Origin of the sequence: Stenotrophomonas sp. 1337 (genome assembly GCF_031455455.1) — a bacterium.
Classification (GTDB): domain Bacteria; phylum Pseudomonadota; class Gammaproteobacteria; order Xanthomonadales; family Xanthomonadaceae; genus Stenotrophomonas; species Stenotrophomonas indicatrix.
Window position 1 is genome coordinate 1 of sequence record NZ_JAVDSR010000017.1, and the last position, 57,671, is coordinate 57,671.

General features: G+C 66.3%; 45 protein-coding genes (1 of these 45 running past the window's edge). 12 read left to right on the forward strand and 33 right to left on the reverse strand.

Going from position 1 to position 57,671, the window contains the following annotated elements; translation table 11 throughout:
• Positions 1-179 precede the first annotated feature (179 nt).
• Positions 180-1,163 carry a LysR family transcriptional regulator gene (locus J2X70_RS18415; protein ID WP_025874261.1) on the reverse strand — a complete coding sequence of 328 codons (984 nt, stop codon included), beginning with the start codon at positions 1,161-1,163 and terminating at the stop codon, positions 180-182.
• A 208-nt stretch (positions 1,164-1,371) separates the two neighbouring features.
• Here J2X70_RS18415 and cysK point away from each other — a divergent pair, with 208 nt between their 5' ends.
• Positions 1,372-2,331, forward strand: a complete 960-nt coding sequence (gene cysK / locus J2X70_RS18420; protein ID WP_032975199.1) for a cysteine synthase A — start codon at positions 1,372-1,374, stop codon at positions 2,329-2,331.
• Positions 2,332-2,653: 322 nt separating this feature from the next.
• A complete protein-coding gene (locus tag J2X70_RS18425; RefSeq protein WP_309911584.1) occupies positions 2,654-3,250 on the forward strand; it encodes an O-acetyl-ADP-ribose deacetylase in 597 nt (198 codons plus the stop codon).
• A gap of 71 nt (positions 3,251-3,321) precedes the next feature.
• Here the strand turns inward: J2X70_RS18425 and J2X70_RS18430 are convergent, their stop codons facing one another.
• The 8 genes from J2X70_RS18430 to gap all read right to left on the reverse strand — a co-directional run bounded on the left by J2X70_RS18430 (position 3,322) and on the right by gap (position 15,147).
• Positions 3,322-4,434: an ABC transporter substrate-binding protein gene (locus tag J2X70_RS18430; protein WP_309911586.1), complete on the reverse strand. Its 1,113-nt coding sequence runs from the start codon at positions 4,432-4,434 to the stop codon at positions 3,322-3,324.
• Positions 4,435-4,570: 136 nt separating this feature from the next.
• The gene (locus J2X70_RS18435; protein ID WP_025874258.1) at positions 4,571-5,575 is read right to left on the reverse strand and encodes a class I fructose-bisphosphate aldolase; all 1,005 of its coding nucleotides are present in this window, start codon (positions 5,573-5,575) and stop codon (positions 4,571-4,573) included.
• 197 nt (positions 5,576-5,772) lie between these two features.
• A complete protein-coding gene (pyk, locus tag J2X70_RS18440) occupies positions 5,773-7,239 on the reverse strand; it encodes a pyruvate kinase (RefSeq protein ID WP_032975201.1) in 1,467 nt (488 codons plus the stop codon).
• 181 nt (positions 7,240-7,420) lie between these two features.
• The gene (locus tag J2X70_RS18445) at positions 7,421-8,089 is read right to left on the reverse strand and encodes an HAD hydrolase-like protein (protein WP_051501629.1); all 669 of its coding nucleotides are present in this window, start codon (positions 8,087-8,089) and stop codon (positions 7,421-7,423) included.
• Positions 8,086-9,261, reverse strand: coding sequence for a phosphoglycerate kinase (locus tag J2X70_RS18450; RefSeq protein WP_309911588.1), 1,176 nt, complete (start codon positions 9,259-9,261; stop codon positions 8,086-8,088). The genes J2X70_RS18445 and J2X70_RS18450 overlap by 4 nt, the downstream gene beginning before the upstream one ends.
• Before the next feature lie 696 nt (positions 9,262-9,957).
• A complete protein-coding gene (locus tag J2X70_RS18455) occupies positions 9,958-11,334 on the reverse strand; it encodes a DUF3999 domain-containing protein (protein ID WP_279208869.1) in 1,377 nt (458 codons plus the stop codon).
• Positions 11,331-14,015: a DUF2339 domain-containing protein gene (locus tag J2X70_RS18460; protein WP_309911591.1), complete on the reverse strand. Its 2,685-nt coding sequence runs from the start codon at positions 14,013-14,015 to the stop codon at positions 11,331-11,333. The genes J2X70_RS18455 and J2X70_RS18460 overlap by 4 nt, the downstream gene beginning before the upstream one ends.
• Before the next feature lie 127 nt (positions 14,016-14,142).
• The gene (gap, locus tag J2X70_RS18465) at positions 14,143-15,147 is read right to left on the reverse strand and encodes a type I glyceraldehyde-3-phosphate dehydrogenase (RefSeq protein ID WP_025874252.1); all 1,005 of its coding nucleotides are present in this window, start codon (positions 15,145-15,147) and stop codon (positions 14,143-14,145) included.
• A 193-nt stretch (positions 15,148-15,340) separates the two neighbouring features.
• On the opposite strand from gap, the gene J2X70_RS18470 reads away from it, so the two are divergent.
• From J2X70_RS18470 to J2X70_RS18480, 3 genes are all read left to right on the forward strand, one after another.
• The gene (locus J2X70_RS18470) at positions 15,341-15,970 is read left to right on the forward strand and encodes an OmpW family outer membrane protein (RefSeq protein WP_025874251.1); all 630 of its coding nucleotides are present in this window, start codon (positions 15,341-15,343) and stop codon (positions 15,968-15,970) included.
• Positions 15,971-16,513: 543 nt separating this feature from the next.
• Complete coding sequence (locus J2X70_RS18475) at positions 16,514-17,332, forward strand: S1/P1 nuclease (protein ID WP_309911593.1); 819 nt, start codon at positions 16,514-16,516, stop codon at positions 17,330-17,332.
• A gap of 10 nt (positions 17,333-17,342) precedes the next feature.
• Entirely contained in the window at positions 17,343-18,143 is an 801-nt protein-coding gene (locus J2X70_RS18480) for an MBL fold metallo-hydrolase (RefSeq protein ID WP_033831871.1), read from the forward strand.
• A gap of 41 nt (positions 18,144-18,184) precedes the next feature.
• Here J2X70_RS18480 and J2X70_RS18485 read toward each other — a convergent pair whose 3' ends face one another.
• The 3 genes from J2X70_RS18485 to J2X70_RS18495 are packed head-to-tail and all read right to left on the reverse strand — an operon-like array spanning position 18,185 to position 20,356.
• The gene (locus tag J2X70_RS18485) at positions 18,185-18,745 is read right to left on the reverse strand and encodes a hypothetical protein (RefSeq protein WP_033831872.1); all 561 of its coding nucleotides are present in this window, start codon (positions 18,743-18,745) and stop codon (positions 18,185-18,187) included.
• The gene (locus tag J2X70_RS18490; RefSeq protein WP_309911596.1) at positions 18,745-19,998 is read right to left on the reverse strand and encodes a TonB family protein; all 1,254 of its coding nucleotides are present in this window, start codon (positions 19,996-19,998) and stop codon (positions 18,745-18,747) included. Before J2X70_RS18490 ends, J2X70_RS18485 begins: the two co-directional genes overlap by 1 nt.
• On the reverse strand, positions 19,991-20,356 hold the full coding sequence (locus tag J2X70_RS18495; protein ID WP_032977188.1) for a BlaI/MecI/CopY family transcriptional regulator: 366 nt from the start codon (positions 20,354-20,356) through the stop codon (positions 19,991-19,993). The genes J2X70_RS18490 and J2X70_RS18495 overlap by 8 nt, the downstream gene beginning before the upstream one ends.
• Positions 20,357-20,473: 117 nt before the next feature.
• Between J2X70_RS18495 and J2X70_RS18500 the strand changes: the two genes are divergently transcribed.
• The 4 genes from J2X70_RS18500 (at position 20,474) to J2X70_RS18515 (ending at position 24,237) form a co-directional block, all read left to right on the forward strand.
• Complete coding sequence (locus J2X70_RS18500; protein ID WP_223483259.1) at positions 20,474-21,031, forward strand: flavin reductase family protein; 558 nt, start codon at positions 20,474-20,476, stop codon at positions 21,029-21,031.
• A 32-nt stretch (positions 21,032-21,063) separates the two neighbouring features.
• Positions 21,064-23,016 (forward strand): acetyl-CoA hydrolase/transferase C-terminal domain-containing protein, encoded by a 1,953-nt coding sequence (locus tag J2X70_RS18505; protein ID WP_309911599.1) that lies wholly within the window; start codon positions 21,064-21,066, stop codon positions 23,014-23,016.
• A 161-nt stretch (positions 23,017-23,177) separates the two neighbouring features.
• Positions 23,178-23,588 (forward strand): hypothetical protein, encoded by a 411-nt coding sequence (locus J2X70_RS18510; RefSeq protein ID WP_202968391.1) that lies wholly within the window; start codon positions 23,178-23,180, stop codon positions 23,586-23,588.
• A gap of 82 nt (positions 23,589-23,670) precedes the next feature.
• Entirely contained in the window at positions 23,671-24,237 is a 567-nt protein-coding gene (locus J2X70_RS18515; protein WP_223483267.1) for an NADAR family protein, read from the forward strand.
• A gap of 110 nt (positions 24,238-24,347) precedes the next feature.
• Here the strand turns inward: J2X70_RS18515 and tkt are convergent, their stop codons facing one another.
• From tkt to J2X70_RS18580, 13 genes are all read right to left on the reverse strand, one after another.
• Complete coding sequence (gene tkt, locus J2X70_RS18520) at positions 24,348-26,345, reverse strand: transketolase (RefSeq protein WP_032977193.1); 1,998 nt, start codon at positions 26,343-26,345, stop codon at positions 24,348-24,350.
• Between the two features lie 202 nt (positions 26,346-26,547).
• On the reverse strand, positions 26,548-27,882 hold the full coding sequence (locus J2X70_RS18525; protein ID WP_025874240.1) for a dicarboxylate/amino acid:cation symporter: 1,335 nt from the start codon (positions 27,880-27,882) through the stop codon (positions 26,548-26,550).
• A 57-nt stretch (positions 27,883-27,939) separates the two neighbouring features.
• Positions 27,940-29,640 (reverse strand): BatD family protein, encoded by a 1,701-nt coding sequence (locus tag J2X70_RS18530; RefSeq protein WP_025874239.1) that lies wholly within the window; start codon positions 29,638-29,640, stop codon positions 27,940-27,942.
• Positions 29,637-31,505, reverse strand: a complete 1,869-nt coding sequence (locus tag J2X70_RS18535) for a tetratricopeptide repeat protein (protein WP_309911602.1) — start codon at positions 31,503-31,505, stop codon at positions 29,637-29,639. Before J2X70_RS18535 ends, J2X70_RS18530 begins: the two co-directional genes overlap by 4 nt.
• Entirely contained in the window at positions 31,502-32,506 is a 1,005-nt protein-coding gene (locus J2X70_RS18540) for a VWA domain-containing protein (protein WP_025874237.1), read from the reverse strand. Before J2X70_RS18540 ends, J2X70_RS18535 begins: the two co-directional genes overlap by 4 nt.
• Complete coding sequence (locus tag J2X70_RS18545; protein ID WP_140226638.1) at positions 32,503-32,952, reverse strand: DUF4381 family protein; 450 nt, start codon at positions 32,950-32,952, stop codon at positions 32,503-32,505. The genes J2X70_RS18540 and J2X70_RS18545 overlap by 4 nt, the downstream gene beginning before the upstream one ends.
• On the reverse strand, positions 32,949-33,878 hold the full coding sequence (locus tag J2X70_RS18550; protein WP_309911606.1) for a DUF58 domain-containing protein: 930 nt from the start codon (positions 33,876-33,878) through the stop codon (positions 32,949-32,951). Before J2X70_RS18550 ends, J2X70_RS18545 begins: the two co-directional genes overlap by 4 nt.
• 8 nt (positions 33,879-33,886) lie before the next feature.
• The gene (locus tag J2X70_RS18555; RefSeq protein ID WP_100436853.1) at positions 33,887-34,912 is read right to left on the reverse strand and encodes a MoxR family ATPase; all 1,026 of its coding nucleotides are present in this window, start codon (positions 34,910-34,912) and stop codon (positions 33,887-33,889) included.
• A 279-nt stretch (positions 34,913-35,191) separates the two neighbouring features.
• Positions 35,192-37,168 (reverse strand): type IV pilus secretin PilQ family protein, encoded by a 1,977-nt coding sequence (locus J2X70_RS18560; RefSeq protein WP_080150607.1) that lies wholly within the window; start codon positions 37,166-37,168, stop codon positions 35,192-35,194.
• A 21-nt stretch (positions 37,169-37,189) separates the two neighbouring features.
• Positions 37,190-37,726 carry a pilus assembly protein PilP gene (locus tag J2X70_RS18565; RefSeq protein WP_170919634.1) on the reverse strand — a complete coding sequence of 179 codons (537 nt, stop codon included), beginning with the start codon at positions 37,724-37,726 and terminating at the stop codon, positions 37,190-37,192.
• On the reverse strand, positions 37,723-38,379 hold the full coding sequence (gene pilO / locus J2X70_RS18570; RefSeq protein ID WP_032977008.1) for a type 4a pilus biogenesis protein PilO: 657 nt from the start codon (positions 38,377-38,379) through the stop codon (positions 37,723-37,725). The genes J2X70_RS18565 and pilO overlap by 4 nt, the downstream gene beginning before the upstream one ends.
• Positions 38,376-39,272: a PilN domain-containing protein gene (locus J2X70_RS18575; protein WP_279208881.1), complete on the reverse strand. Its 897-nt coding sequence runs from the start codon at positions 39,270-39,272 to the stop codon at positions 38,376-38,378. The genes pilO and J2X70_RS18575 overlap by 4 nt, the downstream gene beginning before the upstream one ends.
• Positions 39,272-40,330: a pilus assembly protein PilM gene (locus tag J2X70_RS18580; protein ID WP_032951624.1), complete on the reverse strand. Its 1,059-nt coding sequence runs from the start codon at positions 40,328-40,330 to the stop codon at positions 39,272-39,274. The genes J2X70_RS18575 and J2X70_RS18580 overlap by 1 nt, the downstream gene beginning before the upstream one ends.
• Positions 40,331-40,547: 217 nt before the next feature.
• On the opposite strand from J2X70_RS18580, the gene J2X70_RS18585 reads away from it, so the two are divergent.
• Complete coding sequence (locus tag J2X70_RS18585) at positions 40,548-42,974, forward strand: penicillin-binding protein 1A (protein ID WP_309911610.1); 2,427 nt, start codon at positions 40,548-40,550, stop codon at positions 42,972-42,974.
• Between the two features lie 311 nt (positions 42,975-43,285).
• The gene (locus J2X70_RS18590; RefSeq protein ID WP_059064965.1) at positions 43,286-43,930 is read left to right on the forward strand and encodes a hypothetical protein; all 645 of its coding nucleotides are present in this window, start codon (positions 43,286-43,288) and stop codon (positions 43,928-43,930) included.
• A 61-nt stretch (positions 43,931-43,991) separates the two neighbouring features.
• Here the strand turns inward: J2X70_RS18590 and J2X70_RS18595 are convergent, their stop codons facing one another.
• From J2X70_RS18595 to J2X70_RS18625, 7 genes are all read right to left on the reverse strand, one after another.
• Positions 43,992-44,729 (reverse strand): hypothetical protein, encoded by a 738-nt coding sequence (locus tag J2X70_RS18595; RefSeq protein ID WP_025874226.1) that lies wholly within the window; start codon positions 44,727-44,729, stop codon positions 43,992-43,994.
• A gap of 69 nt (positions 44,730-44,798) precedes the next feature.
• Complete coding sequence (locus tag J2X70_RS18600; protein ID WP_309911613.1) at positions 44,799-49,646, reverse strand: ESPR-type extended signal peptide-containing protein; 4,848 nt, start codon at positions 49,644-49,646, stop codon at positions 44,799-44,801.
• A 67-nt stretch (positions 49,647-49,713) separates the two neighbouring features.
• On the reverse strand, positions 49,714-50,412 hold the full coding sequence (locus J2X70_RS18605; RefSeq protein WP_025874224.1) for a pilus assembly protein: 699 nt from the start codon (positions 50,410-50,412) through the stop codon (positions 49,714-49,716).
• 19 nt (positions 50,413-50,431) lie between these two features.
• Positions 50,432-51,541, reverse strand: a complete 1,110-nt coding sequence (locus J2X70_RS18610) for a CfaE/CblD family pilus tip adhesin (protein ID WP_309911637.1) — start codon at positions 51,539-51,541, stop codon at positions 50,432-50,434.
• A 20-nt stretch (positions 51,542-51,561) separates the two neighbouring features.
• Positions 51,562-54,285, reverse strand: coding sequence for a TcfC E-set like domain-containing protein (locus tag J2X70_RS18615; protein WP_309911616.1), 2,724 nt, complete (start codon positions 54,283-54,285; stop codon positions 51,562-51,564).
• Positions 54,286-54,334: 49 nt separating this feature from the next.
• Complete coding sequence (locus tag J2X70_RS18620; protein ID WP_218787920.1) at positions 54,335-54,841, reverse strand: CS1 type fimbrial major subunit; 507 nt, start codon at positions 54,839-54,841, stop codon at positions 54,335-54,337.
• A gap of 393 nt (positions 54,842-55,234) precedes the next feature.
• Positions 55,235-56,002 (reverse strand): alpha/beta hydrolase, encoded by a 768-nt coding sequence (locus J2X70_RS18625; RefSeq protein WP_309911619.1) that lies wholly within the window; start codon positions 56,000-56,002, stop codon positions 55,235-55,237.
• Positions 56,003-56,095: 93 nt separating this feature from the next.
• On the opposite strand from J2X70_RS18625, the gene J2X70_RS18630 reads away from it, so the two are divergent.
• On the forward strand, positions 56,096-56,869 hold the full coding sequence (locus tag J2X70_RS18630; RefSeq protein WP_059064979.1) for a helix-turn-helix transcriptional regulator: 774 nt from the start codon (positions 56,096-56,098) through the stop codon (positions 56,867-56,869).
• Positions 56,870-57,106: 237 nt separating this feature from the next.
• Here the strand turns inward: J2X70_RS18630 and J2X70_RS18635 are convergent, their stop codons facing one another.
• Positions 57,107-57,671: the 3' portion of a hypothetical protein gene (locus J2X70_RS18635; RefSeq protein WP_309911621.1), read on the reverse strand. It continues 536 nt past the right edge of the window; 565 of the gene's 1,101 nt are visible here — the last part of the coding sequence; the start codon falls outside the window, past its right edge; it ends in the stop codon at positions 57,107-57,109.

The following is a 57,671-nucleotide window of genomic DNA, read 5'->3' on the forward strand; positions in this document are numbered from 1 at the left end:
GCGGTGTGGGTAGGCAGGACCGTTGGCGCCATGGATGGCGCCATCGAGCCCCCAAGGACGGGTTTACGGCGTGTCCTGCCTACCCACACCGCCCCGCCATCCCACGGAATGCCCGCTGTTGCCATTGCTGTTGCTTGAATGTCGTAGCAGGTGCAGGGCGCAGCCCTGCTCGACCAACCTCACACCGTGATGGTCTGGGTCAGCGATTCCCAGGTCGGCGGCACCGGCCAGGACGCGGCCTGGTTGCCATCCAGCACCCGCCGCAGGTCGCGCGGATCGATCTGCGGGGCCAGCACATGCACCAGCTCCAGCGCGTAGTCGCGCAGCACCCGGTCGCGCGGCAGCACCGCCCAGGCCACGCACTCGGTGATCGGTGCCGGCGCCGGCCATACCCGCAGGTCTTCATCGTTGGCGCTGATCGCCATCTCGGCCAGCAGACCTACCCCCAGACCCGTACGCACATAAGTCTTGATCAGGTCCGCATCCAGCGCCGTCAGCGCCAGATCGGGTACCAGGCTCTGCGCGGCAAAAGCGCGCTGCAACGAGGAGTTGGGCCGGGTCGAGGATTCGTAGCTGATCAACGGCTGGCGTGACAATGCCGCCAGGTCCGGTGCGCGCCCGGCGCGATCCAGCGGATGGCCCTTGGGCACCACCACCAGCCGCCGCCAGCGGAACAGCGGCACGGCGATGCCATCGCTGGGTTCACTGCCGGCGGTACTGATGATCGCGATATCGGCATCGCCCTGGTTCAGCCGGTCCAGCGCATCGGCCTCACCGGCCTGCTGCAGGTGCACGCTGACCTGGGGATAGGCCTGCTTGATGCGCGCCACCGCCGGCGGCAGCACGAAACGCGCCTGGGTGTGGGTGGTGGTCAGGATCAGCTGGCCCTGGCTCTCGCGACGCTGGTTGGCCGCGTAGGTGCGGATGTTGTTGGCCTCGGACAGCACCGCGCGGGCGCGGCTGATCACTTCGGTGCCAGCCGGGGTGACCGACTCCAGGCTGCGCCCCTTGCGTACGAACAGCAGGAAGCCCAGTTCGTCCTCCAGCTGCTTGAGCTGCTTGGACAGCCCAGGCTGGGTGGCATGCACGCGCGAGGCGGCGAGCGTGATGTTCAGCTCGGCGTCGGCGATGGCAACCAGGTAGCGCAGCTGGGTCAGCGTCATGGCAGGCGGGCGATGTGGGGGCGGAGGTCCACTCTAGGGTCAATTGCCGTCACCAGCTTATAACCAAAGGTTGTTTAAGAAAGGTATCTGGTCATTTCCGGGCGTCATATGCCGGCGCTACGGTCAGCCGGCAGCCGCTGGCCTGAACAGCCAGCCCACTTCCTTTTCGCCCGCCGAGCCCGGCGCGGCCTGTTCCTGGAGCGCTCCCATGGCCCTGTACGACTCCATCCTCGACACCATCGGCAACACCCCCATCGTCAAGCTGCAGCGACTGGCGCCGCAGGGCGTGACCCTGTACGCCAAGGTCGAGTCCTTCAATCCGGGCGGCTCGGTGAAGGATCGCCTGGCGCTGGCGATCATCCTCGATGCCGAACAGCGTGGCCTGCTCAAGCCGGGCGACACCATCGTCGAAGCCACCTCGGGCAACACCGGCGTCGCCCTGGCGATGGTGGCGGCCGCACGCGGCTACAAGTTCGTGGCGACCATGGTCGAGACCTTCTCGGTGGAACGCCGCAAGCTGATGCGGGCCTACGGCGCGAAGGTCATCCTGACCCCGGCCGCCGAGCGCGGCAGCGGCATGGTGCGCAGGGCGCGCGAGCTGGCCGAGGAACACGGTTGGTTCCTGGCCAGCCAGTTCGCCAACCCGGCCAACCCGGCCTACCACCGCAACACCACCGCCGCGGAGATCCTGCGTGATTTCGCCGGCAAGCGGCTGGACTACTTCGTGAGTGGCTGGGGAACCGGCGGCACCTTGACCGGCGTCGGCGAAGTACTGAAGGTCGCCCGCCCGGACACCCGCATCATCGCCACCGAGCCGGCCGGCGCCGCCTTGCTGAAGGGCGATGACTGGAAGCCGCACAAGATCCAGGGCTGGACCCCGGACTTCGTGCCCGATGTGCTCAACCGCAATGTGGTGGACGAACTGGTGACGGTGGAAGATGACCGCGCGATCGCCACCGCCCGCCGGCTGGCGGCGGAGGAAGGCATCTTCGTAGGCATCTCCGCCGGTGCCACGGTTGCCAGCGCACTGGACGTGGCAGATCGCGCCGAACCGGGCGCGGTGATCCTGGCGATGTTGCCGGACACCGGTGAACGCTACTTCTCCACGCCGCTGTTCGCCGACGTCAATGAAGGTTCGGACGACGACTGGTTGGCCGGTCTGCCCTGATCGCCGCGTTGTCGATGACAGCAGGATGACGCCCACCCTCGCGGTGGGCGTTTGCTATTTGGGTGATCCTGTCTGGGTATTGCCGACGGAAGCGGACAGCTTTCCCCAGAAATCATAAGAGATTCACCCCGAAAACTTTCGTTTTGCCCGCCTGCGGCGCTCGCTTCAGCCTGCGTGAAGGCGCCGCCGGCCATCGTGCATGAACAGCGCGGATCGCAGTGCATGAGACGGTCATGACGCAGCATCGATGCCCTGTCCCGCAAGATGCGGGTGCAGCCAGCGTGGGCACGGCGCGCAACAACTACAGGCAGGAGACGGACGCATGAAGATCGAAGTGTGGCAGGGCGACATTACGGCCCTGGCGGTGGATGCGATCGTCAACGCGGCCAATGAATCACTGCTCGGTGGCGGCGGTGTCGACGGCGCCATCCATCGTGCGGCCGGCCCTGGCCTGCTGGCCGAGTGCGAGCGTCTGCCGGAGCTGCGCCCCGGTGTGCGCTGCCCGACCGGTGAGGTGCGCGCAACCGATGCCTATGCGCTTCCGGCACGGCACGTACTGCATACGGTCGGTCCGGCCTGGCACGACGGCCAGCGCGACGAACCGGCATTGCTGGCGAACTGCTACTGGAAGTCGCTGCAGCTGGCCGAATCACTGAACCTGCAGTCGATCGCGTTCCCGGCCATCAGCTGCGGTGTGTATGGCTATCCGCTGTACCAGGCCGCACAGATCGCGGTCACCGAAACACTCGCCTGGCAGCGCAGCCACGCCCAGCCGATGCGGATCGTGCTGGTGGCGTTCAACACGGCGACCGCCAAGGCCTACCAGCAGGCACTGTCGGCCGCAGGCCAGGTCGCCGACAGCGGGCGCGGTTCGCTGCTGTCGCCCTTGGGCGATACCGGCTTCGTGCCGGCGCATTGAAACAACGCCGTGTGTGGAAGAAAAAAGGCCGGGCAATGCCCGGCCTTTTCGTTTGCATCCTCGTGGCGGCGTCAGTCCGTCGCTTCAGCGGCGGCGTCGGCCGCCGCCGTAGCAGCAGCTGATGCAGCGGCCGAAGCGGCGCCGTCGATCTGCACGCGTACTTCCACCATGCCCGCTTCATCGCTCAGGCTGGACACGTCCACGGTGTAGTGGCCGGCAGGCAGCGATTCTTCCACGCGTGCGTTGGTGCCGTTGCCACCATCGTCATTGACCAGCTCCACGTCGCCGCCGACCACACGCAGTACCGTATCCACCTGGCTGGAAATGGCGTCCAGGCGCACATCGGCCGCACGCGGCAGGCTCAGCAGGAAGCGGCGGCGGCCTTCGCCATCGAGCATGGCGAACACACTTCCGGTGTTCGGCAGGGAGGTGCCATCACGCATGACCATGTTGGCCGGCAGCTCGGTGCGCTTGGCCGTCAGTTTGAAAGCGCCGGTACTGTCTTCATCCAGGCTGCGCACGCGCAGGGTGTACTTGCCCGGTTCCAGCGGCATGCCGATGCGCGAATTGGTGTCATCACCGCCATCGTCGTTCTCCGACTGGACGCCGTTGCCATCCAGCTTCAGCACCGTATCGAACGCCTTCGATTCCAGGCGGATTTCGTACATGCCCGCCTTGTCCACCTGCAGGGTGTAATCCTGCGACTTGGAGGCCAGCAGGTCGGCGATCTCACCTTCGGCCACTATCGGCTTGCCGTCATACGGCACCAGTTTCTCGGCGCGCAGGCGGTACGGACCGAAGGCGGAGGGGCCGTCGGCATTGATGGCCACCTGGTAGCTGCCAGTGCCGTTGGCGCGGAACGCCAGCGAGACGTCGTTGCCGCGCTCGTAGCCCGAGTTGCTGCTGGCCACCAGCACGCCATTGTTGAACACGGCGATCGAGCCGCGCAGCGCACCGGTCAACGTGATGCCGGCCAGTTGCTTGTCTTCCAGCTTCAGCTGGTACAGCTGATGGTGGCTGCCATCGTTGAAATTGACGCCGCTGCGCGAGGTGATTTCGCCGGAGACCGGCTTGTCGAACTCCAGCGAGGGGGCCTTGCCCATGTCCGTGCTGCCACCCATCCGGTTGCAGCCGCCGACAGCCAGCACCGTGGCAACGGCCAGCGTAATTGCGGTGATACGCATGTTCCTTCTCCTTGGCCTTCCATGTATGCCCCCCGCACTGGCCTGGCGTGCGGGAGGCGGCAACGATACCGGCAAAAGCAAACGCCGGCATGATGCCGGCGCTGCCCTGTTCAGTTCATGCTGCAGAACCTGCGGATCAGCCGTTCCACTTGCCCAGCGCGGCCTGGCCGTTTTCCTTGGCACGCTCGTAGACGGTCTTCTGTGCTGCGGCGTAGTTGCCCTTCATGTCCTTGGCCCACAGCTTCAGCGCCGCCTGCTGCATGGCACGGCCATAAGAGAAGCTCAGCGGCCACGGCAGGTTGCCCATCTGGTTCATGGCGTTGAGGTGGGCGGTGGACTGCTCATCGCTCTGGCCACCGGACAGGAACACCACGCCCGGCAGGATCGCCGGCACGGTGCTCTTCAGGCACATCACGGTCGACTCGGCCACTTCCTCGACATCGGCCTGCTCGTCGCAGCCCTTGCCGGAGATGACCATCGAAGCCTTCAGGATGGTGCCTTCCAGCAGCACGTTCTGCTGGTACAGCGCGTCGAACAGCGAACGCAGGGTGGCTTCGGTGACTTCGTAGCAGGTCTCGATGTCGTGCTCGCCGTCCATGATCACTTCCGGCTCGACCATCGGCACCAGGCCGCATTCCTGGCACAGCGCGGCGTAGCGGGCCAGCGCATGCGCGTTGGACTCGATGCAGGTGCCCGACGGAATGCTCTCGCCGATGTTGATGACCGCACGCCACTTGGCAAAGCGCGCGCCCAGCTTGTAGTACTCCTGCAGGCGCTCGCGCAGGCCGTCCAGGCCCTCGGTGACCAGCTCGCCCGGGCAGCCGGCCAGCGGGTGCGCACCCTTGTCCACCTTGATGCCCGGGATCATGCCGTGGTCGGACATGTACTTGGCGAACGGCACGCCGTCCTTGGTCGACTGGCGGATGGTCTCGTCGTACAGGATGGCGCCGGAAATGTGCTCGTTGAGCTTCGGCGTGGTCAGCAGCAGTTCGCGGTAGGCGCGACGGTTCTCTTCGGTGTTCTCGATGCCTACGCTGGCAAAGCGCTTGGCGATGGTACCGGTGGATTCGTCGATCGCGATGATGCCCTTGCCCGGGGCAACCATGGCCTGGGCGGTTTCAGCCAGCTGTTCGATGCTCATGTACTTCCTGTGGCGGGTGCGGGAAAAACGTAAGTATAGCCCCGCTATCCGTTGCCCCGACGTGGAGGCTCGGATGGAACCGGTTCCACTGTCTGTGCGGGACAGGAAATGTCCTGCCGGATCGGGTCAGAGCCCCTTTCGGGGATCTGACCCCGGGTCGGATCCGCGCCGCGGCTCCGACCCGATGTGGCCACCTCTTACAGGTCGCCCAGACCGCTGGCGCGGCCGTCTTCGCCCACTTCCAGCAGGCGCAGGGTATTGGTCGCGCCGTGGGTTTCCATGTGCTCACCGCTGGTGAACACCACACGGTCGCCGGCCTGCAGCATGCCGCCCTCCACCAGCAGGCGGATGCTGCCGCGTGCGGCTTCGCGCGGGGTGAAGCCCCGGCTGTCGAAGTTGATCGGGAACACATCGCGCATCAGCGCCATCTGCCGGCGGGCGCCGTCGTGGCGGGTGACCGCGAACACCGGTGCCGAGGCACGGAATCGCGACAGGTAGCGCGCGGTGCCACCGGATTCGGTCATCGCCACGATCGCGCGCACGCCCACGTGCTGGGACAGGAACATGGTGGCCATGGCAATGGCCTGGTCGGCACGTTCCAGGTTGCGCGGCGAAGCGCCGAAGTCGGTCTCGGTCTGGAACTGGCGCTCGGCACCCAGGCAGATGCGCGCCATCGCTTCGACCGCCTTGACCGGATACGCACCGGCGGCGGTTTCGGCCGACAGCATCACCGCATCGGTACCGTCGATGACCGAGTTGGCCACGTCCAGCACTTCGGCACGGGTCGGGATCGGGCTTTCGACCATCGACTGCAGCATCTGGGTGGCGGTGATCACCACCTTGTTCTGCGCCAGCGAGGCCTTGATGATCTTCTTCTGCAGGCCCGGCAGTTCGGCATCGCCGATTTCCACGCCCAGGTCGCCACGCGCCACCATCACCACGTCACTGGCGTCGACGATCTCTTCCAGGTTCTCGATGGCCTCGGTGCGCTCGATCTTGGACACCAGCGCGGCGTAGCAGCCGTGCGATTCGGCGATCTCGCGCGCATCGTTCATGTCCTGCGCATTGCGGCAGAACGATACGGCGATGAAATCCACGCCGATCTTGGCGACGATGCCGATCAGTTCCTTGTCGCGCTCGGTCAGCGCGCCCAGCGACAGGCCACCGCCCTGCTTGTTCAGGCCCTTGCGATCGGACAACGGACCATCGTTGAGCACGGTGTTGATGATGCGCTCGCCCTGCACTTCCACCACCTGCAGCTGCATCAGGCCATCGTCGAGCAGCAGCACGTCACCGGCGGTCACGTCCTGCGGCAGGCCGAGGTAGCTCACGCCCACCTGGGTGGCATCGCCGGGGCCGGCATCGGTGCTGGCGATCAGGTCGAAGCGGTCACCGGCCTTGAGATGCACCTTGCCCTCGGCGAAGCGCTCGATGCGGATCTTCGGGCCCGGCAGGTCTGCCAGGATGCCCACTTCAACACCCACGCGCTGCGCGGCGGCGCGCACATCGGCGGCACGCTTGGCCTGGCCGGACGGGTCACCGTGGCTGAAGTTGAGGCGCACCACGTTGACGCCGGCGCGGAACAGATCCTCCAGCACGCCCGGCGGATCGGTAGCCGGACCGAGGGTGGCAAGGATCTTGGTGCGACGCTGACGCTCGAACATGATGGATGGGCCTCTCCCGTTAAAGGACGGAAATTAGCACATCCTTCACGTCCCATGTATACGGTTACAGCCTTGTGCTGCCTGACTCTGCGGGACATCGCATGGACATGTTCCGGACATACGCTGGTCGATGGCAGCGGAAACGCCGCCGGGCAAGGCCCGGCGCGCGGCATCGTCCAACTCAGGCAAGCAAGGCCAGCAGCTGCGCCGGATCACGGGCCAGCTGCCCGGCACCGGCCTCGGTCAGCTCCTGCTCGCCACCAAAGCCCCACAGCACGCCCACACTGCGCAGCCCGTGGTGACGGGCGCCCTCGATGTCCATGCGGCGGTCGCCGATCATCCAGCAGCGTTCCGGCGCCAGCTGCAGCCGATGCAGCGCCTCGCCCACCAGCTGCGGCTTGCTGCTGCGCGAGCCATCCGGAGTTGAACCGATCACGTCCTCGAACAGGCCACCGAACGGCAGATGCTCGACGATGCGGCGGGCATGCGGCTCGTTCTTGGCGGTGACCACCGCAAGGCGATGGCCGCGTGCGTGCAGCGCGCGTACCACCGCTTCGATGTCCGGGTAGATCGTATGCTCGCGCCAGCCTTCCACGTCGAAACGCTCGCGATAGAAGGCCACGGCCTGCTCCACCCGCTCGGGCTCACCGAACAACGGCGCAAACGTGGTGCGCAGCGATGGGCCGATCCAGCCCAGCAACGTTTCCTGCGGCGGCACCGGGTGATCCATCTTCTGCAGCGCATAGGCGATGCAGGTGGTGATGCCCACTTCCGAATCGATCAGCGTGCCGTCCATGTCGAAGAAGAGCGTTGCACGCTCTTCTCCGTCCACCCGCGGATCGACGCTCATGCGCCGCGCGCGGCCAGGGCAGCCACCGCCGGCAGCGTCTTGCCTTCCAGGAATTCCAGGAACGCGCCGCCACCGGTGGAGATGTAGCTGACCTGCTGGGCGATATCGAACTTGTCGACCGCGGCCAGGGTATCGCCACCACCGGCGATGGAGAACGCCGGCGAGCTGGCGATGGCGCGGGCCAGCGCTTCGGTGCCCTTGCTGAAGGCTTCGAACTCGAACACGCCGACCGGGCCGTTCCAGACCACGGTGCCGGCCTTGGCGATCAGCTGTGCGTACTGCGCGGCCGTCTGCGGGCCGATATCCAGGATCAGGTCATCCTCGGCCACCGCATCGACGGCCTTCACTTCTGCAGCCGCGTCGGGCAGGAACTGCTTGGCGGTGACCACGTCCACCGGCAGCGGGATGTCCGCACCCCGCGCCTTGGCGTCGGCCACGATCTTCCGGGCGGTATCCAGCAGGTCCGGCTCGTACAGCGACTTGCCGACCTTGTAGCCGGCCGCCGCGATGAAGGTGTTGGCGATGCCGCCACCGACAATCAGCTGGTCGACCTTGCCGACCAGGTTGGCCAGCAGCTCCAGCTTGGTGCTGACCTTGCTGCCGGCGACGATGGCCAGCAGCGGCTTGGCCGGCGCATCCAGCGCCAGTGCCAGTGCATCCAGCTCGGCCATCAGCAGCGGGCCACCGGCAGCGACCGGGGCGAAACGGATCACGCCATGGGTGGATGCCTGCGCGCGGTGCGCGGTACCGAACGCATCCATCACGAACACATCGCAGAGGGCGGCGTACTTCTTCGACAGGGCTTCATCGTCCTTGCCCTCGCCAACGTTCATGCGGCAGTTTTCCAGCAGCACCAGCTGGCCCGGCTGCACGTCGACGCCGTCGACCCAGTCACGCACCAGCGGCACTTCGCGACCCAGCAGCACCGACAGGCGCTCGGCCACCGGCGTCAGCGAATCGGCTTCGCTCCACACGCCTTCCTTGGGGCGGCCCAGGTGCGAGGTGACCATCACCGCCGCGCCCTGCTCCAGCGCGCGCTTGAGCGTCGGCAGGGAAGCGGTGATGCGCTGTTCGGAGGTGATGCGGCCATTCTCGATCGGCACGTTCAGATCCTGGCGGATCAGCACGCGCTTGCCGGAGAGGTCGAGGTCGGTCATGCGGACGATGGACATGGGCAACTCTTTGGCTCTGGAGATGGGATGCCGGCGTGCGGCAGACGGTCATTGTATCGGGTGCGGCTGGCGGCCGCGCCGCTGCCTGCGGCAGGCTTCGAAGCAACGGCAACAGCAACGGCAACGGCCGAAGCACTGGCGCTTCGTGGTGCTGTGGGTGGGCCGGGGCGGTGTGGGCCCGCGGGGACGCCGTGAATCCATCCCTGGAGGCTCGGGCGCGCCATCCATGGCGCTTACGCCCCCGCGACCCCACACCACCCCGGCCTCGACAGGTTCATGAGGCGGAGCGGACAGCAAAGGCAAAAGCAAAGGCGGTTTCTGGGGTCGGATGAAGAAAGAAGGGGTCGGATCCGTTCTCCTGCGGAAAACGGATCCGACCCCGACGGCCGTCGAGCGAAGCGACCCGCTTCTGCTCTTGCTCTTCTTTTTTCTTTTCCGTGGGTGGACGCACACGGAAATTGTCAGAGGCCGGGCGGGTGGGCTGGGCAGGGGTGTCAGCCGCATGGATGCGGCTGCCAAGCCTACAAGGACGTACTTGCGGCGTCCCCTGCACAGCCCACCCGCCCGGCCAAACCACGGCTTCTGCTACAAGGACGTACTTGCGGCGTCGCCTGCACAGTCCACCCGCCCGGCCAGACCACGGCTTCTGCTCTCAACGACTGCCCACCCACGAGGGGCTGCGCCGTTCGCTGCAAACTACGCCGAAGGCGACGGCTTCTGCTTCAGCAGGCTCAACGCCAGTCCACCAACAACCAGCACGCCCAGCCCCAGCAACGCCCACAGCAACCACGCCTTCCAGTCGTGCTGCGGCTTCAGCGCTGCGTCACCGGCGAGCGTCTCCGGACTGCCCTCCAAGCGTGCCAGCGTCGGCTGCCACGACGGATCATTGCGCTGCCGCAGTTCCTCGATCAGCACCGTGATCGGCGCCTCCGCGCGACGCGCGGTCGTGCTGCCCACGGCCAGCGCGTAGGGCGCTGCGCCCTGGCTGAGGAACACCATCACCTCCGGTTGATAGCCCAGGCGCAGGGTCGGGGCGCTGGTGGTCTCCACCGGGCTCGCGACCAGCTTCCAGTAACGGTCGCGGTACATGCCGCCCAACGGCTGTGCCGCCGATTGCTGGCGCTGGCCCGGTGCCCCCTGCTGCAGCTGATAGGCGATCCAGGGCGCGCTGCGGCGCTGCCACTCGGCGCTTTCGTCGTCGCGGCTGAACAGGGTCCACTGCACCAGGCTGTTGTCGGTGCTGGCCACGTCGGCGCGGGTCACCGGGAATCGACCATCCAGCTCAAAGGTGAATTCCCCCTTGCCCTGCGCGGTCGGTGTCAGCGACAGCCACTCCCAGGGCACCGTTGCCGGTGCCGGCGGCAGTTCGGCCAATACACTGCGCAGCTCCGGCAGGCGCGCCTCGCCCTGCGGCAGGATCCGCAGGTAGCGCACATTGCTGTCGACCTGCAGGCGTCGCTGCAGCAGGCGCTTGCCCGCACGCTGCAGGTCCACCAGGGGGACATCACGGGCGATCGACTGCCAGTGCTGCAGATCATCGCTGGCGTCAAGCTGTACCTGCGCCTGCAGCGGCTGGCCACTTTCGGCCCAGTCCAGCACCAGCGCTGCCAGCGGCTGCTGGCCAAGCACGCTGGCATCGATCAACCAGCCGCCCTGCCCGTTCGCCACCGCACCACCACCAAGCCTGGCCTCGACCCGGCGCACACGGCCGTCGGTATCGCGCTCGGTCAGCAGCTGCAGGTCGTTGCGCTGGGCCTCGGCCAGTGGTGGCAGCGCGAACCACGGCAGCTCGCGCTGCACCGGCGGCTGCGCCAACGGCTGGTCCGGCGCCAGCAGCGCCGACGGCAATGCCTGGCCGGCAGCGTTGAACACCTGCAGATCGCCCAGATCAGCGGCGCCTGCGCGGCGGTAGATCGCCGGCTCCAGCACCACCCGATAGGCACCGGACTGCGCGCTGGACAGGCTCAGTGGCCACTGTTCGGCGTACTGCGCGCGGTAGTCCGTGGCCTGCGCGGCAACCGCACCGGCCACGCCGAACAAGACCGGCAGCAACGCTCGGCTCCACTTCCTCATTGGTTTTCCTCCACGGTTGGCGGCGCGCTCGGCGGCGCGGGCGCCAGGTAGCCCACCACGGTGCACAGCAGGCCGTAGGCGATGAACGATGCGATTCCCAGCAGGTTGCCCAGATGCTGGCGGTCGATCAGCACCAGCTTGGCCAGCACCACGGCCATCAACACGGCACCGACCATCCACAGCACACGCTGGCCGCGACGCGAGCCCCACACCCAGGCGATCACGCCCAGTACGCTCCACAACACGGTCAGGCTGGTCTGGGCCAAGCTGAAGCGGGCCATCGTCGGATCCCAGGCGACCCCACCCCAATGATGCACGCCATGCAGCACCGTGCTGGTCAACGCGATGAAACCGGCCACGGCCAGCACCGGCACACGCAACCGCTGCAGCTGCGCTGGTCCCTGCGGGTCATACAGCCAGCGCGCGATCAGCAGCAGGCTGACCCACTGTGCAAGCTCGGCAGGATTGAGCAGCGGCAACCACGGCAACGGCGTGGCGTCGCCCGCCAGGGTCAGGCCGAACAACCAGGCCAGCGCCAGCACCGCGAAAATCACGCACTGCAGCGGCAGGCGCACCGGATCAAACGCAGCACCCAGCGGCCAGCGCAGCACGTTCCAGCGCCACAGCGACAGCGCCGCCAGCAGCAGCCACGGCAACGTGACCAGCAACGCGGTCCAGCCCTGCGCCAGGCGCGCGTCGCCGCCGCCCCACAGGGCCAGCAGCGAAAGCAGCGACGGCCACAGCAGCCACCACAGGAACTGCGCGATACGGGCCACGCCGCCGCTGCCCTGGCGCAGGCACAGCAGGCTGCGCACGCCAAGCATGGCGAACACCGCCCACGCCAATGCGCCATAGCCGGCAAAGGGCTGCTGGTGGGCATCGCTCTGCAGCAGGGCCAGCGGGAAGCCGGCGGCCAGCATCGCCAACGCGGTCACGCCCAGCGCACGTGCCGGCATGCGGCGTTGCACCTCCGAGGTCAGCCAGGCGGTGACGGCGGCCAGCACCAACACCGAGTCGGCCTGCGCCGAATGCTGGAAGAAGCGGCCGATTTCATGCACCAGACCGCCCAACCACCACAGCTGGCCCCACAGGTAGTACGCCAGGGCGATGTCATGGCGCTGCCTGCGCTGATAGCTCCACGCCGCCGCGAAACCCGCCACGGCCAGCAGCAGTGCGCCGATCGCGGTCGGGTTGAGCAGGAAACGCTGGTCCTGGTGCCAATGGTCGGCGCCCACCACGAATGCGAATGCGGCGGCGAGCTGCAGCAGCGCACCGGTCACCTGCGGCAACCAGCGCTTCTGGCGCAACCCCAGCCACGCCAGGCCGGCACCTTCCAGCGCGAACACCGCACCGGTGGCCCGCGCCGACAATGCCAGCGGCACCGCCAGCGTCGCAAAGCCCACCGCCAGTACCGCATGCGACTGCGCCAGCACCGTGTACGACGCGCGTGCGATCAGGGCCCGTGCCAGCAACGCATAGATCGCTGCCAGGCCCAGCGCGCACAGGGCCAGCGTCATCGGTTGTTCGTGCAGCATGCCGGCCTGCAACGAGAAGGCGATCAGCGGCGTGCCGAACACCAGGCTGCCGTCGACCAGATCGCGACGCCCGGCCGGCTGCCGGCGCGCATACAACAACGGAATCAGCAGATAGAAGACGAAGAACAGCAGCAGGAACGGTTCGGTACTGGCGAACTTGGCCGCGTCGTACTGCAGCACGCCCCAGAAGGTGCCGATGCCGAAGGTGAACGCGAAACCCAGCAGGTTCAGCACACGCCACGGGCGATACCAGGCAATGGCGAAAATGCCCGCGTTGAGCACGGCGTAGTAGCTGAACAGGCCGACGTGGTTGCCACTGCCGGTGGACAGCCACAGCGGCGCCATGAAGCCGGCCAGGATGCCCAGCACTGCCAACGTCCTCGAGTTCTGCACGACCGCCAGCACGCACAGCCCCGCCACCAGCGCGATCGAGCTGGCAAAAGCGAAGCCGGGCGCGAGCAGATCGAAACGCTTGAAGGCAGCGAAGATGGTCAGCAGCAGTACGCCGATGGCGCCCCCCTGCAGGGCCAGCGCGAACATCCGCCGGCGCTCGCGCTGGTGCCAGCCGAAGGCCAGCAGGCCCAGCGCACCGACGGTGATGCCCGCCAGCCGCAGCTCGACCGGCACCACCAGCCAGCCCTGGTCGCTGACGTACTTGAGCAGCGCAGCAACGCCGGCCAACAGCACCAGCATGCCGATCTTCACCGGCACATTGCCCTGGGTGAACCAGTGCTTGATCGCACCGATCGCGCGCTCGACCAGGTTCGGCAGGGCCGGTTCCGCTGGCAAGGGTGGCAATGTGGGCTCAGGTGGCAATGGCGGTGGCGGCGACGGACGCGCGGGTTGGGCCGGCGGCGGCAGCTCCTCGCGGGCGGCAACCGGCGGCGGGGCCGTGGCCGCCGTGGGCCGCAGGAACGAGGGCTCGCTGCTGGGTTCACGTGTTGCCGCAGGCGCGCGCGGCGGCTCGGCCACGGCCGAGGACGCACGGTCTACGGTCCCTGCCGGGTTGGGCGCGACCTGCACGCTCTGTGCGGCTTCCAGCGCGGCGACCCGCCGGCGCAGGCCGGCAATCATCACCAGCGCCACCACCAGCAGCAGCGGTATCGCCAGCAGGACCAGTACTGCCAGGACCAAGAGTGCTTCCATTCCTCGCCTTCCAATGCGATCCCGCGCCACGATGGCGGCGGTCGACGGGCCCATGCTACGTCAGGCCGGGCCCCTTAAACGACGAACCCCGGCCAGGCCGGGGTTCGCGCGACGATCTTCGCAGGCCTTACTTGGCTGCGACGACCTTGGCCATTTCCAGGCACTTGTTGGAATAGCCCCACTCGTTGTCGTACCACGACACGAGCTTGACGAAGGTGCCGTCCAGCGCGATGCCGGCGTCTGCGTCGAACACCGAGGTGTGGGTTTCACCGCGGAAATCGGTGGCCACCACCTTGTCTTCGGTGTAGCCCAGGATGCCCTTCAGCGCGCCTTCGCTCTGTGCCTTCACTTCGGCGCAGATCTCGGCGTAGGTGGCTTCCTTTTCCAGCTCGACGGTCAGGTCGACCACCGACACGTCCGAGGTCGGCACGCGGAAGCTCATGCCGGTCAGCTTCTTGTTCAGTTCCGGGATGACAACGCCGACGGCCTTGGCGGCACCGGTGGAGGACGGAATGATGTTCTCCAGGATGCCGCGGCCGCCGCGCCAGTCCTTGTTGGACGGGCCATCGACGGTCTTCTGCGTGGCGGTGGCCGCATGCACGGTGGTCATCAGGCCGCGCTTGATGCCCCACTTGTCATTGATGACCTTGGCCAGCGGCGCCAGGCAGTTGGTGGTGCACGAGGCGTTGGAGATGATCGCCTGGCCAGCGTAGGTCTTGTCGTTCACGCCGAACACGAACATCGGCGTGTCGTCCTTCGACGGTGCCGACAGGATGACCTTCTTGGCGCCGGCATCGATGTGCTTCTGCGCACTGACCTTGTCCAGGAACAGGCCGGTGGCTTCGAGCACGACGTCAACGCCGACTTCGTCCCACTTCAGGTTGGACGGATCGCGTTCCTGGGTCAGGCGGATCTTCTTGCCGTTGACCAGCAGATCCTTGCCATCGACGGCTACGTCGGCCTTGAAACGGCCGTGCACGGAGTCGTACTTGAGCATGTAGGCCAGGTAATCCGGCTCCAGCAGATCGTTGATGGCCACGATTTCGATGTCGTCGCCGAAGTTCAGCACCGCCGAGCGCAGGACGTTACGCCCGATGCGACCGAAACCGTTGATACCAACCTTGATTGCCATGTTCTCAAGCTCCTGCAGCCGCGACAGGTGCGGCGGGGTGGATAGGGCCCACAAGTCTAGCAGGCCGGCCTTGACCACCGCCGGCCAAGCCCGCCGCCGGGACGGGGGCCGGACAGGATTTGATCCGGATCAAAGCGTTAGCGCGGCGTGAGGCCGAGACTGGCCACATCCACCCAGCAACGAGATCACCCCCATGCGCAAGACCTCCCCCCTGATCGTGGCCAGCCTGGCCGCCGCCCTGTCGTTGGCCGCTGCCCCGGCCATGGCCCAGTCCAAGGGCGACTGGACCCTTTCCGCTGGCGTGCACCAGGTCGCCCCGAAGTCGAACAACGGCTGGCTGGCCGGCGGCACCCTGAAGGTCGACGTCGACAACGACGTCAAGCCGACCATCACCGGTGAGTACTTCATCGCCGACAACCTGGGCATCGAAGTACTGGCGGCGCTGCCGTTCAAGCACGACATCAACATCAACGGCCTGGGCCGCGTGGGCAGCACCAAGCAGCTGCCGCCGGTGGTCACCCTGCAGTACCACTTCAACAGCAAGGGCAAGGTGTCGCCGTTCGTGGGCGCCGGCCTGAACTACACGACCTTCTTCAGCGAAGACACCACCGGTGCGCTGGCGGGCAGCAAGCTGAAGCTGCAGGATTCGTGGGGCCTGGCCGCGCATGCGGGCATCGACTTTGCGATTGGCGAGAAGGGCGCCCTGCGCGTGGACATGCGCTGGATCGACATCGACAGCAAGGTGAAGCTCGACGGCGAGAAGATCGGCACGGTCAACATCGATCCGCTGGTCTACGGCGCGTCCTACGTCTTCAAGTTCTAAGGGGTTGATTGGCGGGGGCTGCGCCCCCGCTCCCCCGCTACAGGCAAAACCCTCGCAGCATGTTGCCCCGGTATGTGTGTGCCGGGGCTTTTTTGTTGGTGCAGAGCGCGGATCTGCGTTTGGGTGGGGCAAGTGAGTTGCTCAGGACACGCCGTAAATACGTCCATGTAGGCTCGATCGCCGCATCCATGCGGCGAACGGTCCTGAGCAACCCACTTGCCCCACCCCTTCCATTTTTCCGCGCGCGCAGGCGCAAGCAGCAGCCGGCACCCGCATGACCCAGTTGCCATCGGCCGGATGCGATCCTGCATTTGACTCTGATTCTGCTTCTGACGTTTGCATCCGCCACCGCGGCCATGTTGGAGGTGTGCGGTAGGGGCAGGTAGCGCGGGACCGTTGGCGCCATGGATGGCGCCATCGAGCCCCCATGGATGGGTTTACGGCGTGTCCCGCACTGCCTGCCCCGGCCGCACACACCCCGACGACAATGAACGCGCCGCTTTCCATCAACCACCCTTCTCCCCCGCTGGCTAGAATGAGCGGATGAAAGCACTGCACTCCCTGTTCCTCGCCGCCGCCCTCGCGCCGGCCCTGCTGACCCTGTCCGCACCCGCCCATGCCTGGGGCGCGCAAGGCCACCGCCTGGTCGCCGAAGTCGCCGACAGCCGCCTCAACCCGACCACGCGCGCTGAAGTCGACCGCCTGCTGGCCACCGAACCCGGCGCCACCCTTGCCAGCATCGCGCCCTGGGCCGACCAGCTGCGCGCCAAGGACCCGGGCCTGGGCCGTCGCTCGGCCGGTTGGCACTACGTCAACATCGCCGAAGATGGCTGCCACTACGAGGCGCCGAAGCACTGCAGGAGCGGCAACTGCATCGTCGAAGCGCTGAAGGCGCAGAGCGCGATCCTCGGCGACCGCAGCCTGACCGATGGCGAGCGCCTGCAGGCGCTGAAATTCGTCGTGCATCTGGTCGGTGACATCCACCAGCCGATGCACGCCGGCTACGGCCACGACAAGGGCGGCAACGATTTCCAGCTGCAGTTCGGCAACCGCGGTACCAACCTGCACTCGCTGTGGGACAGCGGCATGCTCAATACCCGCAAGGTCGACGATGCCGGTTACCTGCCGGTGCTGCGCGCACTGCCGGCGCCGAAGCTGGCACGCCAGTCCAACCCGCAGCGCGATCCGGTCAGCTGGGCTGAAGCCAGCTGCCGCATTTCGGTGCAACCTGGCGTTTACCCTGCCTCGCGTAAGATCGGCGACGACTACACCACGCGCTACCGGCCGGTGGCCGAAGCGCAGCTGCGACTGGCCGGTGAAAACCTGGCGCAGTTGCTGAACCGCGTGCTCGCCACACGCTGAGGAGTGCCCGATGTCGGTCCAGGTGCAATCGTTCTTCCACCGTGACAGCAACACCTTCAGCTACCTGGTCAGCGACCCGGCCAGCAGCGAGGCCGCGCTGATCGACCCGGTACTGGATTACGACCCGGATACCGACGCCAGCAGCGAATCGCCGGTGCGCGCGATGCTCGATGCCATCGCGCAACAGCAGCTGCACGTGCGCTGGCTGCTGGAAACCCACGCCCATGCCGACCACGTGTCGGCAGGACGTCGGCTCAAGCAACGGTTCCCGGATGCGACGCTGGCCATCGGCGAAGGCATCCGTGCGGTGCAGGCCACGTTTGCACCGCGCTATGGCCTGCAGCTGCCCGAGGAACATGCCGTCTTCGATCACCTGTTCGCTGATGGCGAGACCTTCGCACTGGGTGAACTGCAGGGGCGCATCATCGCCGTACCCGGCCACACCAGCGACAGCATCGCCTATCTGATCGACGATGCGCTGTTCACCGGCGATTCGTTGTTCATGCCCGATGGCGGCACCGCACGCTGCGATTTCCCCGGCGGCGATGCTGCGCAGCTGTACCGCTCGATCCAGCGCCTGCTGGCCCTGCCCGATGCCACCCGCGTATTCGTCTGCCACGACTACGGCCCGGGCGGACGCGATTTCGCCAACGAAACCACCATTGGTGAACAGCGCGCGCACAACATCCACGTGCATGAAGGCGTGGCCGAGGCGGAGTTCGTCAGCGTGCGCCAGGCGCGTGATGCGACGCTGGCAGAACCGCAGCTGATGCAGCCAGCGGTGAAGGCCAACATCCAGGGCGGCGCGTAGGGCCCGCACGATCGCCTCATCGCGCCAGCAATGACACCGCGTCATTTGCCCTGCGTGTGCACCACATGCTGGCCCTTCACGATCTCGAAGGTGAAGGCATACAGCAGGCTCACCGGCACCGGTTCGACGCGCTCGGCGCCTTGGCAGTCGCCACGGTCGCTCGGCACCTTGCCGGGGGCGAAGTGGCAGACCGCGGCGGGCGAATACTTCCACATCGCCACCGCCTCCTGCGCAGCCTGCAACAGCGGCGCATTCTCGCTCGCCGCGCCTGCCGCGCATTCGCTGCGGTCGACCAGCGCCAGGCTTCGCTCGACAGCGCCTTCGGCATCGATCACCACCTGCAGGCAGATCGTGGTCGGCGCCAGCTCGGTGCGCGGGTCACGATCACCGATCTGCGGATCCGGCGCCGCATACAGCTGCGGCATCCGATAGCCTTCGGTCGCTCCCAGCGTGTACGCCTGCACCTGGCCGCTGCCGCCTTTCCCTTCCGCATGCAGGCGCTGATGGCCGACACTCTCATTGCGGGTATCGACGGTGGTCAACCGTTCCTGGGTGGCGCAGCCTGCCAGCATCCCCACTGCCAACAGCAGCGCGATGCGCATCACCTGGCGGTCTCCGTCACGTCGTCGCTCTCATCCATGGCGAAGGTGATCGGAATGCGTACTGCGCCCGCCACCGGCTTGCCGTTCTTCAGCGCCGGGCGATAGGTCCAGCTTCGCGCTGCTGCAATCGATACCGCTTCGAACACGCCCGGATTGGTGGCGCTGAGCACCTGCACATCGGCGGGGTGTCCCTTGGCATCCACCTGCACGCGCAGGTTCACCACGCCTACCTGACGCTGCTCGATCGCAGACTTCGGATACGAGGGCGGCGACATCTTGTCGACCTGGATCGGACGGTCGAGCCCCGCTTCGGCCGCGTCTTCTCCAGCATATTCGAACGGTTCTACGTTGATCGACGGCACGCCCGCTGTCCCACTCTGGCTGGCCCACGCCACCGCCCCCACGCCCAGGCACAACCCGACCACCAGCACCTGCCCCGACACCCACGGCAATGCCTTCCGCTTGGACTGCTTCAACATGGCGATACGCTCCTTCAACACGGGTTGGCTGCGCCAGTGGCATACCGCCGGCGCAACCGGGTGGACCAGCTGCGCCTTCAGCAGCGTGCTGGCGTAGAGGCCGCGCAGCGCAGGCTGCGGGGCAATGGTGCGGGCGTCGCAGGCCAGTTCCTGGTCACGCAGGAAACGGCGTGCGGCCCATGGCAGCAGCGGATGGAACCAGAACACCGCGCGCATCAGCAGCAGTACGCCGTTGGCCCAGTGATCGCCATTGCGACGATGGCTGTGCTCGTGCTGCAGGATCAGCGCCTGCTCCTGTGCAGTGAACTGCTGGTCGAAATCGGGGCCGACCACGATGCGCGGCCGCCACAGGCCCACCAGCGCCGGCAGCCCAGGATCGCCACTGGCCTGCCAGCTGCCATCGGTGCGTGCCTGCAGGCCGCCCATGCCGCGTTCGAAGCGGCGCTGTGCGCGCAGGTCGCGCAACAGGCAGACGCCCGCGCCCAGCGCCCACACCACCAACAGAAGCAAGGGCCATTGCAGCGACGCCGTTGGCAGGCTGTCCACGGCTTCCGGCACGACCTTCAGCGGCAAGGTCGGCACATGCTGCAACAGCGCGACCTGTGGCAGGGGAATCAACAGCGTGGCCAACATCAGGGGCAGCAGCCACCAGCTACGGTAGGCCAGCCCGGCGCCGCCCAATCGCACCAGCAACGGCCGCGTCACCGCCAGCAGGATCACGCCCACCGCCAACCACAAGCTGGCCTGCCACAGTCCGTCGAGCAGCTCATTCATGGTCCAGCTCCTGGATCAGCTTCTTCAGTTCGGCGATGTCCTGTGCGCTGAGCTGGCCGCGTTCGCTGAAGTGCGCGACCAGCGGTGCCACGCGCCCTTCGAAGACACGGCCGATGAAGTCCTGGCTCTGCGCCTCCACCCAGGCCTGGCGTTGCAGCAGCGGCCGGTACAGGTAGCGCCGGCCATCGCGCTCGGCGGCGATCGCGCCCTTGGTCAGCAGGCGGTTGAGCAGGGTCTTGATGGTCGGCTCAGCCCAGTCGCGGTGCGCCAGTGCGGCCACCACCTCGTCGGCGCTGCGCGGTGCCTGCTGCCACAGCACCTCCATCACAACGGCTTCGGCTTCGCTGATCGGGGTCATGGTTTACATCCGTAATCGACGATTGGATTACGCGCGTAATCGAATCAGCTGTCAACCCCTCGACCGGTAATTCATCGCGCCTGCGCCAGCATGGGGGCCTCCACCGCAGGTACCGGCATGAAGCCCTTGCGCAAACGTGATTTCCCGGTCGAGCAGGCCCGACGCTTCCTCGAGCCCGGCCCCATCGTGCTGGTCAGTACCGCCTGGCAAGGCCAGTGCAACCTGATGACGATGGGCTGGCACATGGTGATGGGCTTCTCGCCCTCGCTGGTGGCCACCTACCTGTGGAACGAGAACCATAGCTTCAGCCTGGCCCGCAGCAGCGGCGAATGCGTGATCAACATCCCGGGCGTGGAGCTGCTGGACACGGTGGTCGATATCGGCAACTGCAGCGGCCGTGACGTGGACAAGTTCGAACGGTTCGGCCTGGATGCGATGCCTGCGCGGGAGGTGGGGGCACCGCTGGTGGGCCAGTGCCATTCCAGCTTCGAGTGCCGCCTGCATGACGACAGCCAGGTCGAATCGAGCAACCTGTTCATCTGGGAAATCGTGCGCGCCCATGTTGCGCCTCGCCCAAAGCTGCCGCGCACGGTGCATTACCGGGGCGATGGGCAGTTCATGGTGTCCGGTGCCGAAGTCTCGCGTCGACGGCGGTTCAAGCCCGACATGCTGTAATGCCAGCACTCCCCCAAGCAGGACCGCCCCGGATGACCGAACACCTCACCGACCTCGACGCCGCCGTTGACTGGCTGTTTGCGCGCGTGGATGGGCCGCTGCGGATCGGTGCGCCGCTGGCGCTGGGTAAACCACACCGCCTGCTCAACGCCCTGTATGCGCGCGTCGAACAGGACCCGTCGCGGCCGCTGCAGCTGTATACCGCGCTGTCACTGAACCCGCCGCAGGCAAAGGGCAACGGCCTGGAAGCACGTTTCCTGGCACCGTTCGCGGCCCGCCACTTCGGTGAAGACTTCCCGCGCCTGGCCTACGCCGATGCAATCGCCCGCGATGCGTTGCCAGCGCATGTGCAGGTGGAAGAGTTCTACATGCAGTCCGGTGCCCTGCTCGGTTCGCGACAGGCGCAATCCAGCTACACCAGCCTCAACTACACCCACGCTGCCGACGCGGTAGCGCAGCGCGCGCCGCAGGTGATCGTGCAGAAAGTGGCGATGCGCCCGGACGACCGACGCCTTTCGCTGTCCTGCAACAACGACATCACCCAGGACACGCTGGACGCGATGACCGCACGCGGCCTGCCGCGCCCGCTGCTGGTCGCCGAGATCGATCCGCAGCTGCCCTATCTTGGCGGCACGGCCACGGTGGACGTGTCCTTCTTCGATCTGGTCATCACCCCGCCAGCGCCGTATCCGGTGTTGTTCGGCCTGCCACGGCAACCGGTGGCCGACGCCGACTACGCCATCGGCCTGTATGCCAGCACCCTGGTGCGCGACGGTGGCACCCTGCAGATCGGCATCGGCACCCTGGCCGATGCACTCAGCCACGCATTGGTACTGCGCCACACCGACAACGCACGCTACCGCCGCGTGTTGAACGCGCTGGATCCGCAACTGGCCAGCCATCCGCTGGTACAGGAGATCGGCGGACTGGACCCGTTCGAGATCGGCCTGTACGGCTGCAGCGAAATGCTCAACGAGGGTTTCCGCCGGCTGGTGCAGACCGGTGTGATCAAGCGCAAGGTGCATGACGATCTGGCACTGATGCAGCGCATCGAGAACGGCAGCACGCTGTCCATCGACCATGCCACGTTGGAGGCCGAGGGCGAATACCTGCACGGCGCGTTCTACCTGGGCTCATCCGAATTCTACGAATGGCTGCGCACCCTGCCCGATGACGAATGCCGGGCGATCGGCATGCGCCGCATCAGCGAGATCAACCAACTGTACGGTGGCAACGAAACGCTGGAGCGCCTGCAGCGCCGTCACGCCCGCTTCTTCAATTCCTGCATGATGGCCACCGTGCTGGGCGCGGCGGTATCCGACGCGCTGGAGGATGGCCGTGTGGTCTCCGGCGTGGGCGGCCAGTACAACTTCGTGGCGATGGCGCACGCCCTGCCCGAAGCGCGCAGTGTGCTGATGTTCCGCGCTGCCCGTGATGACCGCGGCCAGCGCGAATCCAACGTGCGCTGGAACTACGGGCACACAACCATTCCGCGCCACCTGCGTGACATCTATCTCAACGAGTACGGTATCGCCGACGTGCGTGGCCTGACCGACGACGACTGTGTGCACGCGATGGCGGCCATCACCGAAGCACCGTTCCAGGGCGCCCTGCTGCAGCAGGCCTTTTCGGCACGCAAGCTGGCCGCCACGGCGCAACCTGATGCGCAGCGGCTGCAGCGCAATACATCCCAGGCGCTGGCGGCGGCGCTGGCGCCGTTCCGCAACGATGGCACCCTGCCCGATTACCCGTTGGGCAGCGACTTCACCGAGATCGAACAGGTACTGGTGAAGGCACTGGGCTGGCTGAAGGCCAATACACAGACGCGCGGCAGCAAGCTGCGTACCGTGTGGGACGCGCTGTGGCAGCCTGCAGGTGATGGTGACGCGGTGTATCTGCAGCGGATGGAACTGCAGTCGCCCAAGGACTTCGGCGAACGGCTCAATGCACGGTTGTTGAGGCTGGCCCTGGCGCGCACCGCGTAGCTGCATCGCCGATTGCAGGACTGGGCTGGCGGGCTGGCTTGGCATTGGCTCGCCATTCCTGTATCACGATCGCTCGATCATTTTCCCGATTACGTCTCATGCGCCACCGCATTACAGCCATCCACCACAGAGCGTGCTTCTCGAGCAGCAGTTGTGCATGGTTGGCCATCAACGATGTGCCGATCGAGCTGTGGCTGGCCCAGCATCTGGACCATCCCGACCTCGAAGTGCATGGTCTTTCACTGATGTGGTTGATCGACGAGGATGAGGATGCGCTGGCCAATCGGCGCATCATCCCTGCCGCGAATGGAACCTCCACCCTGGTGCCGCTGCTGGTGTGTAGTGACGACATGGATTTCGCCTGTTCTACGCTGATGACCGAGCAGGTGATCGAGGGCGATGTCGTGCGCTGGCAGCGGTTCGGTCGCAGTGAAACCGGGGGCCTGGAAGTCGGCGCCTCCACGTGCTGGTATCCAGATAGCAAACCAGTGACATTTGCACTTGCCGACTTCAACCAGGCCTTGAGTGAGCATCAACGGCTCATCAAGGAATCCATCGGCAGCCAAGGCTGATCCAAGGAACACCGTAGCACTGACCTGGAACACCTCCCCTGGACAGCCTCGGGCACGTGCACGCCAAGGCGTCAGCGTGTTCATGCGCTACGCTGTGCGGATGAACGACGATTCCCGTTTCCTGCATGACCTGCAACGCCGCCAAGCCGATGGCGAGCACCTGCGTTATCTGTGCTTCTGGGGCCACCAGCCGCCGCGCATGGGCGTGGCGGCGTCGTGTTTCAGCCAGTGGTATGACGCAGGTTTCAGCATCGATGGCGTGCACTACCGCACCGCAGAACACTACATGATGGCCGGCAAAGCGCGACTGTTTGGTGCCACCGACATCCTCGAACAGGTTCTCGCCAGCCGCACGCCTGACAAGGTGAAAGCGCTGGGCCGGAAGATCGAGGGCTTCGACGAGGCTCTCTGGGCGCAGGCGCGCTACGCCCTGGTGGTCGAAGGCAATCGGGCCAAGTTCTCGCAGAATGCGGCGCTGGGTGATTTTCTGCGCGCCACGGCAGACCAGGTTCTGGTGGAAGCCAGTCCGGTGGATTTTATCTGGGGAATCGGCCTGGCCAAGGATCACGCCGACGCCCACAACCCGGCGCGGTGGCGCGGATTGAATCTGCTGGGGTTTGCGCTGATGGACGTGCGGGACACGATGTAACGCGCATCCACGCGTGGCGTGGATCTACGGGCACGGCGGGCGAAACGGATCGCCCGGCAAAGAAAAGGCCGGCTTTCGCCGGCCTTTTCCCTATTCCATTGCAGCGGGACTTACAGCGCCTTGGCTGCTTCCACCACGTGCGCGGTGGTGATGCCGAAGTGCTGGTACAGCTTGTCGGCCGGGGCCGAGGCACCGAAGGTGTCGATACCGATCACTGCACCGTCCAGGCCGACGAACTGGCGCCAGAAGCCGGTAACGCCAGCTTCGATGGCCACGCGCTTGCGCACGGCGTTCGGCAGCACCGATTCGCGGTAGGCCGCATCCTGGCGCAGGAACACATCGGTGGACGGCATCGAGACCACGCGGGTCTTCAGGCCGGCCGCATCCAGCTGGGCCTTCGCTTCGGTCGCCAGCGAGACTTCCGAACCGGTGGCGATCAGGATCACGTCCGGAGTGCCGGCAGCATCGGCCAGCACGTAACCACCGCGCTCGATCTGTGCGATCTGCTCAGCGTCGCGCGGCTGGTGCGGCAGGTTCTGGCGGCTGAACACCAGGCAGCTCGGGCCGTCCTGACGGGTGATCGCAGCCTTCCAGCTCACGGCCGACTCGACGGCATCGCACGGGCGCCACACGTCATTGTTCGGGATGTAGCGCAGCGAGGCCAGATGCTCCACCGGCTGGTGGGTCGGGCCGTCTTCGCCCAGGCCGATCGAGTCGTGGGTGTAGACGTGGATGGCGTGGGCCGGGATCAGCGCGCTCATGCGCACGGCATTGCGGGCGTAATCGCTGAACACCAGGAAGGTGGCGTCGAACGGGATGAAACCACCGTGCAGGGCCAGGCCATTGGCGATCGCGGTCATGCCGAACTCGCGCACACCGTAGTACACGTAGTTGGCATTGGCATCGTCGGTGGCGACGGACTTGCTGCCCTTCCACAGGGTCAGGTTCGAGTGCGCCAGGTCAGCCGAACCGCCCACGATTTCCGGCAGCAGCGGCGCGAACGCCTCGATGGCCAGCTGCGACGCCTTGCGCGACGCAATGGTCTGGCCTTCGGCGGCAACCTGGGCGATGTAGGCGTCGGCCTTGGCGATGAAGTCGGCCGGCAGATCGCCATGCGAGCGGCGGGTCAGTTCAGCAGCTTCGGCCGGGTACTGCGCAGCGTACTTGTCGAACTGCTGCTCCCACTCGGCCTGGCGCAGGGTGCCGGTACCGCCGGCACGCCAGCCGGCGTAGATCTCTTCCGGAATCTCGAACGGGCCGTAGTTCCAGTCCAGCGCCTTGCGGGTGGCTTCCAGTTCGTCCTTGCCCAGCGGTGCGCCGTGGCTGGATTCCTTGCCGGACTTGTTCGGCGAGCCGAAACCAATGGTGGTGCGGCAGCAGATCAGGGTCGGCTTGCCGTCCTGCGACAGGGCCGCTTCGATACCGGCCTTGATGCTCTCCGGATCGTGGCCATCGACGCCACGGACCACGTTCCAGCCATAGGCCTCGAAACGCTCCGGGGTGTTGTCGGTGAACCAGCCTTCGGTGTTGCCGTCGATGGAGATGTGGTTGTCATCCCAGAAGCAGACCAGCTTGTGCAGGCCCCAGGTGCCGGCCAGCGAGGCGGCTTCGTGGGAAATGCCCTCCATCAGGCAGCCATCGCCCATGAACACCCAGGTGCGGTGGTCGACGATTTCCAGCTCCGGGCGGTTGAAGCGCTGTGCCAGCAGCTTCTCGGCCAAGGCAAAACCGACGGCGTTGGCGAAACCCTGGCCCAGCGGACCGGTGGTGGTCTCCACGCCCGGGGTCTCGTGACGCTCCGGATGGCCAGCGGTGTGGCTGCCCAGCTGGCGGAATGCCTTCAGCTGCTCGATCGGCAGGTCATACCCGCTCAGGTGAAGCAGCGCGTACTGCAGCATCGAGCCGTGGCCGTTGGACAGCACGAAGCGGTCGCGGTTGAACCACTGCGGGTTGTTCGGGTTGTGACGGTGGTAGTCGTTCCAGAGGACTTCGGCGATGTCGGCCATGCCCATGGGCATGCCGGGATGGCCGGACTTTGCGGTTTCAACCGCATCGGCGGCGAGGAAGCGGATGGCGTTGGCCAACTGGCGACGGGTAGGCTGCGTCATGGTTCTGTCGGAATCGGGAGGCGGCCGCGGAACTGCGGGCGGCCTATTGTCCCACAGACGCCCGGCAGGGTCAGGTCGACCAGGGCATTAGTGCCGGCCGTTGGCCGGCAACGTCGTGATCTGCGCTGGATTCCGCATATGAAGAGGGGTCGGAGCCCCTTCCTGCGGAAAGGGATCCGACCCCGATCAGGCATTGCCTGGGTCAGTTGTCCAGACGGGCCGCGGCGGCAGCGGCCTCGGCCGGAGTGTCCGGCGCTTCGCCCTTGGCCACCAGCGTGGTCAGGGCCAGGTCGCCGGTCACGTTCAGCGCGGTGCGGCACATGTCCAGGAAGTGGTTCACGCCCAGGATCAGACCGATGCCCAGCGGATTGACGCCGACCATCGCACAGATCATCGCCACCACCGGCAGCGAGCCGGACGGCACACCGGCCGTACCGATACCACCAAGGATGCAGACCGCCATCACCATGACCTGCTGGCCGATGCTCAGGTCGACACCGAAGAACTGGGCCAGGAAGATCACCGTCACGCCCTCGAACAGCGCCGTGCCGTTCTGGTTGGCGGTGGCGCCCACGGTCAGCACGAAGCGCGACACGCGCTGCGGCAGGCCCATCTGGTCGGCCACGCGCAGCGCGGTCGGCAGGGTGGCGTTGCTGGAGGCGGTGGAGAAGGCCATCACCGTGGCCTCCTGGGTCTGGCGGAAGAACGCCAGCGGTGAACGGCCCGACAGCCATACCGCGGTGCCGTAGGTCACCACCATGTGCAGGCCCAACGCCAGCACCACCACGCCCACATACGCACCCAGGCGGATGATCAGATCGAAACCGAACAGCGCGGCCAGGTTGAACATGAAGCAGGCCACTGCATACGGCGCCAGGCGGATGACCAGGTTGATCAGGGTCATCGAGATCTCAAACACGCCTTCGATGGCGCGACGCAGCGGGGCGACCTTGGCCTCGTCGGTCAGCACCATGCCGATGCCGAACATCAGCGCGAAGAACATCAGCGACAGGATCGCGCCATTGTCGGAGGCGGCCTGCAGCACGTTGCTCGGCACGATCGACAGCAGCATGTCCATGCCCTTCGGCGTGCCATGGATGCCAGCAACGATTTCCTTGCTGCGCTCGGCATTCTCCGACAGCATCAGCGCGGCCACCTGCGGGTCGACGCCGGCACCGGGCTTGAGCAGGTTGACCAGCACCAGGCCGATACCCACCGCGATGCCGGACAGCAGCACGGTGTAGGCCAGCGTCTTCCAGCCGATGCGGCCAAGGGCGCGGATGTCGCCCATCTCCGACACGCCCATGATCAGCGCCGAGAAGATCAGCGGCACGATCAGCATGAAGATCAGGTTGAGGAACAGGCCCGACGCCGGGGTGGTGACGTAGTCCATTACCCACTTGGCACCGGTCTGCAGGCCTTCGATGCTGCCGCCCAGGGCATGCACGATCAGTCCCAGGACCAGGCCGATCGCAAAGCCGATGCCCATCTTCCAATGCAGGGGCAACTTCTTCTTGTCGGCAGCAGCTGCTGTCATGCGCGGGATTCCTCGAAAAATGAATCTACTCTAACAAAGCGCGCAAGCCGCGCCGGTTCAGGGTTGCCGCGGCGGATACAGCGGCGGCAACCCAGTGTCGACGGCACCGGTGGCGGCCGACCAGTGCGGTCCGTCACGGAAGCTTTCGCGCAGGCGGGCCCGCAGCGCGCTGACATCCCCCATCCCGCCCCAGCGCGCCTGCTGCAACGCCTGCAGGGTCTGCCGCTGGGCCGGATCGGCCAGGCGCTCGATCACCTGTTCCAGGCGTTCCACGCCGGCCATCGAACACAGCAGCGCCTCTACCTGGTCGAAGCCCTCGCCATCGATCGCCCGGCGCAGCTCGGCCACGCTGGCACGCGAGGACGTTGCAGGGGCACTGGCTCCTGGCCGGGGAACCGGATGGGTGTGGACGACGGCACGGCGGCCACGTCGCCATCCCCATGCCAGGGTCAACAGCCATAGCAGCGCCAGGCCTGCGGCGGCCGCCATCCACGGCCACGGCCGGGAACTTGCTGCGGTGGGTGCAAGAGAGGATGCAGCGGTGGGTGCGGCGTCTCCCGGCAACGCGGCATCGGTGTCGATCGGTTGTGCCACCGGCGCGCCGGCCCGGCCTGCGGCCACGGCCAGTTCCAGATCCGGCAGGCTGGCCTGCTGGGCACTGCCACTGTCCACGTTCCACCAGGCCACGCGCGGCCCGGGCACACGCAGGGATCCAACCTGCCGCGGCACGATCGAATAGCGACGGGTGATCTTCAGGCGTGGCGTGCTGCCGTTGAAGGTCTCCTCGTACTGGGCAGGTTCGGCGAACACCTGTGCGGCGTCGCCGAGGTCGGGCACGGGCAGATCGGTGAACTGGGCCCGGGTAGCGCCATTGGCGATCGCTTCGACCATCACGGTGGCCGCTTCGCCCGTGCGCGCACTGCTGGGTGCGGCGGTGTAGCGCAATTGCAGGCTGTGCAGGGGCAGCCACGGCTGCACGGCCTGCGCCGGTTGCGCCTGCACCTGCAGCGTGCGTTCGGCACCGACGGCATTCATGCGGCCATCGCCACCGCTCCCGAAGAAGTCATCGAAGAATCCACCTGCACTGCGGCCGGTGAAGCGCGCGCCCGGCAGGCGCAACGCCCCGCTGCGCTCGGGGATCAGCAGGAAGCGACGTTCGACCACGTTGTAGCGACGGCCGTTGACCTGGCGCACGTCGCTGCGATCCTCCCCCACCCGCTGCAGCGAAGCGCCACTGGGTGTGTCGAGCACCAGTTCGCCCGACGCCAGCTGCGAGGCGAAGTACAGCCTGACCACCACGCCCACGCTCTGCTGCACGTAGGGCGTCGGGTCATCCACCTCGGTTTCGATGAAGGCGGTGGCATTGCTCTGCGGGGTGGCCACCACGGCATCACTTACCTGCAGCACCAAGGGCACCGTGCGAGCTGCGCCTACCTGTAATGAAGGCACCTGCAGCGTACCGGTGCGGCGCGGCGTCAACGCAACCGTATAGAGGTTGCGCTGCTGCACACCGCCATTGCTCCACTGCACCTGGCGGTTGCTGCTCTGCGCACTGAGCACGAAATCGGCATTCAACGGTGCATAGTCTGGCGCGCCCTGGTCGGTCTCGATGTGCAGGGTGACCGCATCACCGGCGGCGATGCTGTCCTGCTCCAGCCAGGCGCGCGTCTGCGCCATGGCCACCATCGGCAGCCACAGCAGCAGCATCGCCAGCACAGGCAGAGGCCACCGGATTTGCCTGCTCGCCATGCCTGTCATCGCCCTTCCCTCTTTCTACGTTCGTTTTCCAACTGGAACTTGGCCCGCAGCAGTGCCCCCGGATCATCCGGCACGCGCCGCATCCACGCCTCTACGGCCTGCTGTTCCTCACGCTGTTGCGGTGTGCCGCCATCGCCGCGCACTGCTGCCTTGCCGGCTTCGCCGGCGCGCGCCTGCTGCAGGGCCTGCTGCATGCGCTGGCGCTGCTGGGCATCGGCCTGCGCCTGGGCCTGCGCGTCGGCTGCCTGCGGCGGCTCCTGCTTCGCCCCCTGCTCGCCGGCACCTGCAGACGCCGGGTTCTGCTGGCCCTTCTGGCCCTGCGGTTCCTGCTGGCCTTGTTGGCCTTGTTGGCCTTGCTGGCCCTGCTGCTGATTCTGCTGACCTTGCTGGCCTTGCTGGCCCTGCTGCTGATTCTGCTGACCTTGTTGGCCTTGCTGGCCCTGCTGGTTCTGCTGCTGTCCCTGCTGCGGCTTCTGCTGCCCCTTGCCCTGCCCCTGGCTGTTGTTCGACGACGACTTGCGCTTGCGCGCGGCGTCGACCACCGCACGGTTGGCGACGGCGTCGGCCATCTGCGGGTGGCGCGCCAAGGCCTTGTCGTAGGCGGCGATGGCACCGTCGTAGTCGCCCTGGCGGGCAAGCACGTTGCCGAGGTTGTACCAGCCCGCATCGCTGTCGATGCCTTCGAACTGCTTGCGGGCAGTGGCGAAATCACCTTGACGGTACGCCTGCACACCCTCGGCCAGGCGTGCATGCTCACGCTGGTCGGCACGTTCCCACATCGTGCCCGCTGTCGGCGCAGCCATGGGCGCGCGCGGCTGTGCCTGCAACTGCCCGCTCAAGGGCAGAAGACCCACGGCCAGCACCGCCGCCAGCACCGCGCGGCGACGGAACGCCAGCAGTGCCAGCAGCATCACCGGCGGCAACAACCAATAGCCTTCGTCCTGCCACTGCCGGGCCTGCCCGGGCCGCTGCAACGCACCGCCGTCGCTGGCATCAAGTACGTCCAATGCCTTCAGGTCGCGATCATCGCTGGCGATGCGCTGGTAACGCCCGCCACCTGCGGTGGCGACGGCGCGCAGGCTGGTTTCATCCAGCGCGGCCTGTGCGATCTGGCCTTGACCATCGCGATAAGCGGCGCCGGATGGTGTGCCCAGGCCCAGCACCGACACCTGCAGGCCGAGGCCACGCGCCTGCGTTGCGGCAAGCGCCGCTTCGCTGTCAGCCTGGTCGCTGACCAGGAGGATCTGGCCGCGCAGGGCACCGGTCTGCCGCAGCAACCTGACCGCCCAGTCGATGCCACGGTCGGCGCGCTGTCCATCACGCGGCATCACCTCCGGCGACAGCGCGTCCAGGTACAGCGCCACGTTGGCAGCGTCGTCGGTCAACGGCGCCACGGTATAGGCATCTTCGGCATACACCACCAGACCCACCTGGCCGCCTTGACGGGCGCGCAGCAGCGCACCGATCTTTGCCCGCGCCTGCAGCAGGCGCGAGGGTGGCAGGTCGGTCGCGGTGATGCGGCTGGAGAGATCCAGCACCACCACCAACGGCGCACTGGCCTGATAGATCGGCTGCGCCTGCTGCCTCCAGCTGGGGCCAGCCATCGCCAGTGCCGCCAGGGTCCAGCCCAACAGCAATGCCCATGGCAGGCGCGTGCGTCGCTTGCCCTCGCCCGCCAGGAGCTGCGACAGCAGATGGGCGTCGACCGCCTGCCGCCACGCGTCGCTGCGCCGTTGCCGGTAGATGGCCACGGCGACGATCAACGGCAGTGCCGCCAGCAGCCACAAGCCGTCCGGCCGCAGGAAATGCAACGCACTCCACTCGAACGCGCTCCAGTCGGGCATCTTCAGAAAAGTGGCGCTCATCGGCGACGCTCCGGCCATACCCACGCCAACGCACCCAGCAGCAAGGCGACGGCCAGTGGCCATGCATAGCGCTCGTTGCGCGGACGCAGTGTCGGTCCCTTCGCTGCGATTGGCTCCAGTCTGTCCAGTTCGGCATAGATGCCAGCCAGCTGGTCGGTGTCACGCGCACGGAAGAAGCGGCCGCCGGTCATCTCGGCGATCCTGCGCAGCGTTGCCTCATCCACCGGGTCGCGGTCGGCGGCCACGGGAATGCCGAAGAACCGCGCACTACCGTCGCTGCCAAACGCCACGGTGTGCACGCGCACCCCTTCGGCACGCGCCAGCTCGGCTGCGCGCAGAGGTTCCAGCACACCGGCGTTGCTGACGCCGTCGGTCAGCAGGATCAATACACGCTGCCCTTCGGGCTGATTGCGCAGGCGTTTGACCGCCAGCGCGATGGCGTCACCAATGGCCGTCTCGCGCCCGGCAAGGCCAACCACGCTGTCGCGCAGTTGATCGCGCACGCTGGACAGATCCGCAGTCAACGGTGTGAGTGTGTAGGCACGATCACCGAACACCAGCAGGCCGACGCGATCGCCGGCACGACGGTCCAGGAAATCGGCCAGCACCGCCTTGGCTGCGGTCAAGCGCTCCACCGCCTGCGCACCAAGCACCATGTCCGGCTCGCTCATGCTGCCGGACACGTCCATCGCCAGCATCATCTGCCGGCCTTCCTGCGGCGGGGTGATCGCCTCACCCAGCTGCTGCGGACGCGCCATCGCCACGCACAGCGCCAGCCAGCCCAGCCACAGCAAGCCGCTGCGCAGCCAGGAAACGCCGACACGACCGCCGCCAGCCAGTGCTTCCAGTTCGGCAGCGGCGTAGGGCACGCGCAACGCAGCGCCCGGATCGGCCCGCCGCTTCCACGCCAACATCAGGATCGGCAACGGCAGTGCCAGCAGTGCCAGCGGCCAGGCCAGCTGCAGATCCGGCCATGGCCAGTAAGCTGCAAGCGCGCTCATCGGCGGCGCTCCTGCAGCAACGCCAGGTAGCGCGCCCGCGCCCACGCGCGCACGTCGGCCACGGCAGCGGCATCCACGTGTGGACGATAGGCCCCCTCGGCCAGCAGGTTGCGCTGCGCAGGCGGCAGGGTGTCCTTGGGGTCGATATGCTGCCACCACGCGTCATCGCGTAGTGCCTCGCTACCCGGTCGCGCCTGACGCGCCGCACGCCGCAGCAGGCTGGCGATGGCCGCAAGTTCCGACGGCGCGCCGTTCACTGCCGCAATCTCCTGATCGAACACGCGCATCCACTGCTGGCGGCGGCGACGACGACGCCATGCCACCGCAGCAACGATGGCCAGCAACAGCAGAACCAATGCGATCAGCATCAGCCAGCCAGGTGCGGGGGGCCACCACGCTGGCGAGGGCGGCAACTGCACGTCGCGCAGTGGCAGGGAGGCACTCATGCCGGCACCTCCGTCGGTGCCGGTGCCAGCCAGGCGTCGCTGGCCGCATCGGTGGACAGCACCTGCACATCGACGCGACGCGCGGCAAGCTGGCTGCGCAGCTGCTGCAGCGGTTCAACGAAATGCGCCTGCCAGTGCGCCTGCACATCGCTGCGGCGCAGGTCCAGGCCGATGCGCTGCTGCGCGGCGAGAAACTGCAGGGGCGCCGTTGGCGGCTGCAACTCAAGCGGATCGACCAGCAGCAGCAGACTCAGGTCATGGTGCTGGGCCAACGCGCTCCAGCGCGCCGGCGGAATCCGGATCGCCTGCTGCGGATCGGCCAGTACCAGCATCCGGGCGCCGGGACGCAGCACCCGACCGGCATGGTCCAGCGCGCGTTCCAGGCCAAGGTCATCGGCAGGTGGCTGCGCGTACCAGCGCGTGAGTGCATCGAGTACGCGCAGTACGCCGCGGGCACCGCCGGCCGGCGCGATCGGCGCCTCGCGGTCACTACCGCGCAATGCACCGATGCGGTCGCCGCGGCGCTGCGCGGACCATGCCGCAACCGCGCCAGCGCGTGCTGCCTGCACCGACTTGAAGCGCACGCGGGTACCGAAGTACAGCGCAGGTGAAGTATCGGCAACGATCAGGGTGACCCGTTCGCGTTCTGCCTGGAACAATTTGGTGTGCGTGCGCCCGGTGCGCGCGGTGACGCGCCAGTCGATGTGGCGCGCGTCGTCGCCCGCCACGTATTCGCGCGATTCTGCATATTCCATGCCGCGTCCGCGCAGCGGCGAAGGCGCTTGCCCGGCGCTGCCCGCGCGCCCACGACGAGGCGGCGGCGGACGCTGTGCCAGGCGGCGCAATGCCACCAGCTCGGCCAGTTGCGGTCGCAGGCCATCGCCTTCGCTGGCACCCGGAGCAGGTCCGTTGGTCGTGCCGATCATGCGCGCGCTCAGGGCGCCGGTACCCGGGCCAGCAGCTCCTGCACCAGGCGCTCACCATCCCAGCCTTCGGCGATGGCTTCATAGCTGGGCAGTACCCGGTGGCGCAGCACATCGGCGGCCACGGCACGCACGTCGTCGGGAGTGACGAAATCACGCCCGGCCAACCACGCCCGCGCCCGTGCGCACCGCTCCAGCGCGATGGAGCCACGCGGGCTGGCGCCCCACGCGATGCGGCGCGCCAGCGAGGCGTCGTAGCGCGAGGGGTCGCGCGAGGCCAGTACCAGCTCGATCAGGTAGCGTTCCAGCGCAGGGGCCATGTGCAGCTCCAGCACCTCGCGGCGCGCATCGAAGACATCCTGCATCGGCAGTTTTTCCGGCGTCGCTGCGGCCTCGCCAAGTGCGCCGCGGGCGCGCTCGCGCGCCAGCCGCAGGATCTCCGACTCGGCCGCCTGGTCCGGATAACCAATGCGTACGTGCATCAGGAAACGATCCAGCTGCGCTTCCGGCAGCGGGAAGGTGCCTTCCTGCTCGATCGGATTCTGCGTGGCCATCACCAGGAACAGCGACGGCAGCGCATAGGTGTGGCGACCGACGGTGACCTGGCGCTCGCCCATCGCTTCCAGCAGCGCGGACTGCACTTTGGCCGGCGCACGATTGATTTCATCGGCCAGCAGGATCGGGTGGAAGATCGGCCCCGGCACGAACTCGAAACGGCCTTCCTGTGGGCGCCAGATCTCGGTACCGGTCAGGTCCGAAGGCAGCAGATCCGGGGTGAACTGCACACGTGCGAAGTCTGCTTCCAGCCGCGCCGCCAAGGCCCGGATGGCCGTGGTCTTGGCCAGGCCCGGGGCACCTTCCACCAGCAGGTGGCCATCGGCCAGCAAGGCAATGAGCAGGCGTTCGACCAGCGCCGCCTGGCCGACGATCTCGGCCGACAGTGCATCGCGCAGATCGCTGAAAGCCGCATGCAGGCGCGAGGTGGTGGGGGCAGGCGGCGGAGAAATGGATTCGGGCATCGGCGGAGGCAGGTTCATGGGGGCCTTTGACCGGCGCGGGATGGCTCGGGTTCCCCACATCATCGCAGGCCGTCCGGCTGCTGGCATCAAGAACGGCTGAACAGCCTCCACGCAGGGCGGATCTATTGGGCATGACGTGATCCACCCATGCCTTATCCACGCATGGCGTGGATCTACTGGAGAGGCGCGGCGTGGATCTACTGGCCCCGCCCGGTGTGGATCCATCGTCGATCCTCCCGCGCAAACGAAGCGGGGCCGCACTTGGCGGCCCCGGTCGGATACAGCAGATGTGATGCCTCAGTTCTGGCGGGCCACGCGCAGGACCTTCGGGGTCACGAACACCAGCAGTTCGGCCTTGTCCTTGTTGCGACCACGCTTCTTGAACAGATTGCCCAGGAACGGCACATCGCCCAGGAACGGCACCTTGCTGACACTGTTGCGGTCGGTGAATTCATACACGCCACCGATCACCACGGTCTGGCCATCTTCCACCAGCACGGCGGTATTGACCTCGCGACGGTTGATGGACGGCACGGTACCGTAGCCCTGCAGCTGGATCAGCTGATCGACCTCGTCCTTCTTCACCGCCATGTTGAGGAACACGCGGTTGTCGTTGGTGATGGTCGGGGTGACCTTCAGTTCCAGCACCACTTCCTTGAACTGGACGTTCGGGGTGGCTACACCGCCAGCGCCGCCGCCACTGATGGTGACATAGCCGATTTCCTTGCCCTGTTTGATCAGCGCTTCGCGCTGATTGGTGGTCACCACCCGCGGGTTGGAAATCACTTCACCACGCGACTCTTCCTGCATGGCGGACAATTCCACATCAAGCAGATAGCCTGCGTTGAGGATGGACAGCGCCAGCGAACCTGGATTGCTGGCCGTTGCCACCGGCAGGTTCCAGTTCAGGCCGCGGGTGATGGCCGAACCGACCGACACCGGCGGCGGGCCCACGCGGCCACCGGCGATCCAATCGCGCTCAGCCTTGGCGTTGGTGCTGGCGGTGTCCACCTGCGATTCGCGGGTCTTCCGATTGGCCTCAAGGTCGCCGCTGAAGTACACGTTGTCACGGCTGCCGCTGATGCCGAACTTGGCACCCAGTTCGCGCGCGAACGTGTCGGTGGCGATGACGATGCGTGCTTCGATCAGCACCTGGTCGACCGGGCGGTCGATGACACTGATCAACTCGCGCATGCGCGCGATCTTCTTCGGAATGTCGCTGATCATCAGCGTGTTGGTGCGCTCGTCGGCGACGATGCGACCGCGTCCCGAAAGGAAGCCACTTTCTTCCTGCGAACTGCCACCACCACCGCCACCGCCGCCACCACCACCACCGCCGCCGATTCCCTTGGCTTCGGTCAGCGCTTTGAAGATCTGCGTGGCGCTGTGGTAGTTGATCTGGACGTAGTCGGTGACCAGGTCTTCGCGGTTCTCGATCGCGATGCGCGCGTCTTCCTTCTCCTGCTCGAACTTTGCCAGCTCGGACTGCGGCGCAACCCACACCACGCTGCCGTCACGACGCTTGTCCAGGCCCTTGGCACGCAGCACGATATCCAGCGCCTGGTCCCACGGCACGTTGACCAGACGCAGGGTCACATTGCCCTGCACCGAGTCGGAGGCCACCACGTTCAGATTCGACTCTTCGGCAATCAACTGCAGCACGGTCCGCACCGGCACGTCCTGGAAGTTGAAGGTCACCGGCTTGCCGGCGTAGCCGCGCTGCGGCACGCCCTTGGCGGCTTGGGTCACGCTGCCGGCAGTGACTGCGCCGACGGCGGCCTGGGCCTGCCGCGGGCTGATCTCGACCACATACTCGTTGCCACTCTGGTAGGCCAGCGACTCGACCGGACCGCCCGTGCTCAGCACCAGCTGGGTGCCGGCTCCGGACGGCTTGGCGTCGATGCGCTGCACCGGAGTGGCGAAGTCGGTGACGTTCATCGGCTTCTGCAGGTTGGCCGGCAGGCGTGCGTTGCCGACATCGACAACCACGCTGTTGCCCTGGCTGCGCAGGTCGGGCATGGCGCCCTGGCCGTCGAACTGCAGGATCAGGCGGCCCGCGCCGTCATCGCCACGCTTGAAATCGATGCGTGCGACCGACAGGCCTGCCGGTGCAGCGGCCGGCGTGGCGGCCAGCGCCGTGCCGGTCGGCTTTTCCGACGGTGCGGCGGCCAGCGCCGGAGCGCAGGCCAGCATCAACGCGACTCCCAGCGCGCTGATGCGGTTCAAGGTAGAGCGCCGGATGGGACGCAGCCCCTTGGCTTGGTGAAAGGTCATCGTGCTATCCCCAGTAAACGATCATTGATCTTCCAGCGCGAGCGTTGCTGGACGTTCCAGCCAGCCACCCGCGCCATCCGGCACCAGTTCGATCAGCTCCACGCGGTCTTCAAAGACCGCGGTGACCCGCCCGTCGCTCTGCCCCAGGTAACCACCGGGACGCACCCGATAGGTCACCTTGTCCGGCCCCATCACCAGCGCCACAGTGCCGGCGCCTGTTCCGATGGTGCCGACCATGTCCAGCGCGTCCAGCGGGAAGCCTTCCATCGGCTCCTTGCGCCGGTTCGGATCTGGCCGCAGTCCCCCATTCCCCTGCTGCGGGTTGGTCCAGGCATCGGTAAACGGATCGCGCATGCCCTGCGCGGAGTATTCAAAGGTCTCGAACTGCTGCATCACCGGCAGCGGTTCCAGCGGCTGCGCCGGTCGCGCACGCTCGCTCTCGACCCACTTTTCCAGATTGGGTGCATCGCCCGGCGTGCTGGTCACGCCGCGGCCACAGGCGGCCAGCAGCAGCACGGTCAACGCCATACCACCACGCGCAATGAAGGAACGGATCACTTCTTCGCCTCCTTGCCCGCTTCAGCCTTCTGCTGTTCGGCGACCTCGGCCTCATCCAGGTAACGGTAGGTCTTGACCGTGCCCGACAGTTCCAGCGCACCGGCGCGGATGTTGCCGCCGGTCTTGTCCTTCGGCTTGAGGTTGATGTCGTGCATGGTCAGGATCACCACCCGCGGCAACGAGGCCACGCCGCTGACGAAGGCGCCGAACTGGTGGTAACTGCCCACCATCCGCAGCTTGATCGGCTTCTCGGCGTAGAACTCCTTGATCTGCTCCTGCTCGGGCTCGAACAGCTCGTTGGCCAGGCCACTGGACAGCGCGGTCTGCGAGATGTCGATGATCAGGTCCGGCATTTCGGTCTTGCTGGGCAGCTGCCGCAGCATCTGCTGCAGCACCTGCTCCATCTGTGCCAGCTGCTGCTTCAACGGCTCCAGGTTGACCGCGCGTTCCTGTTCCTTGGTGAACTCGGCACGCAGCTCGGTTTCCCGCGATTCCAGGCCCGCCAGCTCCTCGCGCTTGCCGCTGATCAGCAGCATCCAGAGCACGAACATGATCACCAGGGCGATCAGCGAGCAGAACACGATCTTCGCGTTCCTCGGCCAATTGCCGATGTCGTTGAAGTCCAGGTTCTTGATGTCGACTTTCTTGCTCATGCGCGATCCCCCTGCATCGGGGCGTGGAAGGCCTGCGGAGGCTGCGCCAGGCGGCTGCCCTCAGACTTGGGTGCGGGTGCGGCTGGTGCAGGCGCGGCCGGCGCAGGCGTTGCCGCCGGTGCTGGGGCCTGTGCCGGAGCAGTTGCAGGCGTGGCTGCCGGTGCCGGAGTCGATCCCGGCGCCGGTGCGGCAGCAGCCGGTGCGGCGGCGTCCGGCCCGGCGCTGAGCGGTGCGACCGTCGGTGCCGCCGGCGTGGTGCCGGCCACACTGCCATCCGGGTTCAGGCCCGGCGTGGCGCCTGCTTCCTCGCTCTGCGCAGGCAGCTTGACCTTGACCTTGAACACGTACGGCAATGCCTTGATGTCAGCCACCGGGCCGGTCGCGCGCCCGTCCTTGTCCTTGTCAGGCTCACGCGCCTCGATGATCGCCAGCTCCGGATTGGTCATCCAGCCGGAAACTTCGAGATTGCGCATGTACGCCGAGACACGGGCGTTGGACTGGGTGCGGCCCTCCAGGGTCAGCACGTCGCCTTCCTGCTGCAGAGCGGTGAGCACCACGCCATCGGGGATGGTGCGGACCAGCGCATCGAACAGGTGGACCATCTGCGAACGCTTGGCCTGCAGCTGTTCGATCACCGCCTTGCGGGCCAGCAGTCGATTCTTCTGCTCGTCGAGGCGGTCGATTTCCTTGTTCTGCTCCTTGACCTTGTCGATCTCGGTCTGCAGGTAGGCATTGCGGTCATTCTGCCCGCTGACCTGCATGTCGTAGTAGAACCAGATCAACAGCGACAGCAGCAGGCCACCCAGGGCGGCCATGCCCAGCATGATGCCGAACTCGCGCTGGCGTTGCTTGCGCCGTTCGGCGCGCCAGGGCAATAGATTGATGCGTGCCATCAGTCAAAGCTCCTCAGCGCCAGACCGGTCGCGATCATCAGCGCGGGGGCATCCTGGGCCAGCGCGTGCGCCTGCACCTTCGGCCCCAGGGTCATCTGTGCTAGCGGGTTGGCGACCACGGTCGGCACGCCCAGCTGTTCCTCGACCATCTCCGGCAGGCCTGCAAGGGCAGCACAGCCGCCAGCCAGCACGATGTGATCGACGCGGTTGAACTCGCTGCCGGCGTAGAAGAACTGCAGCAGGCGGCTGATCTGCTGGACCGTGGCTTCCTTGAACGGTTCCAGCACTTCCATCTCGTAGCTTTCCGGCAGCCCGCCCTGGCGCTTGGCCAGACCGGCTTCCTCGTAGCTCAGGCCATAGCGGCGCATGATCTCGTCGGTCAGCTGCTTGCCGCCGAACACCTGTTCGCGGCTGTACAGGCTGCGGCCACCGCGCAGTACGTTGAGGGTGGTCATGGTGGCGCCGATATCAACCAGCGCAACCACGCCCTCGGCCGACACCGGCAGCTCGCTGGCCACCAGGGCGAAGGCGTTCTCGACCGCGAAGGCCTCCACGTCCATCACCTTGGCCTGCAGTCCGCCCAGTTCCAGCGCGGACTGGCGCAGTTCGACGTTTTCCGAACGCGAGGCCGCCAGCAGCACCTGGACCATTTCCGGGTTGTTCGGGATCGCCCCGATCACCTCGAAGTCCAGGTTCACTTCCTCGATCGGATACGGAATGTAGTTGACCGCTTCCAGCTCGATCTGGGCTTCCATGTCGTTCTCGTCCAGGTCGGCCGGCATCGGGATCACCTTGGTGATCACCGCCGAACCAGCCACGGCCGCAGCAGCCAGCTTGGCCTTGCTGCCGGAACGGTTCATCGCCCGGCGGATGGCCTCTCCCACGGCCTCCACTTCGACGATGTTCTTCTCCACCACCGCATTCGGCGGCAGCGGTTCCACGGCATAATGTTCCACACGGAAACGGTTGCCGCTGCGGGAAAGCTGCAACAGCTTTACCGCAGTCGAACTGATGTCGACGCCAATGAGCGGCGACTGACTTTTTGGGATGAGCCCCACGGTTTCTCCCCTGCCGACGGGCACTTGGACGCAAGAGCTGCGTCCGCGCATTAATAACGTATTCTTAGCAAATGGCAACCGCCCTGCTGTGACATCCCTCACAGGATGAACACGCAGCCCCTGGCGTCCCCTTGCACTCCCCAGTGCCGGCCCCAGCCGCCACCTTGCGTAATCTATACTCTGCGACCACGAAATTCGCAATCGGAATCTGACACCGATGACCCGTCTCCGCCGCTGGCTGCGCTGGATCTTTCTTGTTGTCCTGGTCCTGGCGCTGGTCGGAGCGGCCGCCGTTGGCGGCCTGTACTACGCCGTTTCTTCCAAGCTTCCCGACGTGCAGACCCTGCGCGACGTGGAAATGCAGGAGCCGATGTACGTCTACGCTGCCGACGGCAAGCTGATGGCGGTATTCGGTGAGACCCGGCGTACCCCCATCACCATGAAGGACGTGCCGGAGAAGCTGAAGCAGGCGTTCCTGGCCACCGAGGATGCCCGTTTCTACGAGCACGGCGGCGTGGACTACAAGGGCATCGGTCGCGCGGTGTGGCTGCTGGCCACCACCAACGACAAGCGCGTGCCCGGTGGCTCCACCATCACCCAGCAGGTGGCCCGCCAGTTCTTCCTCAGCTCCGAGTACAGCTATACCCGCAAACTGGCCGAGATCCTGCTGGCGCGCAAGATCGAGTCCGAGCTGAGCAAGGACGAGATCTTCGAGCTGTACCTGAACAAGAGTTTCTTCGGCAACCGCGCCTACGGCGTGGCCGCCGCCGCCGAGTTCTACTACGGCAAGAAGCTGGGCGAGCTGGACCTGGACGAGATGGCCTCGCTGGCCGGCATCCCCAAGTTCCCGTCCTCGGGCAACCCGATCTCCAACCCGGAGCGCGCCCGCCAGCGTCGTGACAACTACGTGCTGCAGCGCATGGCCGACCTGAAGTTCGTCAGCCAGGCCGAGGCCGATGCGGCCAAGGCCGTGCCGATGCACGCCACCGCCCACGAGCCGCCGGTGCAGGTCGATGCCCCGTACGTGGCCGAGCTGGTGCGCCAGGAAATGATCGCCCGCTTTGGCGGCGACGTGGTCAACAAGGGCTACCACGTCACCACCACCATCGATTCGACCCTGCAGACCGCCGCCAACCTGTCGGTGCGCGACGGCCTGCTGCTGTACGACCATCGCCACGGCTGGCACGGCGTGGAGAAGCAGGTGCAGCTGGGCGCCGGCGATGACGCCGCGGCCCTGGCCGAGCACCTGCGTGGCATGTTCGGCCAGGCCGGCCTGCTGCCGGCCATCGTCGCCAGCACCGGCGCCGACGGCAGCGCCACTGTGGTGCTGGCCAACCGCAGCGAGATCGTGCTGCCGGCCGGTGCCGCCAAGTGGACCAACAAGAGCCCGGCCAAACTGGTGCAGCGCGGCGACATCGTGCGCGTGCGCGCCGGTGCCAAGGAGGGCGAATGGCTGCTCGACCAGCTCCCGCGCGGCCAGTCCGCCCTGGTTTCGCTGGACGCCCACAGCGGCGCCCTGAAGGCGCTGGTCGGCGGCTTCAGCTTCTCCGGCAACAAGTTCAACCGTGCCACCCAGGCCCGTCGCCAGCCCGGTTCGAGCTTCAAGCCGTTCGTCTATGCGGCCGCCTTCGACAAGGGTTACAACCCGGCCTCGATCGTGCTCGACGCCCCGGTCGTGTTCCGCGACCGCCGCGGCAAGACCTGGGCACCGCAGAACGACGGCGGCGGCTTCCGCGGCCCGATGCGCCTGCGTGAAGCGCTGGTGCAGTCACGCAACCTGGTCTCGGTACGCCTGCTTGATGGCATGGGCGTGGACTACGCGCGCAAGTACATCAGCCAGTTCGGCTTTGCCGAATCCGAGCTGCCGCCGAACCTGTCGATGTCGCTGGGTACTGCCTCGCTGACCCCGCTGTCGGTGGCCCGCGGCTATGCCGTGTTCGCCAACGGCGGCTCACGCGTGGACACCTGGCTGATCGACCAGGTCAACGACCGCGATGGCAACCTGGTGTTCAAGGAAAACCCGGCGATGGCCTGCCGCGACTGCGCCGGCAGCAGCGACCAGCCGGTGAACCAGGTCGTGGACGGCTTCAACTTCGGCGCCCCGGCACCCAAGGTCGATGCCTCCGCCGCCACCAAGCCGGAAGCCAAAACCGAAACGCCGGCCGCACTCGCCAACCCGGACGCGCGTACCGCACCGCGTGCGATCGACGCCCGTACCGCCTACCAGCTGGTGTCGATGATGCGCGACGTGGTCCAGCGCGGCACCGGCGCGCAGGCCAAGGTACTCGGCCGCGAAGACGTGGGCGGCAAGACCGGCTCCACCAATGATCACCGTGACGCCTGGTTCTCCGGCTTCGGCGGCCCGTACGTGACCACCGTGTGGGTGGGCCGCGACGACTTCCGCTCGCTGGGCTACCGCGAATACGGTGGCAAGGCCGCCCTGCCGATCTGGATCGACTACATGCGCACTGCGCTGAAGGACACCCCGATCGCACAGAACGAACCGCCGAGCGGCATGGTCCAGGCCACCCTCAACGGTGCGGTGGAGTGGGTGAAGGTGGAAGACATGGACCGCCTGACCGACTACGACCTCAACCTGCAGAGCACCCCGCAGGCTGACGCGGCCGCGTTCGATATCTTCTGAAGCCAGGGGGGGTGGGGTGCCAACCGTTGGTTGGCACCATGGCCCGACGTTGCCCTGGTAGTCGCCAACCTCGGTTGGCGCCGATGCATCCGCCGGGCATGGCCCGGCGCTACCCCGGTAGATGCCAACCTTGGTTGGCGCCGATGCATCCGCCGGGCATGGCCCGGCGCTACCATGCCGCACCCGTCGGGCACCCTCTTCCAGTAGTGCCGGGCCATGCCCGGCGAGCGTAGCGGCGCCGTTGCCTTCGCCCACGCAGATGTCACACGCCTGCGCTAGTCTGTGGCCAGGTCGCAACAGGGAGTCATCGCATGCACCGCGCTCACCAGCATGCTGTCAGCCAGACCCGCGAACGGCGTCATCGCCTCGCCCACGAAGCCGCCCGGCTGATGGCCGAAGGCGGAATCCGCGACTTCCACCAGGCCAAACTCAAGGCCGCCAGCCGCCTTGGCATCCACGACGATGCTTCCCTGCCCCGCAACGTCGAGATCGAACAGGCGCTGCGCGAGTACCAGCGGCTGTTCTCCGGCCCGCAGCACGGCAGCGAACTACAGCGGCGGCGCGAGTCCGCCTTGCGGGCGCTGGAGTTCCTGCACGGGTTTTCGCCGCGCCTGGCCGGACCGGTGCTGGACGGCACCGCCGATGCCAACAGCCCCGTGCAGTTGCACCTGCACAGTGACGACCCGGAGGCCGTGCATCGCTTTCTGGACGAACATCGCATCCCCGCCGAATCGCGTACGCGGCGCCTGCGGATGGACCGTGAGCGCAATCTGGATGTGCCGGTGTGGGTGTTCAGTGCCGAAGACCTGACCTTCGACCTGGCCGTCCTGCCCTACGATGCGTTGCGCCAGGCCCCGCTGTCGCCGGTGGATGAGAAACCCATGCGGCGGGCGTCGGCCACGCAGTTGCGGCAGCTTCTGGCCGAGATGGAAATCACCGCCTACATCGGCGGTTGATCATGGCAGAGCCGGGCCTGTGCCCGGCTCTGCGCCAAGAGCGGCCGAGCATGGCCCGGCGCTACTGGAAGATCAGCTGCTCCTGCGCAGGGGTTGCCAATCGTGCCAGCCACGGCACCGCCGCACGGTACGGATACTCGGCCATCATGCGCGCATGCATCTTCTGCAGGTCATGCAGGTTCCAGGCATGCGCATACACATCCTGGAAGTCATCCGCCCAACCACTGCGCACGCGCGTGCGTTCGCCATCAAGGTTCGGCACCAGGTACCACGGCACCTGCAGGATCTCGGCAAGCGCCTTGTTGCGTACCGCACTCTCGTGCCCCGACCGCTGCAGCTGTTCGATGCGGAAACTCACGCGGCGGCAGGGAAAGGGCATGCAGGCACCGGTAGCGTTGATGTAGTCGGCGATGTCGGCGTACATGTCCGCCTGCAGCTTCATCGCCACCGGGTCCTGCAGCGTCTGCCGGACCCGCAACGTGCGCTGGGTGCTGCCGCGGATCTCCGCAGCACTGTAGAAGGGATCACCCGGCGTCGTGCCGCCGTGGCGCACCAGCACGATGCGGTGGATCGCTTCGTCGGTCAGCACTTCCACCCGCACGGCTGCGGCTTCCGGGTGGATTCGGGGCTGCGGCACGTTCACCACGCGCCAGAACCCCCACACCATCAACCCCATGCAGACCATCAGCACCAGGCAGGCCAGCGTCCACGTATCCATGTCGTGGGTGAAGTAGCGGATGCGGGCGCGCCACAGGTAGTAGCGCCGATAGGTCATGAAGCGGCTCATGAAGCGATACATTGCAACCTCCTCTGCAATGGCCCCGGCGCGGCGGGGCTCGTTACGCGCACCACACCGGGGCGCCATGGCTTACCAGCCGATGCCCACACCCACGCCCATGCTGCGTTCACCGCTGTTGGTGAAGGCACCATTGAGGCTGAAGGTGGCTGAGCCCTTGTCGTTGAGCACGCGCTGGTAACCCACCGCCATGGCCGACTCGCCCTCGGCGTAGCCCACGCCCGCGCCGAGGCGGTTGTAGGTGGCCAGGCCGGCGGTGTTCATGGCCATGGCCGTCTGCGCGCTGCTCATCGCCGCCATGCGGTTGAAGCGCTTGTCCATCTTGTCCAGGCGGCGCTCGAAGTTGCTGATCGCACCATCGGTGTACTCGTTGGCGCGGGCCAGCATTTTTTCCAACTCGGCGGTGTCGACCTGCGGCGTGGGCGCGGGCGAGTCATCCTTTTTCGCCTTCGGCTGCGGTGCAGCCGAAGCGTCCTCGCCTGCCGAAGCGACCTGCGGCGAACCGCTGGCTTCCGGGCTTGGCATGATCTCTTCGGCCGGCGCCGCCGATGCCGTGGCCATTGCACGCGCCTGCGGCTGGCCGTCCACGCGTTGCTCCAGGCCATCGATGCGACCGTTGAGCTGCTGCTGCGCGGCATGCAACTGGCCACCGTTGACCGCCTCGCGGCTGCCGGCGGCGATCAAGCCGTTGGCGACGTTGGAGATGACCATGCCGTTGGCACCCGCCAGGGTGAGCTGGGCGGTGCCGTCGCTGCGGACGGACGGAGATTCCTGGAACACCGAGCGGAGCTGGGTTTCCACGCGATCGACACGGGAGCCGGTGGTGACTACGGCCGAGTCGAGCGTGGCGAGGGCTTCGTTGATGGTGTTCTGGTGCTGGCCCTGAACGTTGAAGCCGGGGATGGTGACGTTGCCGTTGGCGTCTATGTTGCCGCCGAGGGTGGACAGTGCGCCACGGAGCTGGCCGACGGTGGCGGCGTCGTTGGCGTTGCGGCCGTTGGCTACGTTGACGAGGCGGCGCTGGTATCTGCTATTTCCGAAGGATGCCGTGTCTGCCTCTGTGGCAACGGATCCCATGCCAATGGCGGCGGACCTGACCGCACCGACTTCTGTTCTAGTGACTGCGCCTAGCGCCACGCTATCAGAACCAGCCGCACGTGACCCTACACCGAGAGCGAATGCGCTATCTGCTCCCTCTTCGACCAAGGCCCCTCTCCCCAGAGCAACGGAATTCTTACCCAAAGCAATCGCAAAAGCGCCAACGGCTGTTCCCCCTTCACCGCCATGCTGAGGTGTGGCTTGCGCGGATTCACCAATCGCAACACCAAACGATCCAGCCTTGGCGTCCTCACTCAAATCGTCCCGACCGATTTTGAAGAATCGATGAGTCGATTCCACGCTCGCTATTCGCTCGTTGGTTACATACAGCTGACTGCCGTTAACTGCATCAGTACTGAAGGCAGATGAGATGTCCCCCGAATCAATCCCAGTCAGTCGCGATCCAGCGAAATCAATCGGCCCTCCTCGTTCATCATGTGCTTGCTGAAGAACATGCCTCACGCCTTTATCTGACATGCCCTTCATACGCTCGATCTCATCTCCGTTCCTAGCGATTTCCTGCTTGGCCGCGTACAGCTGACTACCAGTCACCGCATCACGACTCCCCGCATCAATACGCCCATCGGCGAGATTCGACAGAACCATGCCCTGCGCACCAGCCAGGTTCAATTGGCCGATTCCATTCTCATTGGTTGAAGGCGACTGTTGGAACGTTGCCCGCAGCTGGTTCTCGACACCATCGATGCGGCCGCCGGACCGGAGAACCGCGCCATCGAGTACATCCAAAGCATCGCCAACCGTATGTTGAACACCCCCCTGCACTCCATACGATGGTGAAACAATGTTGCCGTCTGGCCCCAGATCTGCGCCTCCGCCAAAAACGGTCACCGCATCACGTAGTTGAGCAACAGTGGTTGCATCGCTGGAGTTCACACCACGCCCTACGTTGACAACACGCCGCGTGAGATGAGAGTTGCCGACTGAAACGACATCTGAATCCTCAGCTATCGAACTGTTGCCCAATGCCACTGAATTCTCCGCTCCCGATTCAACCTGACTAAAAGAACCTAGAGCCGTTCCGCCTGCGGCATAGACATTCGAGCCGGTCCCAAGTGAAAATCCGTTCTGGGCCGCAGCGACAACAAGTGCGCCTCTGCCGAGGGCCACTGACCCCTGTCCACGGGCTCGTGCGAATGCACCAATTGCAGTAGCTCCGTCAGAATCAATTGCAGCTTCTGCAGAGTCACCAATGGCAACCCCTAACAAGCCCGCCTGCGCGAATTGACTTTCGCCATCAACACCAACTTGCACGAAACCCTTGGCAGTCTCGATTGCTGTCACTCGCTCATTGGTGCTAAACAACTGCCCACCATTCACCGCATCGGTGCTGGCCGCCGAACTGACATCTCCCGCCGCCACTCCCGATATGCGCGCACCTTCCATGTCCACAAGCAGGCGATCGGCACTGAACTTCACCACCCCATCCAGATCCGGATCAAAGTCGTCCACGTCCGTACGAAGCTGATCGATGTCGGCGCGGTTGGCCGCGACGCGCTGGTCCTGTGCCGCGAGAGCCTGGGTATGCGTTGCCAGCTGCTGGCCGTGCAGCACCAGTGACTGGCCCTGCGTGGAAACAGACTGGTTGGTGGCATGAAGCTGCTGTCCGGTCACGACATCGGTACTGGTACCGCTCAGCACGCCGTTGGCAACGTTGTTGACGCGCCGCTTCGCGCCGTCCTTGTTGGCCACATCCACCACGGTGCCAGTGTTGTCTGCGCCCAGGCGCACATTGCCCGTGGCCGATACCTGGCTGACCAGACCACTCAACGCTGTGGCCCTGCCCAGCGCGTTGTCTGCGGCGGTCTTGGCGCCGGTTGCCGCCGTCTGCGCGGCATTGGCCGCATTCTGCGCGGTGGTCACATTGGCATTGGTAGCGTTGAGCTGCTTGCCGGTCACGGCCTCGGTGCTGGACGTACTGAGCGCACCGTCAGCCAGATTGACCAGCTTGCGCTTGATGGCGCTGTTGCCAACGGAAATCTGATTGGCAGCGCTGGTCTGCGAACCATTGCCCAACGCCACCGAACCATTGTGCTGAGCCAGGGAGCGATCACCAATGGCCACGGCACTTTCGGCCGAGGCCCTGGCCAGATTGCCCATGGCCGTCGCGTAGAGGCCGCTTGCGTGGGTACCGCGCCCGAGTGCGGTGGAATGCCCGGCGCTGGCCTTGCTCTGATATCCGATCGCGGTGGCGTGAATCACATCCGCCGACGCCTCATGGCCAACGGCAATGGCACGATCACCCACCGCGCTGGCCTGCAACCCTGCCGCAACAGCACCGTTGCCGCTGCGTGACATTGCCCCCACCGACACGCCCCCATTGGCATTGGCAACACGGTTCCCGTCCTTGTCCACGCCAGACCTTGCGTCGTCACCCAGCGCGACGCTCTTGCCGTTGTAGCCCCTGGCGTTGCGTCCCACTGCGGTGCTGATGCCATAAGCATTGGACTCTGCAAGCGCACCGCCCCCCAACGCCAGCGCTTCTGCATTGAGTCGCCGGTTGACTGCATCAACACCGGCCTTTGCCTCAGTCGCCGTTGCCGCCGCGGTCGCCACCGATGCATTGGTCATATGCAACTGGTTGCCGGTGATCGCGTCGGTACTGCCCGCCGCAATCACGCCATCGGCGAGGTATTGGATCCTGCGCTTGTTGCTGCTGCTGCCCACCGACACCGTATTGGCGCTGGAGGTCACCGAGTTGGCGCCCAGCGCAACCGAATTTCCGTGCGTGACCGTTGCCCCGCGACCAAGCGCGATCGTACCGCTGCTGCTTGTCTTGGCCTGATAGCCGATGGCAACGCCGTCATGCGTGGAACTGGCGCTCCCACCCAAGGCGATGGCACCCGTCCAACCGCTGGTGCCCGCGAAGGCGCCTGCACCGATGGCGATGCGGGAGATGCCCGAGCCGGACGCTGTGCGAGCGCCCCCGCCCAACGCAACGGTATCATCGCCATCAGCCGTTGACCCAATGCCCATCGCAAGCGCACGATTACCCACTGCTTGGGCAGCGTTGGCATTGGTCGCCGCGGTCCCCGTCGCCAGCAACTTCTGACTCTGGCTCACGCTGGCCAGCGCCTGCTGGGTAGCATGCAGCTGCCTGCCGGTCACTGCATCGCTGCTGTTGGCGTCGACCGCACCGTCGGCAAGGTATACGATTTTGCGCCGCATGCTGCCGTTACCGACCGACACCTGATTGTCGCCGTAGTCGTTGGAGTCAGCCCCCAGTACGACGGAATTGCGTCCGGACGCTAGCGCACCACTTCCCAGTGCGACCGCGTTATGCGCGTATGACTTCGCATCGTTGCCCACCGCGACTCCGCCGAGCTCCCAAGCGACCGACTTGTGCCCCAGCGCGGTCGCATAGCGCCCGTTGGCATCGGCCTGGTAGCCAAGTGCCACGCCGTAGCTGTTGGAGAAGGCCGATACACCTACCGCGACCGCCCTGTCACGGGCACCGGCGTACGCACCGAGCTGGACGAAATCGCTGTAGGCCAGCGGAAGCGCGTTCGCGCGGGAGAACGCTCGCCCGCTGGGAGCGGTGGCGGCATCCTCGTGCACAAGCATGGCGCTTGTGTTGAACGGGCCAAAGGCAGTGTACAGGGCGTCTTCCGTCCACTCATCAGCGCCTGTTTCGAGATGGCCCGCAGTGGCTGCCATGACCGATGCCGGCAGCATGGCCAGCACCAGCGCCAATCCGGGACCACGCGATGTGTGCCTGCGCGTGCCGCGCGCTGCCGCCAGTTCGCTTGCAACCACCCAGCATTGGCGGGCGGCGGACCAGAGTCGTCGATAGATCTTGTTCATGGGATTCTCCTTAACAAACGGAACAGAAGGAACCGCTGTGGCACCAAGCCACAGCGGCGAGATGCACTCAGAGCGCGACGTTGTGCACGTGCTCGCGATAGCCATCGCGGGTCAGCCGATAGCGCAGCTGCAGCGTGTGGCCCGGCTGCAGGGAAAATGGCAGTTCCAGCGCGCTGCCGGGATACAGGCTGCGCGAGACGTCATGCGCGGTGCAGCGCGCGCCATCGCAGTCAGCGATACTGGTGATGCCCACGCGTACCGTGCCGGTGTTGCGCAGCTGGTTTCCCTCCACCTGCACGTCCATCGTCGATTGCGCGGGCAGTACATTGACCAGCGCGCCCCATACCAGGCTGACGCCGACATTGGCCTGGGCCTTCTCACCCTCGCCTGCCGGGTCTGCCCGTTCGGGGCCTCGCACGCCCTCGAAGTACACGCGGTATGCCGTTTCCTTTTCGACCGGCTGCAGCGGAATCACACGGATCAGCCGGTTGCCGCCACCGGCGAGCGCGAACTTTCCCGGCGTGATGGCGATGGCGGCCTCATTCGGCTCCACCTCAACCTCCTGTTCACCTGCCCCCGCCGGGTCGACGATGCGCTTGATAGATGCCTGCACGTACTGCGGTTGGGTGGACTGCGAGTAGATGCGTATCTGTGCACCTTTCTTCGCGTCTACCGACGTACGCATGGGGTGCACGGTGAGATTGGCATGGGCAGGCAACGCCATCAGCAGCGACAGCGGCAGCAAGCAGCGGACTAGGGGTTTCATCGGGGACTCCATGTGGGGTTCAGGGCGTGACAGTGGGAACACGCAGTTCCACCTTGAGATCGCCGCTGTAGTAGCCAGGGCGCTTGGTGCTGACCGGCACGCGCGGTGTTTCCAGCGTCAATGGCGTAGGCACGCAGAACACCGGCTGCGTCATGCCGGGCAGCAACACCAGCCGCAGCCGTGCGCTGTCGATGCCATGCAGCAGCTGCTCCACGCCGTTGCGCATGGGCAGCGCGCTGCCGTTGTGATCCAGGGTGACGGTGTAGTCCACGCGCTGGCTGGCATCACTGCCGCCATCGACGTGCCATACCGAGTAGCCCGAGGGCCCGGGAGGTTGCGCGCCGCTGTCACGCACGGTGACGCCGAGGTAGCTGCTCTGCGAGCCAAGCCCGTCGTACAGGCACATGTCGAGCTGGGTACGACCGCCGATGGTCTGCGCGATGGGGTCGTACTGCAGGTTCAGACCGACGTGCGGGGTGACCTGATCGAAAAGCGGGAAGTAGATGGAGACCGCGTTGTGGTCGGTGATGGTGAAGTCGAATGTGAAAGTGTTGACCGCAACGATTAACGATGCGGGATCCGTCCTCAAGTTCAGGATCAACTTACCGCTCCAATTGCCAGCGACAAGTTGATCGAGTTCCTTCACGGGAAGCAGCAGCTCCACCGATGTTCCTATCGCTTTCTCACCTCCACATTCCTCCTGTCGTGAGGTCCAGACAGGTCTCTTCTCACTTAGCCAGAAATCGAGCCCGCATGCTCTCTCCCCCAACGCGCGACTCAGCGATGCCATGACGCGCACGTCTGTAGCAAGACCGCTACGCTTCTCCACTACTCGCAACAAGATTGGCATCGAACCGCTTGCCAAGCGCTCAGTTCCAACTACCGGGCACAGGCCCGTGCTCGAATTCGATTCCGATTCGCATGTCAGATGAATTCGACCGTATTGCAGACCCTCATCTCTGCTGTAACCAAGCACAGTCCTCGGCGCCCACAACTCGATATCTCCCGGCATCGCAGAGCGATCCCAGCTCATCACGATGTCGCGGTGTTCACTCGACGGATGCGTTTCCGGCGGCCTCTGCGCCTTCGCCCGCGGCACCAACAGCACCAGCCCACACAACACCGCCATCACCCACCACAACCGACGGCTCACTTCGCACCTCCCGCTGCTGCGGTCTGTGGCGTGGCGGCGATCAGCGCCTGCTCCTGCAGCAACCGCGTCACCCGTGCCTGGTGGCGGATGTCGGCGGGCAGCTGGGCCACGGCCAGCGGCTCGCACTGCACGGCGCCTACCAGCATCACCACGCTGCGGCGCTCGCGCACCTGCAGCGGGCAGTGCAGCAACCGGTCGTCCTGCAGCAGGTACAGGGTCTTCTCGCGTCGTGGGAAGTCGGCCACGAAACCTCCATTGCTGCCGGTGCCGGGCACCGGCGCGTTGAGAATGCGGGCACCGCGCAGCGGTGCGCCGGCGATGTCCTGGGCGTTGCCGATGAAGGTGTAGGTCACTTCAATCGGCACCGGCATGCGTACCAGCCGGCCCGGTGGCAGGAACAACGGACGCGCGCCGCCCACACCGCTCACGCGCACGGCGGCGATGCTGTCCAGGGCGCTGGCGTCCTGCACTTCAGCGCGGTGTGACTGGTAGGCGGAAATCGGCAGCAGCCGGCGCTCGCCCAGCTTCAGTCGCTGCCGGCGCAGCCCACCCACCTGCAGCTCGGCGGCAACGCCGCTCAGGTCCAGGTCGTCGGTGTCATCCACCTGCACCGCCAGCCCCGCGTCGGCGCCAACGCCAGCGCCCCAGTACACGCCGCGTTTGCCGATGGCCAGGCCGGAACTGTGCGTGGCGCTGTACGCCACTTCGTTGCCACCCTGGTGCTGGTAGCGCGACACCGTGGCACCGGTCTGGCCGATGCGGTTCTGCAGCTGGGTACTCAGCGTGGCGCTGTAGCGCTCGTTGTTGTTGCCGCGCAGTTCGCCCGATACCTCGCGGTACTGATCCTCGTATTCCTGGCGCAGCGTCTGCCCGGCGCTGTAGTTGATGTCCGGGCGCGCATGCTGTGGTTGCCGTACGTCCACGCCATAGCGTCGCTGCGAACTGCCGCGGTCATCGTGCTGCAGGCGGTTGAGGCTGAAATTGAGGTAGATGCCGCGGTCACGGCCGTCGCGCAGCCCACCGCCGCTGGTCTGCTGCCAGACGCCGATGCGGCTGGAGACACTGAAATCGCCCCAGCGCTGGCTGCGGCTGTAGCTGGCCTGCCAGGTGCGGCTGAGCTGCGGTATGCGCGTGGGCTGTGGCATCCACGGCGGCAGCAGCGGGTCAAGCCCGGCCAGCGGATCATCATCCAGCCCCGACCGCACGGTGCCTGCACGCCAGGTCTGGCGGCGCGTATAGGCCACGTAGGCGTTGCCGCCGGCCACCGGCAGCGCCATCGAGGCGCTGAGCGAATCGGCGCAGCCCAGCCGGTCGCGCGCGTCATCCTCGAACTGGCAGGCACGGCCGCGCATGCGCTGGTGGTACACATTCCACGAAGCACGGCGACGGTAGGAAAGCTGATGCTGCTGGCCACGGCTGCCATCGCTGCCGTGCATGCCACTGAAGGTGGCGCGGACTTCCTGGGTGGCAAACACATGGCGCAGGTCCACCCGCAGTTCGCCGTAGCTGAAACCGCCCAGATCGGCGATGCCAGCGGTCATGGCCACGTTGCGCCCCATCGGCACGCGCAGGCCGCCCATGGCCGCCAGTTCGTCGTCGAAGCGGTCGCTGCGGCGCTCGTTGCGGCGGCCGCCCTGCAGGAACCACTGCACGCTGCTGTCGGTCCAGTCACCGCCCTTGTCGAACGGCGCGTCCTCGTTGCGTACCAGCACGCCGTCTTCGTAGATGCGCAGGCTGACGGTGTAGTTGCCCATGGGGAACCGGCGCGTATCGAGCTGGTTGATGCCTGCCTGCAGGTAGAAGGTCTGCAACAGGCGCTCGCCATCGAACGCATCCACACGCGCATCGCGCGCCAGCAGCACGGTGAGGGGCGTGGCCTGCACGGCGGCGGCGGAGTCCACGTAGGCCTGCGTGGTGCCCAGGCGCAGGCCCTGGAAGCGATCCATCGGCAGCATGCTGAAACTGAAGGTGCCGCCCTGCGGGCTGCTCAGGTTGCGGCGGTCCATGCGCCCGGCCTGCAGGTAGTGCTGCTGGCCCAGGTCATGGCGGTAGTAGGCGTTGTCGAGCTGGAAACGGCGGCTGGCAAGACCGCCGCGGTAGTGCTGCTGGCTGAAGGTCCAGTCGGCGGACAGGTGTCCGCGCTGGAACACGCCCAGTGCACCCATGCCTTGCGCGGCCAGCGCCTGGTAGCCCCGGCCACCGCTGACATTGAAGGTGTGCTGGTGCAGGAAGGCGTTCTCGGCATTGGCGCTGACCTGGTGGTAGCGCTCGGCGGCCGGCTCGCCGGGGATCCATTGGCGGGCGACAAACAGGCGCACTGCGCCCTCGCCTTCGTCATACAGCGCGCGCACGGCAGTGGGCTCCTGGGGAGGATCGATGTACCCGCAACCGGCACTGGCACCGCCGTAACGGCATGCCAGGTGGCTGTTGCGCGGCAGCGGCTGCGACAACGCCGGCAGCAGCGCAGCCTGCGCTTCGGCGGACAGCTGCAATGCCTGCAGCGCCTCGGCCGGGGTTTCCAGCTGCACGTGTTCCAGGGTCACGCGCACCGGCACCAGCCCGGTCGAACGACCGAACAGACGGATCTCCAGTTGTTCGGTCTGGCCTTCGACCAGATCCTCGAAACCGGCGGGAACGCCGCGCGCCGCGACCAGGGGTGTGGCCAGCGACAGGGCGAGCGCGACCGCCAGCCGGGTGACGGCGGGTGCGGGAGCATTCATGGGGATTACCGGAAGCAGCCGGCCCGGCAAGCGGGCCGGCGCGGGTGCCTTACGGGCTGGTGGTCTTCTGCTGCATGGCGATGGTGACGATGCCTTCGTAGCTGCCGCCGCGGGCGATCGGCGCCTGGACGGTCTGTGCAATACGCAGCGCCAGCGGGATCGATGCACCCGGCAGTGCGCCGTCGAACAGGTCGCTTGCGGAGAAGTCCTGCGCCGCCACGGTCAGCGCCCTGCCATTGAGGCTGACGGTCAGCGGCACCGGCGTGCCGCCGCCATCGGTGTTGAGCAGCTGCGGGGTGCTGCCAACACGCACTTCGATGTCCTTGCTTTCATCGTTGGAGTAGATGCGCACCTGCTGCGACCAGGGCACCAGGCCGCTGACCGGGTTGTGGACCATGTTGACCACCGAATCCAGCGCAGTGCCATCGGCCTTGAGCAGGGCCAGGGTCGGATCGACGTTGGCCCAGACCTTGATGTCGGCATCGAATGCATTGGCGGACAGCGAAACGGTAGCCAGCGCTGCAGCGAGCGCGGCCTTCTTCAGGATGGAGTTCATGGTGTCTCTCTCGGACGGTGGGATATGAGGCCTCCAGTGCGGAGGCATCACCCGCCTGCGTGGGGGCGGGCGACGGAGAGAATGGTAGGTACCCCTACCCTGCGACGGCCATTCAACCATTCCTAAATAGCTGAACGTTAAGGAAATTCTTTGAAGGTGTTCAATGTTTGAGGGTTATGCAAATTTCCTCAACCGGTCTTTGCAACAAACCTCATTGCGAGACATGCACTTTGCAGAGTCGAGCCATGATCGACGCACGGGTGCTCGTGCTGAGCGCTGGTGGTCAATCCTGGCCACCAGCGTGCCCTGCAGCGCCACAGGCTGGTCGTCACGCTGGTCGCGGATGCGATGATCCGAAAAGATGTGGAAACGACCTCCCGTGCCAGAAACCATTCATCCCGGAACCGACGCCTCTTTCAGGAACGATTCCATGGCCGCCACCAGGGCCAGCGGCGTTTCGTTCATCGGGTAATGCCCGGCATCCTCCAGGACCTCCATCGTGGCCTGCCGGTAGCGGCGCAGATAGGTGCGCTCCATCAGTGCGCGGTTGAAGGTGGGATCGTGCCCACCCACCAGCACCTTCAACCGATGCTTGCCGACGATCTCATTGCTGAAATCGGTATCCGCCCATGCTGGAAGATAGGCAGCAAATGCTGCAGGTGAAGCGTGTGCCGCCGAATACGCGGCCTTCCAGTCGAGCCATTGCGCTGGCAGCCGCCCGCCGGTACTGCGATCGATGATGGTCCGACGCACGCCTACGTCCCCGGCCGCCGTTTCAAGCAGGCTTCGCGTCGCGGCGTCGTAGGCAATGCCGCCGCAGGGCACCGGCGCAATGGCCACCATGCCGTGTACCCGGTCCGGCGCAAGCACCGCCATTCGTTCAATGGCCATGCCGCCCATCGAATGACCCGCCACACTGAAGCGTTCGTGGCCCAGGGCGGCCATCAGATCCAATGCATCGGATGCAATCTCGCCGATGGTATAGGCCCCCCGTGCATCGCGCATGCCGCCGTAGCCCCGGCAGTCCATGAAGATGTAGCTGAAGTCGTCGCGCGACAGCCATGGCTCGATGGGCTCGAACGCGTGCGCGTCGCCGAACCAGCCGTGCAGCACCAGGACAGCATGGGGTCCGTGTCCCACGCGATGGAAAGTATTGGTCATGTGGTTCCATTACAGCTGAGGGGAGCATTGATGCTAGGCAGCGCGGATCCGGCCCACCGTCGATGACGGGTCAATCGCTATAGAATCCGGGCCATGCGCAATTCGCTGCTTGATCCCTACGAAGACCTGCCACGCGATGTCGTGGTCACCTCGAACGACTACGCCGCCGAATTTGCGTTTCCCCGCCATGCCCACCGGCGCGGGCAGTTCGCATTCGCCGCGCGGGGCACCATCAGTGTGGCCACGCCGCAGGGGCGGTGGCTGGTTCCCCCGCAGCGCGCCTGCTGGGTGCCTGCAGGCCTGGCGCATGAGATGACCATGCGCGGGCCAGTGACGATGCTCAACGCCTTTCTCTCCGCCGAGGCGGCCGACGCCGTGGCGCTGCCGGAGCACTGCCGGGTGTACGCGGTCTCTGCGCTGTTGCAGCAGCTGCTGGAGGCGGCGGTGGACCTGCCCCCGCTGTACGACGAGGACGGGCGCGCAGGCAAACTGATGCAGCTGCTTGTGGCGGAAATCGCATCGATGCCGACACTTTCCCTGCATGCACCGCTGCCCGCCGATGCACGCCTCGCACGTGTCTGCCGCGCATTGCTCGACAGTCCTTCGCTGGCAGTGCGCCTCGATGACGTTGCCGCCGAAGCAGGCATGAGCCGGCGCACGTTCACGCGCCTGTTCCGCGCCGATACGGGGGTGGGTTTTGCCGAGTGGCGGCAGCAGGTGTGCCTGCTGGTGGCCATCGAGCGGCTGGGACAGGGCCAGGCGGTGACGCGCGTGGCATTGGACCTGGGCTATGCAAGCCCGAGCGCGTTTTCTGCTGCCTTCCGGCGTGTGCTGGGATGTTCGCCGAGCCGGTACGCAGAAGCGTAGTACTCGGCCGATGCTTGGTTGTCATGCGCGCCGCGCGCGCGGGTCGAGCGTGGCTCGACGCTGTAAATGTCCATGCGCGACTGGATGGCACCAGGCCGCCTCGCGGCGGCCTGATGGATCTCACTCAACGACACGATCTCAGAAGAAGATCGCGTACAGGATCAACAGCGGAATCGGCACGCCCAAGAACCAGAGCAGAAGCGTTTTCATGGCAGGTCTCCTTGCATCAGATGCGGGTTACAGGTCGCGGCGACGGCCGCCCCAGGTGGCGCTGAGGCTGGCGAAGAACGCGCCGATCAGCAGGGTGATGAACAGCCACAGTGCGGCATAGGCCGTGGCCTTGCGCGCATCGTCGGCAGCTTGCTTGGCGGTGTTCTTGGCCTTTTCCAGCGCAGCACGCATGCGGGTCTGCACGTCGGTCACACGGGCCTGCGCTTCAGCCTGGCTCATGCCCGTCTCGCGCGCGATCAGCTGCGACAGGTACTGGGTATCGGCCGGGTCCAGGCCGTCCCCCTGCAGACTGTTGACGATGATGCGGTTCACTTCGGCACGGACTTCGCGGCGGTCGCCCATCGGGCCATTGCCCGGCATCGGGCGCGGCGGCGGCGGGGCCGTGCGGGCGTCACGTGGGCCAACGCTGGCGGCGGCCGGGGGCGGCGGCGGTGCGGCAGGGTCCATGGGGCTGGTACCCGGCGCTGCGCCCGCTGCCGGCGCAACCGGAGGTGCACCGGCAGCGTCCGGGCCCGCCGTGGTGACCCCGCGGAACAGCGAATCCACCCAGTAGTTGAGGTCGCTCTCCGGT

Excerpts from the sequence above, each read along its gene's own strand:
- J2X70_RS18475 (WP_309911593.1), top strand. The coding sequence starts at position 16,514 with ATGAAAGCACTGCACTCCCTGTTCCTCGCCGCCGCCCTCGCGCCGGCC.
- tkt (WP_032977193.1), bottom strand. The coding sequence starts at position 26,345 with ATGACGCAGCCTACCCGTCGCCAGTTGGCCAACGCCATCCGCTTCCTC.
- J2X70_RS18545 (WP_140226638.1), bottom strand. The coding sequence starts at position 32,952 with ATGAGTGCCTCCCTGCCACTGCGCGACGTGCAGTTGCCGCCCTCGCCA.
- J2X70_RS18480 (WP_033831871.1), top strand. The coding sequence starts at position 17,343 with ATGTCGGTCCAGGTGCAATCGTTCTTCCACCGTGACAGCAACACCTTC.
- J2X70_RS18430 (WP_309911586.1), bottom strand. The coding sequence starts at position 4,434 with ATGCGTATCACCGCAATTACGCTGGCCGTTGCCACGGTGCTGGCTGTC.
- J2X70_RS18605 (WP_025874224.1), bottom strand. The coding sequence starts at position 50,412 with ATGAAACCCCTAGTCCGCTGCTTGCTGCCGCTGTCGCTGCTGATGGCG.
- J2X70_RS18415 (WP_025874261.1), bottom strand. The coding sequence starts at position 1,163 with ATGACGCTGACCCAGCTGCGCTACCTGGTTGCCATCGCCGACGCCGAG.
- J2X70_RS18590 (WP_059064965.1), top strand. The coding sequence starts at position 43,286 with ATGCACCGCGCTCACCAGCATGCTGTCAGCCAGACCCGCGAACGGCGT.
- pyk (WP_032975201.1), bottom strand. The coding sequence starts at position 7,239 with ATGTTCGAGCGTCAGCGTCGCACCAAGATCCTTGCCACCCTCGGTCCG.
- cysK (WP_032975199.1), top strand. The coding sequence starts at position 1,372 with ATGGCCCTGTACGACTCCATCCTCGACACCATCGGCAACACCCCCATC.
- J2X70_RS18425 (WP_309911584.1), top strand. The coding sequence starts at position 2,654 with ATGAAGATCGAAGTGTGGCAGGGCGACATTACGGCCCTGGCGGTGGAT.
- pilO (WP_032977008.1), bottom strand. The coding sequence starts at position 38,379 with ATGAGCAAGAAAGTCGACATCAAGAACCTGGACTTCAACGACATCGGC.
- J2X70_RS18500 (WP_223483259.1), top strand. The coding sequence starts at position 20,474 with ATGAAGCCCTTGCGCAAACGTGATTTCCCGGTCGAGCAGGCCCGACGC.
- J2X70_RS18490 (WP_309911596.1), bottom strand. The coding sequence starts at position 19,998 with ATGAATGAGCTGCTCGACGGACTGTGGCAGGCCAGCTTGTGGTTGGCG.
- J2X70_RS18495 (WP_032977188.1), bottom strand. The coding sequence starts at position 20,356 with ATGACCCCGATCAGCGAAGCCGAAGCCGTTGTGATGGAGGTGCTGTGG.
- J2X70_RS18470 (WP_025874251.1), top strand. The coding sequence starts at position 15,341 with ATGCGCAAGACCTCCCCCCTGATCGTGGCCAGCCTGGCCGCCGCCCTG.
- J2X70_RS18585 (WP_309911610.1), top strand. The coding sequence starts at position 40,548 with ATGACCCGTCTCCGCCGCTGGCTGCGCTGGATCTTTCTTGTTGTCCTG.
- J2X70_RS18630 (WP_059064979.1), top strand. The coding sequence starts at position 56,096 with ATGCGCAATTCGCTGCTTGATCCCTACGAAGACCTGCCACGCGATGTC.
- J2X70_RS18615 (WP_309911616.1), bottom strand. The coding sequence starts at position 54,285 with ATGAATGCTCCCGCACCCGCCGTCACCCGGCTGGCGGTCGCGCTCGCC.
- J2X70_RS18560 (WP_080150607.1), bottom strand. The coding sequence starts at position 37,168 with ATGACCTTTCACCAAGCCAAGGGGCTGCGTCCCATCCGGCGCTCTACC.
- J2X70_RS18600 (WP_309911613.1), bottom strand. The coding sequence starts at position 49,646 with ATGAACAAGATCTATCGACGACTCTGGTCCGCCGCCCGCCAATGCTGG.
- J2X70_RS18540 (WP_025874237.1), bottom strand. The coding sequence starts at position 32,506 with ATGAGCGCGCTTGCAGCTTACTGGCCATGGCCGGATCTGCAGCTGGCC.
- J2X70_RS18485 (WP_033831872.1), bottom strand. The coding sequence starts at position 18,745 with ATGCGCATCGCGCTGCTGTTGGCAGTGGGGATGCTGGCAGGCTGCGCC.
- gap (WP_025874252.1), bottom strand. The coding sequence starts at position 15,147 with ATGGCAATCAAGGTTGGTATCAACGGTTTCGGTCGCATCGGGCGTAAC.
- J2X70_RS18460 (WP_309911591.1), bottom strand. The coding sequence starts at position 14,015 with ATGGAAGCACTCTTGGTCCTGGCAGTACTGGTCCTGCTGGCGATACCG.
- J2X70_RS18620 (WP_218787920.1), bottom strand. The coding sequence starts at position 54,841 with ATGAACTCCATCCTGAAGAAGGCCGCGCTCGCTGCAGCGCTGGCTACC.
- J2X70_RS18530 (WP_025874239.1), bottom strand. The coding sequence starts at position 29,640 with ATGACAGGCATGGCGAGCAGGCAAATCCGGTGGCCTCTGCCTGTGCTG.
- J2X70_RS18515 (WP_223483267.1), top strand. The coding sequence starts at position 23,671 with ATGCGCTACGCTGTGCGGATGAACGACGATTCCCGTTTCCTGCATGAC.
- J2X70_RS18525 (WP_025874240.1), bottom strand. The coding sequence starts at position 27,882 with ATGACAGCAGCTGCTGCCGACAAGAAGAAGTTGCCCCTGCATTGGAAG.
- J2X70_RS18595 (WP_025874226.1), bottom strand. The coding sequence starts at position 44,729 with ATGTATCGCTTCATGAGCCGCTTCATGACCTATCGGCGCTACTACCTG.
- J2X70_RS18625 (WP_309911619.1), bottom strand. The coding sequence starts at position 56,002 with ATGACCAATACTTTCCATCGCGTGGGACACGGACCCCATGCTGTCCTG.
- J2X70_RS18555 (WP_100436853.1), bottom strand. The coding sequence starts at position 34,912 with ATGAACCTGCCTCCGCCGATGCCCGAATCCATTTCTCCGCCGCCTGCC.
- J2X70_RS18450 (WP_309911588.1), bottom strand. The coding sequence starts at position 9,261 with ATGTCCATCGTCCGCATGACCGACCTCGACCTCTCCGGCAAGCGCGTG.
- J2X70_RS18505 (WP_309911599.1), top strand. The coding sequence starts at position 21,064 with ATGACCGAACACCTCACCGACCTCGACGCCGCCGTTGACTGGCTGTTT.
- J2X70_RS18610 (WP_309911637.1), bottom strand. The coding sequence starts at position 51,541 with ATGGCGGTGTTGTGTGGGCTGGTGCTGTTGGTGCCGCGGGCGAAGGCG.
- J2X70_RS18435 (WP_025874258.1), bottom strand. The coding sequence starts at position 5,575 with ATGAGCATCGAACAGCTGGCTGAAACCGCCCAGGCCATGGTTGCCCCG.
- J2X70_RS18535 (WP_309911602.1), bottom strand. The coding sequence starts at position 31,505 with ATGAGCGCCACTTTTCTGAAGATGCCCGACTGGAGCGCGTTCGAGTGG.
- J2X70_RS18445 (WP_051501629.1), bottom strand. The coding sequence starts at position 8,089 with ATGAGCGTCGATCCGCGGGTGGACGGAGAAGAGCGTGCAACGCTCTTC.
- J2X70_RS18575 (WP_279208881.1), bottom strand. The coding sequence starts at position 39,272 with ATGGCACGCATCAATCTATTGCCCTGGCGCGCCGAACGGCGCAAGCAA.
- J2X70_RS18550 (WP_309911606.1), bottom strand. The coding sequence starts at position 33,878 with ATGATCGGCACGACCAACGGACCTGCTCCGGGTGCCAGCGAAGGCGAT.
- J2X70_RS18455 (WP_279208869.1), bottom strand. The coding sequence starts at position 11,334 with ATGAGGAAGTGGAGCCGAGCGTTGCTGCCGGTCTTGTTCGGCGTGGCC.